This is a genomic window from Acidisoma sp. S159, from assembly GCF_009766125.1.
Classification (GTDB): domain Bacteria; phylum Pseudomonadota; class Alphaproteobacteria; order Acetobacterales; family Acetobacteraceae; genus Acidisoma.
Genome location: NZ_LMUG01000001.1, coordinates 1 through 45,013, shown reverse-complemented (window position 1 = coordinate 45,013; position 45,013 = coordinate 1). Strand labels below are relative to the sequence as shown.

The window sequence follows — 45,013 nt, the reverse complement described above, 5'->3', positions numbered from 1 at the left end:
CCAAGGCGCCCGGCGACCAGCGCCGATTGGGGGCGGTCGTCGCGGAGGTGACGCTCGACGGGGTGGCGCTGGATCTCGCGGATCATCGCCTGGCCTTGGGTTTCCACGCGATCGAGCGGCAGGGCGGCGCCTGCTGGCGCTGGACAGATGGGCAGGCGCTGCTGGACTTCGGACCGAGCGAGGTCGAGCGCGTGGTGACAGTAACGGTCACCGTCATCGCGGCCGCACAGGACTGGTGCGTCGCGGCCTGAAATGTGGCGGAGCGCTCCCTGGTCTGGACACGTCGAGAGGCCGGAGCCGACCGCAGTCACGCCGTCAAAGTCGATGCACAAGTCGGCAGTTTCGATCTTGGTGGGATGCTCCACTGGCGCAACAGGCTGCCTACTGGCCGGGGTCCGTGTGGCCCGCTTTACCGTATTTGCCGGCGCTATGGAGCATCGCTAGGGACTAACGAGCGGCAATCATTGTTATTCGCGCATGCGTTTGGGTTACGCGCGGTGTCGGACGGCTGAGGAGACGTTCGGCGAGTCCGCCGACGCGGGCAGCAGTCATGGCAATATGGAGATCATTGAAGACCAGCACGAAATCATTGACATGCGGCATCCAATGATTTGTGAGCGGCTGCCAGCGCGCGCCCACGTCGGCGCCCGCGAGTTCGAGCCGCCAAAGTTGAAAGGACAAATATGATGAGCGGCGAAACCGGCCCAAACGAGACGATGCCGGCCTGCATGGAAAACGTGATCCTCCCACGAGCCCACGATATCGGCGGATTCGAGGTGCGGCGCGCACTCCCGGCCAGGCAGCGGCAGATGGTCGCCCCTTCATCTTCTTCGACCAGATGGGGCCTGGCGAGTTCCTGACCGGCAAGGGGCTGGACGTGCGGCCGCACCCCCATATCGGGCTGTCCACCGTAACCTACTTATTCGATGGCGCGATCCAGCACCGCGACAGCCTTGGCTCCGACCAGTCGATCGTGCCCGGCGACGTCAATTGGATGACGGCGGGGCAAGGTATCGCCCATTCTGAGCGGACGGCGAAGAGCGCCCGGGGCATTCGAACCGGCTGTTCGGCATCCAGTCCTGGGTGGCCCTGCCACGGCAGCATAAGGAGGTGGCGCCTGGCTTTCTCCACCACGGGGCGGATGCCCTGCCAGTCATTGAGAATGGCGGTGCCAAGCTACGGCTGATCGCTGGCTATGGCTGGGGCCTGCGCGCGCCGGTCCTCACGCCGTCGGAATTGTTCTACGCCGATGCCGTGCTTGCAGCCGGGCGCAGTCCTGCCGATGCCGGACAGCCATGAGGAACGCGCGGCCTATGTCGTGGAGGGCGGCGTCGAAATCGCCGGCGTTTACTTCGACACCAGCCGCATGCCGTTGTTCCGAGCCAATGACAGCATCGCACTGCGCGCGGGGCTGAGGGGGGCCCGGCTGCTGTTGCTGGGTGGCGCGGTGATGGACGGGCCGCGCCATTTGTTCTGGAACTTTGTCCCTTCGTCGCGCGAACGGATTGAGCAGGGTAAAGCGGATTGGAAAGCAGGCCGCTTCGCGAAGGTCCCCGGTGGCGACAAGGATTTCATCCCGCTGCCGGAAGAGCGCGTCCTTCGGATCCGGTGCAGGCGCAAGCCGGATCTCCGACGAGCTGAGGCTTCCGGCGCAGGCTCTGGTGCAAATATCTGATGCTCAACCTGCGCAACGTCAAAGTGATTCTGGCGGTAGTCCCGTCGTGCGAATTTGCGCGAGGCGAAGAGATTGTGTAGTAAATGACCCGCGATTCTGATCCGGTTCGTCTGGAATTTAGCTCATCACGTTGCATTAGATCTCTCCAAGTCACAGTCGATCGATAGGATGTAACATGTGCTCACCGCAGATTGTTAACGAAGCCATGAAGCTAAAGATCGCGGCATGGAACGCGAGTTTTCGGCAAGTCTCGACGAGCCCTTTCGGGCCAACAGATGAAGTAGGGATGCTCAATCTCATCGATGGCGCGTCTCGTGATGCAATCATGCGGCGGGCGGATGCCTCCCATGTTTACGATCTTTCAGTAGATAACTTCGTCGGGATGCCGAGTTGGACGGCCGCTGGCGATCCTTCCTATCAGATCTGGATGACCCATACTCCACCCGGAGAAAATGTCTGGAATTCCATGAAGCAGGACGACGCTACAAACGATCTGGTAGCTTATTCAGGCGATGCGGTCTCCATGTATACCCATTGCGGCACCCATATTGATGCGCTCAACCATTTTGGGTTTAGGGGACGGATATGGAACAATTACACTATCGATGATAATCTTGGCAGCCGCGGCTGGAACAAATGCGGCGCGGAGAAACATCCTCCGGTAGTGGCGCGGGGGATCATGCTGGATATCGCAAGCATGCACGGACTCGACGTCCTCCCTCCTAGCTACGGCATCGGCGCGAAGGACTTGGAGAACTGCCTCAAGCATCAGAAGACAGAGCTACGTCCAGGAGATGTGGTGCTTCTCCGTACTGGACAGATGAAGCATTGGCTCGATGCTGCAGCGTTTTGCGCCAATACTCCTGGGCTCACGCGCGAAGGGGCGGAGTATCTTTGCAAAGGGGGCGCGGTTATGATCGGAGCGGATAATTTGACGTTGGAGCAAGTTCCGTCCACTGAGCCGGGAAACTATCTTCCGGTTCATTGTTATTTGTTAGCAGAGGCCGGGGTGCCTATCTTGGAGATGGCCCAGCTCGATGAATTGAGCGCCAATGCGGTCTTTGAATTTGCTTTTATTGGCGCTTGCATAAAGTTGGCGGGCGCTACCGGCTCGCCAATGCGGCCCATCGCGATGCCATTGCGCGAGTGACATTTCGCCTTTCAAACCAAGTCGGATGTGGTTGGGCAAACGCGAATCTTCAGGCTGGTCTCGTTTGCAGGTGTTCTTCTACTGAGGTGATGGACCTGCCCCGCGCAGAGGCGTAACTCTTCTCCTTCCGGAGCTTAGGCTGGTCGTCAACGTCCTCTCGATCCTCGCCCTATACGATCGGGGCTTCTGGTCAGGTGTGGTTCGCCGCCTCTATAAGGTGATGTTGACGAGGGAGGTCGTATGCCGCGGCCACTGGACATTTGGCGGTGCGCGATCGTGAAGCAGACGGCGGAGGAGATTGTCCGCGACGGCGTTAGCCCAGGCTCTGCAATCTGGTTTCCGGATACGCCCCCATTTACCTTCTGGGCGGACCCCTTCGCGCTATGGCGGGATGGGCGCCTCTATGTGTTTGCCGAGGCATTCGATTACCGGACCCGGATCGGCCATATTGATCTGCTCGTTTACGATGGCGATCTCAAATTTCTCGAAACCAGGCCGATTCTAAGAACGCCTTGGCACCTCTCTTATCCATTCGTCTTCGAGGCCGAGGGCGACACATGGATGCTGCCCGAGGCCTATAAATCGGGTACGCTGACCCTGTATCGCGCGCGTTCTTTTCCGGACGACTGGGAGGCGGTCTACTCAATCCCGCTCGACAGCCCGGCGATCGATGCAACGCCTCTTTGGCACGGCGGCAGGTGGTGGCTGTTCTATTCGCCCTCTCACGATGCTTTGGCTCGTCGCAGCAACCTTCACGTGGCGTGGTCCGATAGGCTGACCGGCCCCTGGCACCTTCATCCGCTCAATCCCGTGCGTGCCGATCTGGCGAGTGCTCGTCCGGGCGGCAGACCGATGGTTTGGGGCGGCGCGATCATTCTGCCCGTTCAGGACTGCCGATTAACCTATGGCGGCGCCATTCGCGTCCTTTCAATCGAGACTTTGGACGGGACAGGATTCGTGGCGACGGATCGTGCGGGTGTGAGTGCGCCCTCCTGGATGGCGCCGTTCACGGAGGGTTTGCATACGCTCGCCTCCGCGGGCCCGGTCACGCTGATCGACGTCAAGCGGACAGAGGCGTCTTTCTACGGGGAGGCGGTCCGCATTCAAGGCGTGTTGCGACGCCGATGGAGAGAGGCTCGGTCTCTAAAGCGGTCGGCTGGTTGAGATGAAGAAGATAGCGTTCGTCTTCGTAGCAGAACCCTACCAGTGCTATCATGGGGCCTCTGTGGCTTTTGCAATGGCCAAGATGGCCGATGTCCGAGTGGCGATCTACTATAACGACCCGGATTCTGTTTATCATCTGGACCGCATAAGGGTGCTGTACAGCGCGGCGCCCATGAACTATATTCGTATGAAGCGCAGTCTGTTTACGACATTTGTTCAGAGACTCAAGATCTTTGGATTTCTCAAATACACCGTCTACCGATCAAACGAACGTGCATTCGCACAGTATGACGCGGTCGTTTCGGTGGAAGACACCGCTTACAGACTATTCGAGACATCCAACGCTGCTGATCGACCCAGGAAGATCTACCTGCCGCATGGGGCGGGTGATGGAATTGTAGGATTTTCCGGCCGGGCAAAACACTTCGACCTGGTGCTCCTGCCCGGGCCGAAGTCGGCAACGCGCATGATGGAATCAGGTTACGTTCGTCCGGACAATCATCGCGCGATTGGTCTGGTGAAGCTCGAAACCGCTAATTTGCTCTACGACGCTCAAGACACCTTTTTCGCTGTGAAACGTCCGACCGTGCTCTATAATTCTCATATCACGCCTGGGTTGCGATCCTGGGACACCTTCATAGAACCGATGCTTGCGGAGTTTACGGCGTCCGATGACTACAATCTCATCGTGGCGCCGCATGTTAAATTCTTCCGGCGTCGCAGCCGGCGGCTCCGTGCGAAATGGGAAGCGCGAAGCTCGGCAAATGTCATCGTGGATACCGGATCCGACCATTCCGTCGATATGAGCTACACACGGGCCGCCGACATTTATGTGGCTGATATCAGTAGTCAAATCTACGAATTTCTCATCGAGCCGCGGCCTTGCATCTTCCTCAATCCTCACCGGATTGCGTGGGAGACTAACCCGAGCTACGCGCATTGGCATCTTGGCGATGTCATCACCGAGCCGGAGCAGCTCATGCCCGCGATCCGCGCGGCAAAGGCGCGGCACCCCATCTATCTGGAGAGGCAGGTGGCGATGGCGGCTGCGTCCCTGGGTGACCGCAGTCCGGGCGCGTCCCGCCGTGCCGCGAAGGCGATCATGGAGTTCCTGCGCGAGCATGAGCGCTTGTAGCCATGTCATCTTCGCTCGCCCTATAAGATGCCGATGCTCCGACCGATGGACATCTGGCGATGCGCGATCGTGAAGCAGCCCGCCGAGGTGATCCTGCGCGGCGGCATCGACGCGTCCTCGGTCGTCTGGCTTCCGGATATGCCACCGGGTTCCTTTCGAGCCGATCCCTTCGCATTGTGGCGTGGCGGACACCTCCACGTTTTTGCCGAGGCCTTCGACTACCGCGACCGTGTTGGGCATATCGATCTCCTTATTTTTGATCGTGACCTGAATTTGCTGGAATGCCGCACGGTTTTGAAAACGCCCTGGCATCTGTCCTATCCCTTCGTTTTTGAGGCGGATGGTGAAATCTGGATGCTTCCTGAGGCGTTCCAATCTGGGGCCTTGACTCTGTATCGAGCCCGGCGGTTTCCGTTCGAATGGGAACCCGTCTGCGAGGTTCCGCTGGATGGTCCGGCAATCGACGCGACACCATTTTTCTACGGGGAAAAGTGGTGGCTGTTCTATGCCCCCTCACATAGCAAGCTCGCCAAAAAGAGCCATCTTCATGTGGCGTGGTCGGATAGCTTGACGGGTCCATGGAAACTGCACCCGCTCAATCCAGTACGCATCGATCTTTCCAGCACCCGCCCCGGAGGTACGCCGTTCGCGAGGAACGGCGTCATCAATCTTCCCGTGCAGGATTGTCGCGCGACTTACGGCGCCGCGATTTGCATCCTGGAGATTGATTGTCTCGATGAAACGCAATTTTCGGCGACCGTTGGCGAAATGCTCGTCGCGCCACCATGGATGGCACCTTTCACGGAAGGCCTGCATACGCTCGCGACGGCTGGATCGGTGACCCTGATCGATGTCAAGCGCATGGACGTCTCGCTCCATGGCAAGCTGGGGCGCGTTGATGGAATCATACGGCAGCGTTTGAAACGTGCGAATGTCTTTCGGCGATGAGGATCGGCTTTCTATATAACCACGATGCAAGCCATCAGGTGCCGCATACCATTCCCATCGCGGCAGCACTTGCGAAGCGAGGCATCGATGTCGAGATTTTGACGTCGAGCGAGGCGCAACGTGCGGTAGCGCAAGCACTTATTCCGCCGAATGTAACTGTCCACTTCAGAAGTCTGCGGATCAGCGCGGCAAGCCGCGCGGCGGACCACCTTCTTCGTCATGTCGCACCCTTTAAGCGAATCGCAATCCTCCGGGAGAATCTCGACCTGTTCAGGCAATTCGATGCGCTGATTGTACCGGAGACGACCTCGACATTGCTGAAGACGCGGTTCGGGCTGACCGCTCCAAAATTAATTTATGTTCCGCATGGCGCGGGTGATGGTGCGGCCGGATTCCAGCCCGCGACCAAGAGCTTTGATTTAGTGCTTCTGTCTGGACGAAAGGTGCGGGGCCGGATGCTCGCCTTGGGGTTGGTGACGGAATCCAATCATGCGATCGTCGGATATCCGAAATTCGATCAGCTAAACCTCAGGCCGCCCGCGCGTTTCTTTGACAACGACAGGCCGACAGTCCTTTACAACCCACATTTCAACCCGCTGCTGTCGTCCTGGTATTCGCTAGGCAGAAAAGTGCTGGAATGGTTCGCAGTCCAGGATCGCTTCAATCTGATCTTCGCCCCCCATGTGATGCTGTTCAAGCGACTGCTTCACACCTCGATTATCCACCGAAAAGCGAGACTACGGCCCCGTTTGCCGAGGCACCTTCGCGATAACGCCGGGATGCTGATCGACACAGGAAGCGATCGGTTGATCGACATGAGCTATGTGCAGTCTGCCGACATCTATCTGGGTGACGTATCGAGTCAAATTTATGAATGGATTCAAAGGCCGCGACCTGCCATCTTTTTCAACACCCACAAGTCTGGCTGGCAGGCCTCACCGGACTACGGACACTGGGCCCTTGGAGAGGTGATCGGCGGGTTCGATGCTCTTCCCGCAGCGCTTGATCGGGTGATCGCCCATCCGGACGCGTTCAAGGAACGTCAGGAGGCCGCGGCGGCAGAAACGTTCTCGATGACGGACCGTCGAGCGGGAGAGCGGGCGGCTGACGCCATTTTGGCATTCATGCGGCCGGCCTGAGGCTCGCGCTGTGACCCATGACAGGCACATGGTAGGATAGAACTGGCACAGCGGAGGCCAAGATGCGCTTTTCGAATTGCAACATCCCTCTCGCAGTTGCGCTGGTGCTCGCCGCGACCGTTGACGCCTGCGGGACGCCGCCACCACCGGCAGTTGTGACCGCGTCTACAGCAAGCGTCTCCACCGGTAGCGGCTTCGACGGCACATATCGTGGCGAGGCTTTTCCGGACCAGATCATCGAAGGATGCGGAGAAGCCTCGCACGCGATCATACTCGAGGTGAAGGGCAATCGAATCTGGGTGCGACACAGCCATGCGCTCACCGGCACCGTCGACCCCGCGGGCGAAGTCTCCATGCAGAATAGCGATGCAACCAGCAACCTGACCGGATCGATCCAGGGCGGTGTGCTCAAGGCGACCGAGACGGCGACCAGGTCGCCCAAGAAGCTGCAAGGTTTCTATGTGGACTCAGAATCGACATGCACCTTCGCGATTCAGGCGACCAGGGAGTCAGGCGGTGATTCGGACGGCGCGCCATAAGGTGACGCCGAACACCACGAGGGTGACGCCCGACGCGATGATGGTGGCATCGGCCGCACCGATCGTGCCGAACCACGGCACCAGAACGGCGAGCGATCCGAACAGGCAGATGTTTGCGCAGACCCGACCGAGGAGGACCTGTCCGGGCTTTCCCATGGCGGTGAGTGCCGGTGCGCAGACGACGCTCGCAAGATCGAGGGCGGCGGCCACACCGAGCAGAAGAAGCAGGGGATAGATGCCGGCGTATTGCCGGCCCGCGATCAGCCCCAGCAGCGGATGCCCAAGTACCAGAAGAATGAGGGTGATGATGATGCCCGCGAGCGAGGCGAGCCCGGTCGCACGCATCAGGAGTCGCTTGAAGTCGCCGCCCGCATTGGCCGTGTGGGCGCGCGCGAGCTCCGGAAATATCGCGCGCGAGACCATTTCGGAAATCCGCGCCAGCGCTTGGGCAAGTTGATTGGCAAGCCGGTAGTGACCAGCCCCAACCGGCCCCACCATGAGGCCTACGAGCAGAACCACCATTTGCTTGCCGCCGTAGTCCAAGGTGACGTTGAGATTGGTCATCCAGGTGAAGCGCCATATGCCAGCGTTCTCACGTAGGGCGAAGCGGATCGTGCGCGCAGTGGGGAAGGTCAAGGACCCCGGTGCCACGGCCCTGACGCAGACCCAGTAGACGATGGCGGTCATGATTTCGCCGGCAGCCCAGGCGACCAGGAAGCCGCGCACCGTGGCACCGATCGCGACCACCGTCAGGGCGCCCACGAAGCGCATGATGGGTGTCACCGTGTCAGCTGAGGCGCCGACCCCGAAGCGATCATGCAGACGCAAGATGCCAACGGCGGTGGACCTTCCCGAGAGGAGAATCACGAAGCTGAAGGCGAGGCCCGCATGCGACAATTGAGCGGACCAGCCGAGCAGCGGGCCGAGCACCATGACGGAGAGCGCAGCGATAACGCAGCCGGTGACAGCGCCTGCCATGTCCAGGGAGAGACAGAAGCCGGCGAGGCGGGCGGCGGCGGCGGCACGACCCTCCTTCACATGAGGCAGGCCATAGCGCACAACAATTTGCCAGGTTTGACAGCTGACGAGGGCGGAAATCGCCTGTGCGCCACCCAGGACCAGAGCGAACTGGCCAAAACCCTCAGGGCCGAGGGAGCGGGCAGCCAGCGCCAGGTAGACCAGGCTTAGGGCCGCGCCCATCGCCTTGCCCCCCAAAAGCCACCCTAGATTGGTGAAGACGCGCCCGAGCGAACCCTCGCGCCGGTCTCTTTTCTTCAAGACCGTTTGCCAAGCAGCCCGGGCAGTCCGTAGATGTCCTGCAAGATGAACATTGCCTTCCTCTATATCGCCGAGGCCTACCAATGCTATCACGGAGCGTCCATCGCACTCGAACTTGCGGCGCGCCCGGGCGTCAATGTTGTCAGCTATTACAACGATCCTGAAACGCCGCGACACCTTGAGCGCATCCGTATGGCTTACGGAACGCCACCAGTGGCCTATCGCAGGCTTCGGCGATCGCCGCCGACCCGGTTGATGCAGTCGATCCGCATTCTCGGCATGTTCAAAGAAATGGTGATGCGCGACAACGCCTCGGAACTCGACCAGTACGACGCCATCTTCACGCTCGAAGACACGGTCGCCTCGGCACGGCGTCTTGGTATCAGGAGACCGAAGCTCATTTACAGCCCACATGGTTTCGGAGATAGGGCGCGCGGGTTTGATGCCCGCGCCGCAGCGTTCGACTTTGTACTTGTCGCGGGTGACAAGAGCGCCACGCGTTTGTTGAAGAGCGGGCTTGTAACGGCGGCCGACCATGCTGTGATCGGTCCGGTAAAACTCGAAGTCAGTGCGCGATTGCGCGTTCAGCACCGGCCCTTTTTCAAGCATCAACGCCCAACGGTGCTCTATAACGCGCATAAGGCGCCGCGGCTCACGTCCTGGCACAAATTCATCGAGCCGATGCTCGGCCAGTTCGGCCGGCAGACCAGATTCAACCTGATTGTCGCGCCGCATGTAAAGATGTTCCGGCGGCGGTCCGTGTCGGTCAGATCGATGTGGGAGGCACGTAGTACTGACACCATCATAATCGACACGAGTTCAGACCGATTGATGGATATGACTTACGCAGACGCAGCAGACATCTATGTCGGCGATGTCAGTGGCCAGGTCTATGAGTTTTTGGCGGTGCCGCGTCCCTGTGTCTTTCTGAACGCACGCGGTGTGCAGTGGCGTGACGACCCGAACTTCGCGCATTGGCATCTCGGGGATGTGGTTGATGACCCAAAGGATCTTTTGTCGGCCATAGGTTCGGCGCCCGAGCGGCATGATTTCTATCGAGCAAGGCAGGAGATCTTTGCGAAGGCGTCGCTCGGTGACCGCAGCGCAGGGGCGGCGGAGCGGGGCGCCGATGCGATACTCGATTTCATGGGGCGGTCCGCAAGTGTCAGATAAGGCGGAATCTCATCTCGCCCTAAACCCTCAGATACCCGGCTGATTTCCACCATGCGACGGTCTCGGCAATGCCTGACTGGAGGGTGATGTGTGGCGCCCAAAGAGCGTCGGGCAGCCGCATCTTGCGGTCAGGTGCCCAGTCCCGGTGCAGGATTTCGCGCAGTTTGGCGCGGCCGAAGATGGCGGGCTTGCCAGAGAGGGTGGCGAGACCGTCGCTTGCAGCACCTGCAGCACTCAGCAGCAGATCAGGCACGTGCAGCATGCGGGGCCTATTTCCGAGGGCATCACCGATCGTTGCGAGAAGTTCAGCCCAGCCGTAGCCGTCAATCCGCTCGTCCGAGATTTCGAACACGGCATGGCTGGGTCCGCCGGGGCTCAGCGCCGCGATGGCCGTCGCTGCGTCTCGCGCATGAATTAGGGCAATGCGTAGCTCGGGCTTTGTCATGGCAGGCGCGATCGAGCGTCGTGCCATGCGCATCATGGCGAGACCCTCGATATCCCAAGGTCCGTAGACGACGCAGGGCCGGAGGATGACCCAGGACGTGGTGCCAAGGATGGCGATTATCGCGTCTTCGCCCGCGCGCTTGCTGGCGGCATAGGCGGAAAGATGCGGATGCCGCGCCGCCTGTGACGAGATCAGGACAAACCGCGCGGCCACAGCGTTCCGCGCCATTGCCTCCGCCAATCTTCGGGTTCCGTCAGCGTTGATCGCGAAGAACTCTTGGGCGCTTCGTGCTTTGACCAGTCCTGCCGCGTGGATGATCACGGAGGCGCCGGTTACCAGCCGGCAGAGTGCGGAGGAATCACCCAGATCCCCGAGCACGAGTTCAAGCGGGATCTCGGACAGAAGGGGATGCAGCGGGGCGCGGCGCGTCAGCAGCCGGACCTTCCAGCCTGAGGCCGCGAGGGCCGCGACGATGTAGCGTCCTAGAAATCCCGTGCCACCCGTGACGGCAGCGACGAGCGGCGCCGTCACGCAGAGACGACAACGCGTGGAAGTGCTTCCGCCAGGTAATGCTGCCGCGTGAGAGAACGGCTCAGTTTGCCAGACGAAGTATAGCTAAGACTACCAGGTGTTAACAGGATCACGCGACAGTCGAGCCCGTGCTGCGCCCGAATCGTTCCACTAACGTCCTCGATCAGCCGGCGACTAGCTGCCGGATCGGTGATGCTGCGCGATTCGACGGCAAGAAGGAGAATTTCCTGGCCATCTTCTTCCACGGAAAACGCCGCGACGTCGCCGGTCCTGACCTCGGGGGAAGTTCGTTCGACCGTCCACTCCAGATCCTGCGGCCAGATGTTGCGCCCATTGATGATGATGAGGTCCTTGGCGCGCCCGGTAACCACCAGTGTTTTCCCGAGGTGGTAGCCGAGGTCGCCGGTGGCGAGCCATCCATCGGCCGAGAGATTGACGCCCGTCTCATCGGGTCGGCCGTTATATCCCTGCATCACACTGGCGCCGCGCGCGAAGATCCGTCCCACGCGGCGGTCCGCCAAAACGGCGCCGTCTGCATCACGAATTTCAATCTCATGATTCGGTAAGGCGACACCGCACAGCACGACTGTTCGGACGCGGGAATTTTCGTCGGCTGGGGCTTGGATGATGCCAACCTGCTCCATCAGGTCGAGGTCGATGGTGTCCATCTCTATCCCACGCCCGATCGGTGCGAAGCTGATCGCGAGGGTGGCTTCAGCCATGCCGTAGCTCGGCAAGAAGGCTTCTGGCCGAAATCCGCAAGCAGCGAATAGTTTTGCGAAACCGGACAATACGGCTGGTCGGATCATGTCGCCGCCGATACCGGCGATGCGCCAGCTCGAAAGATCCAGGTCGGCCCTGCTGATGGACTGCTCGCGCCGCGCGCAAAGGTCATAGCCGAAGCTCGGACTGTAGGAGATCGTGCCGCGGCCGTTGGAGATGAGTGACAACCAAAGTTGTGGGCGTCGCGCGAAATCCTGCGTGGCGAGCAAATCGACCGTCACCTGGCCCGACACAGGGGTAAGCAGGAAGCCGACCAGCCCCATGTCATGATACAGCGGCAGCCAGGATACGGCACGGTCGTCCGGCCGAATCTCCAGCCCATGGCTCAGCATCGCAGACACATTGGCCATGAGGGCGCGCTGCTTGATCACCACCCCGATGGGAAAGCGGGTGCTGCCGGAGGAAAATTGCAGATACGCGGTATCGTCAACCCCGATCACCGGCAGTGCCACATCAGCGTCGGGGGCCTCAGCCAGATCAGCAACCGTGCTGCAAAGGGCCAGCCCCTGATCCTCTGCAAAGGGAGAGAGCCATCCGATCAATGCCTTGGGTGCGAATAACGCGGTCGCTTTCGCCTCTATGATCAATCGTCCGATATGCGCGACATAGGCCTCACGTCCCCCAAAGGCGAACGGCAAGGGCAACGGGACAGGGATGAGGCCGGCATATTGGCAGGCAAAGAAGATGCGGACGAAGTCGGGCCGTGTCTCCGCGATGATCGCCACTGGATCCTGGCGCTTCAATCCCCGCGCTAGTAGCTTTCGGGCGAGTGCAATCGCCTCGACCCGCAAAGTGCGATAGGGAAGCGCCTCTGTCAGTTCGCCCCGAACGGAATAAAAGTTGAGACCTGTCTCGCCGCTCGCCGCGTAGTCGAGCGCTTCCGGCAAGGTTAGGAAGTTGCCGAGGCGCTGCTCGATGCCGCTGAAAGTTGGCGTCGGCCCGGAGATGTAATTGAAATCCAAGATTTGTGATCCAGAACATGGTCGTGGGTTAGGCTCGGGTGCTGATTACGCCGCTTTGCGTTTAGCAAAGGTTTTGTCGACGAGCAGCAGGTCCGATGGTTTATCGACGTCGACAGCGGCATCCGCGAATGGCAACTCGACGATTGCGAGCTTCGCTCCTACGCGACGACCCAAAAGCCGAACCGCGGCCTGCATCGTCAAGCTTTTGAACAAATAACGGAACAGCGCGGTCAAGCCGATGATCCGCACCATGGCGACTGGGCTCTTGCGCTGCTGTTCCAACCGTTGCCAGAAGTCCACGGCTCGGCTGGCACTCGGTGTGCGCAGGAGGAACAGGTTGCAGCCGCTAAAGTCGCCATCGCGCATGCGTAACCAGGTGCGGCGGGTAGTTGGATAGGCTACGCGTATCACATCCGATCGCGCCACGCCGGCCGTGGCATCGGCCTCATCGGGCGTTTGGGAAAGAAAGGACTGCAGGATTTCGGGCGTTAGCAATGCGTGATCCGCCGTCGTGACGAGCAGCGGAGTTCCAAATTCTAGCAAGGAAGCAGCAACGCTCCGGCTCGGCGACGCGGCGGAGGGACGGACCAGGATCGTGCGTGCCTCCGCAAATGCGGCCAGAATATCCGACGGCTCGGTCGAGACGATGATACGGTGGACGGCAGGGCAGGCCTGGAGCGCCCTGATGACGTGCAGGATCATCGGCGTCCCGTCCACGGGGAGCAGCGCCTTATGAGAGACGCCGGCCGCCGCCGCCATGGGGTCAATTCTACCCCTGCGGTTCCCGGCGAGAATCAGCGCTGTCAGTCCGTCACCTGGCGTCATCCGGCCAGCGACTTTTCATAGACGCGATAAGTCTTGTAGGCGCGTCCACCGACGGCTTCGGCCAGATGGCGCATCGGCATATTGTCTTCCAGGACCCACGACATCTCAACGGCTGTGATGCCCTTGGCCAACGCTTCGCGCCGCAATGCCTCCACGATGTGAAGCGAAAGAAGCCGCCCCAAAATGCCATTGCCGAAACGTTTGCGCACACCCATCAGAGGTACGCGGGCCGTCGTTACGCCCGATACCTTCAATCGCCACAACAGTTTGGCCCAGCCGAAGGGGAACAGCTTACCCGAAAGATCGCGGATGGCCGCGTTCAGGTTGGGGAGGCAGAGGCCGAAGGCCGCCGGTTCGCCATCGACCTCGGCAAACCAGATCAGGCGCTCATGGAGGAGCGGCCGCATGGCCTTCGCCATATGGTCTACCTCGGCCTGAGTGATGGGTACGAACCCCCAATGGCCGTCCCAGGCATCGTTATAGATATCGACGAGGGCGGCGATATCGCTCTTGAGGTCCTTCAAACGCATCGGCCGCAGGACGACGTTCGATGGCAAGCCGCGTGCCACCATGGCGGCCGAGGCGGGCGGCAAGGCCGCGGAGCTATCGCAAATATAAGCGTAGAGATCACGGACCTTACTGTAGCCATTCGCCTTGATGTGGTGATCCGCATAGGGCGGATCATATGGCATCATGAGCATGGGATCTGTATCGAAGCCATCGACCAGCAGGCCCGTTTCTTCGTTGACCGACAGGTTGAAGGGGCCCGTTACGCGTTTGAGGCCCTTTTCGATGAGCCATTGTTCAGCCGTCGAAAGGAGGGCGGCGAAGACAGCCGGCTCGTCGATCGAAACCAGCATGCCAAAGTTGCCGACCGGCTCGGCCGGATCGACTTTGGCCAGATGATCACGCTGGGCACTGATTCGGCCAATATCCACGCCGTTGCGGACGGCTAGCCAGAACGCGACGTCAGCATGGCCGAAGAAGGGATTGCCCTTGGGGGTCAGAGCCGCCTGACGCTCCGAATGGAGAGGCGGCACATAGTGCGGCTCGGCGCGAAAGAGTCTGTCGGGCAGGCGGATGAAACGCTTCAGTCCGGCGCTGCCGATGACGGGTATGATCTCGATCGCGTCCAGGCGTGAAGTCGAACCGTTCACATCCATTGCTCCCGGCGGGGAGGGCCATCGGGTGGAGGGCTGTCCGTGTATGGACGAGCGCGCTTGCAACGCACCTGGTCCGATGTTTGGCTTCCGTGGACGTTGGATAAATCCCGCAGAATCATTCGTTCGAGATCGAAGCTCTGTCCGTATTTACGCCGGCGCGGGTACATCAACTCTCCTTAGGGCGGTGATTGAAACTTAAAGAGATCGGCTGTCAAGCAACCGGGAGGGGAGGCGCTGGGCAGGGCCAGACCGCCTAGTCACCCTCAGCCTGGATCAGGCGCAGGCCGCCATAGCCTGAAAACAGCACGAGTGCGGCCCATCCGGCCAGCCAAGGCGGCAAGGTCCCGGCCTCTCCCAAAGCGCTGAGAAGGCCGGCAGAGGTGAGGTAACCGAGGCCGAGAATGAGGCTGCTAGCCATGTAGACGCCGCCGCCTGAGGCTCTCGGGGGCGCCAGCAGAACCGGCACAGCAAACAGTATCATGAGGAGGGGATCGAACAGGGAGGCGATCGTCCCATGCAATTGGGTGCGGTAGAAATCCATGCTTTGCGAGCCAGCCCAGCGGCCGCGAAGCGTGGCAATCAGCCGGCCGAGCGTCATGCTGTCGACCGGTTGGGCGAGGTCAATCATATTGGCGGGTGCAGGGCCGTGGGGCCAGCCAAGGGTCGGGAGAAATCGGGCTTCGGCATGGTTCTGTCGCGCGACGCGGACGGCAAAGAGCGTCCAATGCCCATGTTCATAAAGGGCCGAACCCGCGTCCAGCCGGACGAGCAAGTCGCCCTGGTCGGAGCGCTGGGCGATCATGATGCCTTCCAGGCGCCGGCCCTTCAACGACACCCTATCGATCGAGGCTATGTCCCCATGTGAGGCCAGCCAAAGGCGCGGTGGCGCTGGGTCCGTGTTGCTTGGAGGTATCTTCACGATCCACCAATCGGAGAAGGCCCGTTGCGCGCGAGGCGAGATCTCCGTCCGCAGTGCGAAATGCACGATGGTGATGGCGAGGCATATTGGCAGCAGAAGCCCAAGGATCTGCCCTAGGCTGAGGCCCGCCCCACGCAGCGTCGTAGCCTCCTGAGTGCCGGCCAGCTGGCGGAACGCCAGCAAGGCGCCGACCAGCGTCGCCAATGGGAGCATCTCAGCCAGGGTGGTCGGCAACCTAAGGCCGACGTAGTGGCCAATGTCGGCCAGGCCGCCATGCGCCAATATGGTGCCAGCCTTGTCCAGCAGGTCGAGCAGTTGCAGCAAGGCTGCCAGCCCGAAAAGGGCACCGAGCAGGCGCGTGAGCAACAGCACTGTCAGGTAGCGGCGGATTACCAGGCGCGGATCTTTCGTCGGCCCATTGGCACGGGGCGACGCCAGGCGCGCGCGATACGATCGGACGCCCGCTCGAGCAGATCGAAGATGCGGTCGAAAGGTCCCTCACTCGTATGACGAACGGCACGCCGGAACATCCACAGGCAGAAGACAGTGAACGTCAGGAAACATCCCCAAAGGGGCAATCGCGGATCCATCAGGCCCGCGGTTCCGATGGCCTGAGCCAGCTGGACGGCGTGGTCGTAGAGCACCAGGATGATGACGCCGACCACGATTCCGTATTGGCGGCGGGTTCGTTTGGCGGCGAGACCAATCGAAATGGCCAGCAAGGGCAGCACCACGAGTGAAAGCGAACGCACCAGCCGGCTGTGGAATTCGCCGTCGAGACGGCGGACGGGCTGAGGCGGATGCGGATGGTTCCGCGCGTGCCACAGCTCCCCCATCGTCATCTCCCGTTCATCGAAACCCCGTGCGCGGAAGTTCGCGAAGTGCAGCAGGAACGGATGGTGCATTGTCGTGCTGTCGGAAGACACGGAATCGATCCGATTGTCGGGCAAGACATTCATCTGCTCGCCGTTTTTCAGACTGAGCATGACCTGCGTTCCGTCATCGGAAAGGACGAGCGTGCCGCTGCGGCCCGTGGTGAGCTTCTCCTTTCCATCGGGCGCCCGCTGATAGACAAACACGTGGCTCAGCGCGCCGGTCGCCGGGTCAGAAGCATCTGCCGTGACGATGAGGTTCTTGGAGACCTGAATGATCTGGCCGGGCGGAATGACCCCATTCCAGGTGCCCTCCGTGGCAGTCTGGTAAGCCGCGCGATAGGCGTAGCGTGACAGCGGCTCCAGGTAGCCATAGAGGCCGAAGCCCCCGGCGGCGGCGATGGCGCCAAGGAGCAGAAACGGCCGGCTGATCCAGGCCAATGAAAGTCCGGCATTTTGCATCGCCTCAAGCTCGCTGCCCGCGCTCAGGCGGGCGATGACGAAATGAATGCCGATAAAGATCGCCGCGGGAAGGGCCAGACCGAGGTAATGCGGCACGAGATCGACCAGCATCCGGCCGACGGATCCGGCAGGCGCATCGGTCGACGCGATGAGGTCGAAAAGCCGTAGCAGCCTTTCGATCAAGAGGGCCGGTAACACGATGAGCAATGTCGCCGTAAATGGCCCGGCGGTGAGAACAAGCAGATAACGCGGGATCGTTCGGGCGGATCCGCGTCGGGGCTTGGCAGGGGTGGCCCTCAAATCATCGATCCCGACGCTTCGAAAGCCGTCCACGCTCTCCGCCTTCAATATGGCATTCCGCCGCAATCATGATCCGGTGGCCTACCACAGATTAGGTGCGAGCGCGCGAGGTGCGTCCTGCGCGCGGGACGTATGACTAGGAGATATCGTGTCGCCGTGGGTTGCAAGCGGTGCGGACGATGCAGATGCTCGGCGCCCAAGCGGAACATAGAGCGACCACGATGGCCAACCGTCCCTTAACGCCGATGCCTGACGAGCCGGTGCCAGATCTGAAGTGGCTTCGATGGCTTGCGATGGTGATGGTCTGCGCATTGGCGTTCGGCCAGTTCGGCTATGGGAAGGCCTATGCGGCCGAGGAAACCGCCACATCCTGCGCAGCGACCAATGCCCCCGCGGCAGGCCCGCGCCTCTATATCACCGCGACCGGCGCGAGGAGCGTCGCGGGAAATATCACCTTCACCCTTTATGGCGCGGATCCGGCCAGGTTTTTGGCTCATAAGGGAAAGCTCGCCCTGATGCACGTGCCGCTGTCCTCCACAGAGGCGGTCGGCTGTTTCGTCGTTTCGGCGCCGGGTGTCTACGCGGTGGCCATCTATCACGACGAGAACAACGATCATCACTTCGGTCGCACGTTGATCGGCATGCCAGCCGAGGGCTATGGCTTTTCCAATAACGCCCGGATTTTCCTGGCGCCACCGTCGTTCCGATCGGTTCAATTCCGGGTCGGTCCGGGGGAGACCCATATCGCCATCAAGTTGCGCTACTGAGCTAACGGCAAATCGATCGTCCATTCGGCGGCCTGCCGGAAGCTGTCCGATGCAGAATCATAGCGCCGCACGAGGGTGGTGAGTTGCCAGCAGGCATTGGTCCGCGAAATGCGATGAAGGTGCCAGCCAGCAATCTCGGGCTTTTCGGTGGTGGCGAGCGCGGCCGGAACTCCCATGGAAGGAATGGTGCCGTTCGGCCCGGAAAGACCAACAACACTCGTCACGTGATGATGACCGTGTAGGACAAGTTCGGCTCCCTGCCGCTTCAGCACCGCACAGAAGGCTGCACGGTCGCGCAACGCTTTCCGCTCGCCGCCACGGCTCATGACCGGGGGATGGTGGATCAGCACTACCCGGAACAGCCCTTCCCGACTTGTCTCCGCGAGCAGCTTGCCGAGGCGATCAAGCTGCGGGCGCCCAAGCTGGCCCGCTGCCGAGAAAACCCGTGTGGTCACGGCCGTGGAAAGGCCGATAAGGGCAAGGGGTCCGCGACGCCTGAGAAATGGAAAGCACTCGGCTCCGCCTCGGGCGCCGCCGGCATCGCCTCTCATCCAGGCGTCCCATTGGCCAAGGCCGTCCTGCCACGAAACCTGGGCGGTGAGGTCATGATTGCCGGGGATGACCGAGATATCGGTTGGCGCCCCGCGCTGATCGAGCCATTGCCGGACAGCCCTGAATTCCGCGGGAAGGGCGAAGTTCACGAGATCCCCTGTCAGCGCGATATGATCCGGCGCATAAGACGCAAGATCAGCGAGCAGCGCAGCCATTGGCTGGAACGTATGCACGCGATGCCGCTTGCGGCGCCACGATAGGAAAGCCAAGAACTGCTTTCCGTTCAGCCGTCGCCACGAAACATCCGTTTGGGTGGGCGGCAGATGCAGATCGGACAGATGGGCGAGGCTGAAACTCATTGCGCTACTCAAAATTCACCCCGGTCCACCTCCATCCCCACCCTAGCATGAGTCCCGCCGTCACGGATGTCCGCATTGAGAGTGTCCGGCAGTTGATGGCCGCGCACGAAACGAATGCGGCTGCATCGCGGCGGATCGGGCTTATCATCAATCCACGCAGCCATGCCAACAAAGCGGATCCGGTCCAAATGGACGCCGTCCTTGCACGGCACCCTGAGATAAGCCGCGCATCTCCGGCCAATGCCGCGGCGCTGCACGAGGTGCTTAGGACTTTCGCATCCGACAAGATCGAAATCCTTGTGATCAGCGGGGGAGATGGCACGGTGCGCGACGTTTTGAGTGCGCTTGCAACCAGCGACTTCTCGTCGCTGCCGGAAATTGCAATCCTTTCCGCCGGAAACACAAATCTGGCAGGACGCGTGTTGGGTAGCCCAGGACACGGCGAACGCGCGCTCGAAAAGCTTATCGCCGCAATCACAAACAATCTGACCCGAAGAAGGACCTGCCCGATTCTCCAGGTGTCCTGGATCGGTGAACCGGCGCGGCCTGCTGTATGCGGGTTCCTGTTCGGCGCCGCCGCCTTTACCGAAGCGAAGCGAATTGCCGCCGAAAGCATCGAGCGACGCGGGATTCATCAAGGTCTCGCGGTTGCCGTGGCTTTCGCGGCGACCGTCGTCAAAGCCCTGTTCGGTCGCAGCCGCACGATGTCGGGCGGAGTCCAGATGGAAGTCTGCATCGATGGCGGATCGCCGGATGGCGCGCGCAGATTCCTGATGTTGGCGACAACGCTCGACAGTCTGATGCTGGGACTCTGGCCGTTCTGGGGCCATGGTCGCGGCGGTATCCGTTGGCTCAATATCGATGCACCGCCGCTACGGCTGAGCGCTGCTTTGTGGGCGGTCCTTCTGCGACGGCCACGCGAGTGGATGGCGAGAAGCGGCTACAGATCGGGACGCGCCGATAGCCTCCGCATTCGCATGGAAAAGCCGTTCATCCTGGATGGGGAGGCTTTCGACGCAGGCTCTGACGGGATCCTGCTTTCGGCGCCGTTTAGCGTAACGGTCATCACCGCGTAATGCAGGCGGGCACGCATACGTCGATCGAAGATCTGGTGGCCGCGGAGCTGGCGAGACCGCCGCCCCCTGAGATTCAGGCACTCGCCGCTGAGATCATCCGCCGTCATGGAGACAGCGTGAACGCGGTTTTGTTTTATGGCTCCTGCCGGCGTACGGGCGATATGTCGGGCCTGCTCGATCTCTATGTTCTGCACAGTGGACACCGCGCGTTCCACGGCCGGCGCATCGCAGCTCTGCTCAACCGACTTCTGCCTCCGAATGTCGTTCTACTTACGCCGCCGCCCGGCCAGGAGGGCGTTCGCGCCAAAGTCGCCATCATGTCGGAGCGACAGTTCGGCGCCCGTGTGCGGCGGACGTCCTGGGACACCACGATTTGGGCACGCTTTTCCCAGCCGGCGTCGCTTCTCTATGCACGGGATGAGCCGACCCGGATTCGGATCGAATCGATCCTTAGTCAGGCCGTCCGGACCGCGGCTCTTTGGGCACTCAAGCTGAGCAGAGCATCGGATACGCCCGCAGATGCCTGGCAAGGGTTGTTCGCCCAAACCTATCGGGCGGAAATTCGACCCGAAAGGCACAGCCAGCCGGAACTTCTCTACGGCGCGAATGTCGAATGGTTTGAGAGCACACTGTCAGCGGTGCGTGCCGAGAGTCTGGCGCCATTCGTCCGTGAGGGGAAGCCGCAACCGCCGCTCGGCTGGGTTTTGCGACGCCTGTGGGGCAAACCGCTCAACCTGATGCGGATCATGAAGGCCATCTTCACGTTTGAAGGCGGCGTCGACTATGTAGTTTGGAAGATCCGGCGCCACAGCGGCATACACCTGACGGTAACGCCCTGGCAGCGACGCCATCCGATTTTGGCAGCGCCAAGTTTGCTTTGGCGTCTGCGCCGCTTAAGGATGCAACGCTAGCGCCTATTGCGCTGCCGGGAGAAAGGCTTCGCGAGCGTGCTGGACGACGCCGAGTTCGATTCCGACGGTCGTGATCGTTTTAATCGCAAACTCGATCTCGGCGCTGGTATGGGCAGCGCTGACGCTGCTCCGCAGCAACGATTGGCGTCCCGGCGTCGCCGGCGGCAGGGCTAGATTGGCATAGATCCCGAGAGCCAGAAGCTTGTTCCAGAAGACAACCGCGATCTCGGGGCTATCGAATCGTATCGATACGATTGGGCTAACGGTTGGGCCAAGTAGAAAGCCTGCTTTAGCAAGACCATCATAGAGACGCGCGGCATTCCGTTCCAGATCGCTGCGCAGGCCCGGCTTAGCCACAAGCACCTCAAGCGCCTGCGTGACGCTCGCGGTAACGGAAGGGGGAAGGGACGCGGTAAACATATACGCTCGCGACGCCAATCGCAAAACATCAAAGTCGGGCATATCTGAAACACAAAATCCCCCGATACTGCCGAGGCTTTTGCTGAATGTTCCGACAATGAAATCGACATCGTTTTCGACGCCGGCTTGCTCGGCGAGGCCGCGGCCATGCTCGCCCAGCACCCCCAAGGAATGCGCCTCATCTACGAGGAGATAAGCGCCGGTTTCGCGCTTGACCGCGGCGATTTCCTTCAGCGGCGCGATGTCGCCCAACATGCTGTAGATCCCCTCGACAACGATCAACTTGTCTCCTGGCAGGTCGGCTAGAATTCTAAGGCGGCGAAAGAGATCATCGGGATCGTTATGCCGAAAGCGAGTGACCGAGGCCTCGCTCAGTCGGGCCCCGTCATAGATGCTGGCATGGCTATCCGCGTCCAGTAGCAAATGGTCCTCGCGCCCCGCGAGCGCCGTGAGCATGCCCAGGTTGGCCTGATAGCCCGTTGTAAAGAGCATAGCTGCCGCGCGCCCGAAGAAGTCCGCGATCTTCTGCTCCAGCATCTTGTGACCGCTATAGGTGCCGTTGGCCGTGCGCGAGCCCGTGGTGCCCGTGCCCTCCAACCGAAGGGCTTCGGTCGCCTTGGCCACGCAGCTCGCATCGAAGGTCAGCCCGAGATAGTTATTCGTGCCAAGGAGAAGGACGGGCCGCCCGTTGACTATTCCCTGCGTTGGAGACGAGATCTTTTCGAAATGAACGTTGAACGGGTCCTGTCTTTCGTCGCGCACGCGCGCATAGGCTTGCTTAAGGTGCTCATACTTCGCAAGCATTTTACTGAGTGACCTGCGCCGATTGTGGTTCGAGCACGCGAGCCAAATCTCCTATCGTCTCGATACCGGCAACAATATCCAGCGAAATGACGGTATTGAACTTGACCTCAAGCTCCAGGATGAAATCCATCACAGCTATTGAATCAAGGTTGAGATCCCGGACGATATTTGTCTGAGGGGTCACCTTGGCCAGTACGTCCGGTGTCATTCCTTCCAAAGTCCGAATAACGTCAATAATTCTGCTAATTACGCGCTCATCATCGGCCACAGCCTAAACTCCGTTGCACAGGCAGCAAAACGCATTCCGAACGCCACGATCCGATGTGCCATCCGAACGGTTTAACAGGAACGACATTTTTTGGTAGCAAAAGTTTTTTATATCTCATACCCTGAAGTGTCCACACCTGAACATGCAAGTACGGGCGGCTAACGCGTGAGGTAATCCTCTCGTGTCTCGAACTTGGCTCGGCTTCGCTCGGCCGCCGTCACTCGCTCCGCAATGCCGTCGCTTCACTCTCCCTGATGCAACTCCATGCGAGCAATCACGACCACTGCGGACAATGCGCCCGCTCTGGTGAATGCGACCAAAGATCTGAGGTCGACGACGGTTGTTGAAGGGACGAATGCCGATCTGGCGGAGTGTGGACACGGGACTACGCGAGATTTGCGCTGCCTGCGTTACCGGCTATCCATCGTGACGATCGAATCCGCCAAGTCCTGTTTGTTGCGGAAGCGCCATAACTGCGGAGCCCAGACCTCATCGGGGGCGCCTCGTGTCACAACCGAGGTAGTGGAGTGATGGCTCAGGCTGATCCGACGAAGAAGAAGGCCAGACCGAGCAGCACATAGACCCCGACCAGAAGCAGTCCCTCGAACCAGGTCGTCTCGCCGTCGGCGGCGATCGCGCGGACGATGAAGGCGGTTCCGCCGATGGCGAACAGCTCCAGCGGATCGAAGACCAGGTTCATTGGGCTGCCGATCAGCCATGAGGCCAGAACCAAGATCGGCGCCACCACCAGCGCCATCTGGATGGCCGAGCCGATACAGATGCTGAAGACGATGCTCATGCGATCCTGCCGTGCAAAGGCCACCGCAGCGAAGAGATCAGCCGAAGTGCCGACCAGTGCCAGCACGATGATGCCGAGAAAGGCCGGGGCGACCTGGAGTGTTGTCGCCGTTGCCTCGACCGCATCCGAGACGAGTTCGGATTCGAGCGCGATGAAGACGGTGCCGACGACCAGCACCGCTAGCGAGCGGGACAGGCTCCAGGCGGGGGCGCCGCGCTGCTCATCCCCCGCGAAGACGTCCCGGTGCGTCACTAGGGTGAAGACGAGGTTGGCTCCGTAAAGCAGCAGAAGCACGATGGAGGCGCCGATGCTGACCCGTTCATCCACTGCCGCCGTGTCGGGCATGCCGGCATGAGCGCGCAAATCAAAGATCGCCGGCAGTAGCAGGGCGACCACGACCAGGATCAGCAAAGTCGACAACAGGCCGGTATTGGCGCGGTTAAAGGTCTGTCGTTGCCGCGAAAGGCCGCCTACCAGCATCGCCAACCCCAGGCCTAGCAGGCTGGTTCCGATGATCGATCCGGTGATCTGCGCCTTGACCACTGATGCCTGGCCGTGGGCGAGAACGAACAGCGCCAGCACCAGTTCGGCGATGCTGCCGAAACTGACGTTGAGCAGGCCGCCAATCGCGCTGCCCGCCCGCTCGGCCAGTTGCTCAGTTGCCTTGCGAACCCAATCTGCCAGGACGGCAACGGCGATCACGCCGCTGACGAAGAGCCAGATCGGGCCTGCACCGAGCGGATATTTCAGAGCTAGCGACAGCGGGATGAATAACAGAAGCGCCAAAGAGGTCATCGGTTGTCACGCACCCCTCGGCTGCCTGGAGGTTTCCTACTTGGTCGCGAGAGGCCAGTTGTCAAAACCTTGGAGCCAAGCCCCATCAGGTTCGGACGGTCGCGTGCTCTAGCGTCATCTGCCGGCTTTGCACGTCGCGCTCGATCGCGCGCAGGGTCTGCTCAAGGTGCGCGGCGGTCTTTGCCGCGGCTCCTGTCTCGTCCTGCAGCCGGTAGAGGCGCAGAAGTTCGATATGGTCCGCGTTGTTCAGGGTCATCAGTTCCGGCGTTGCATGCATCGAGAGGGACACGTAGGACCCTGCGGCCTCGGCAAGGCTGGCAACGATCCGCGGCAGCCGCCCTTCCGAGGCGCCGGCGTTCAGGAGCCGGTGGAAGTCGACGTTGAGCGCTGCCCAGCGTTCCGGGTCCTGCTCCTCGGATAGGCGTGCCTGGACGGTATCCGCCTCGTCGAGGTGTTCCATCGTCGCAAGCGCGATCGCGCGTTTGGCCAGCATCGGCTCCAACACGATCCGCAGTTCGTAGAGTTCGCGAACGTCTGCCAGGGTAAGACCACGCACCAAGGCGCCCCGATGGGTGTCCAGCCCGATCAATCCCTCGGCGAGCAAATCGCGGAAGGCCTCTCGCACCGGGGTCGTACTAACCCCAAGGCGGGACGCTACTCCCTCCTGCCTCAGGCGCGTACCGGCAAGGTGCTCGCCCTTCAGGATCTCCGCCCTCAAGGTGCCGACAACGTAGTCCCGCGCCGTCTTTGGTCGCCTATCCCCCATGTGATCGTCCTCGTTCATCACAGCGGCCCGCTGTGCACCGACCAAGAAAGTGCGTCCAGCCCTGTCCGATCCAGGATGCGCCGCCTTTCTGCCCTTTTCTACACATTGTGCACAATATCTGAACAGGCGCCTCGAGAGAGGAGACCGCTCGGCCGGCGTCGCACTCCGGTGCCCCGCATCGAGGAAGCCAGGGTTTTCCGCTCGTTATTCGAGGATAAATTTCTGATCGTCAGGCGTCACCTTCTGGCACGGGGCTTGCGAAGCTTGCTCGGCACACCCGACCTGGAGATTACCGATGACCGGCTCATTCGTAGGATCGTTTTCGGCGCGGCGCCTACAAAATCGCCGGAGCTGTGGCGGTCTCGGCCCTTGTGGCTCCCGGCCCGTCCGCGCGGCGAAGCCTGTGTCGAGACCATTGAACCCGGCGAGATCATCGAGATCGAATGCAACGCGTGCGTGATCACGTCGACCGACTCCAAGATCACGCCAGATGAGGTGCGTTTCCCTTTCGTCAATCCGGCGACCAATCCGCTCTTTGTTCAAGGCGAGAAAACCGTCGATAATTTCAGGAAAAAAGTGATGAACCCCGCTGCTAAATTCTCAGTCAGGTTCCGCCGTCGGCTTCTGACGGCGTCAGCGATCACCCTCGCGGCATTGCTGTCCACTGGCCTGTCGCCGGCCAAAGCCCAGGATGTCAAGATCGGCATTCCGATCGGCTTGAGCGGCGCCAACAGCGTCGTGGCGCCCTCGGTTGTGCAGGCCGCGAAGCTTGCAGTGGCGGAAATCAATGCCAAGGGCGGCATTCTAGGCAAACAAGTGGCACTTGATGTTGCCGATGACGGCAGCGGAGCGGATGGCGCCGTCAAGGCATTCAACTCATTGGTGCTGCAAAAGAATGTCAACGCCATCATCACGATGGAGACAAGTGCCGCCCGCAACGCCGGCCTTCCCATCGTGTCGCGTGGCAAGGTGCCGTTCATCTATACCTCGTCCTACGAGGGACGTTCGTGCAACCGCTTCCTGTATGTGGACGCTTGGGTTCCGGAACAGCAGGTTCCACCCATCGTCGATTACTTCCAGAAGGAGAAGGGCGCGAAAACCTTCTTCCTCGTTGGCAGCGACTATGCGTTCGGCCGCGGGATGCTGGCCTTCACGCGGAAATACATAGAAGCGCATGGCGGCAAGGTCATCGGTGAGGAGTATCTCCCTATGGATGCTTCCGACTGGACTCCCGTATTGAGTAAGCTTCGCACGGCGCATCCGGATGCGTTGATCAGTTCAACTGCCGGCGGCGCGCCCAACGTCACACTCACGAAGCAGTTGCGCGGCGCGGGCCTTCAGGTGCTTTTCGGCAACCTCGGGGTAGATGAAGGCACGGCGAAGACGATCGGCGCAGACGCCACGGGAACCTATATGTCGCAGTCCTACCTGACGACGCTGGACAACCCGGAAAACAAAGCCTTCGTTGGCGGCCTGCAAAAGATGTTCGGCACCGACATGAAGACTCCGAATGATTTGTCGGAGCCCGAATATGACGGCATCTATCTCTACAAGGCGGCGGTCGAGAAGGCCGGTACGTTCGATGCCGTCGCGGTTGCTCATGCGCTGCCGACGGTCAGCTTTACCGGTGCGCGCGGTCCCATCGCGATGGACAAGCAGCATCACGCGCCGCTGACCATGTATCTCGGCCAGGTCGCCGCGGATGGCAGCGTGCGCGTCATCCAGAGCTTTCCAAATGTCGATCCTGGCGAGCAGTGTCCGAAGCTGAAATCCTAGCTGGTCTCTCGACGGTCGCGACGAGGATCCTGTCACGTGAATAACCTGCTCCTGGACGTCGTTACGACGGCAGGGATTCTCTTCGTCGTGGCCGTCGGCCTGCTCGTGGTCTTCGGCGTGCTCAAGATCATCAACTTCGCGCATGGTGGTTTCCTCACGATCGGCGGATATGCGGCGCTGATCGTGACGCAACTCCATTGGAGCCCATGGGCCGCCCCGCCGGTGGCCTTGATACTCGGCATTCTGCTCGGCATGCTCGTTGAGCGGCTGATCGTGAGGCCGCTCTACAGCCGGCCGCTGGATGCCATTCTTGCGACCTGGGGGCTGAGCATCGTCGTCGTGCAGCTCATCACCATCGGCTTTGGGCGTGGCACGGAGTTCGTTTTGAGTCCCCTGCAGGGCGCGGTGGCACTACTCGGCACCAGCTATTCCCTCTATCGCCTGGCGATGCTGGTTGTGGCGCTCGTGATTGGCGGCGCGATCGCCGGTATCTTGCAGGGCACCCGTCTCGGTCTCGCGGCGCGCGCTGTCATCATGAACGAGACCCTGGCACAGAGCCTCGGCATCAACAGCGCACTGGTCCGTTTCGCGACCTTCAGCGTCGGCGCCGGTCTTGCCACGATGGCTGGATCGCTGATCACACCTTTGCTTAGCATCGATCCGCTGATGGGCGTGCCCTGGCTGCTCAATGCGTTCATGCTGGTGATGGTCTCCGGCACTTCGTTGGTCAGCCTGGCCGTGGCCTCGCTTGTTTTGGGCGGCGCTCAGGTGGTGGTCAGCACTTATGGCAATCCGGTGCTCGGCGCGCTGACAATTGTGGTGCTTGCAGCCTTGCTGCTGCGGATCAGGCCAACGGGTTTCGCCCGTGCGTGACGTCCGGCTGCCTTCGGAGCGCCTGAAGCGCGACCTCCGCCTTCTCGCAGTTCTTGTGGTCGTCGGCTTGGTTCTCGTCGCCGGCGGTCCGCTCGTTCTCGACCGCTACTCCGTCAGCATTCTCATCCGTTCGTTCTTGTATGGAAGCATCGCCGTCACCGTCGATATACTCTGGGGATTCACCGGGGTTCTCTCTTTCGGGCAATCGGCCTTCTTCGCGATCGGTGCCTATGCTTGCGGTCTCGCTTTTACCCATTACGAGATCTCGCCGGGTGTGGCCCTCGCGGCGCTGGCGGCAGCCTTGGTTGTCGCCTGTCTCGTCGCCATGCTGGTCGCCTGGCTCGCCTTCGGCGCTCGCGTCTCAGCGCTCTACGTTTCCGTTGTCACGCTGGTGCTGTCGATCGTCTTCGTGCAGGTGATCTACGCAGGCGGCGACTTCACCGGCTCCAGCAGCGGCCTTTCGGGATTCGACACCTTCGACCTTTCCGCCGGGGCGTGGTTTCGCATCGCGGGCGCCGGCCTCGTCGTGATAACCGCGCTCGGCTGGATCTTCGTGCGGAGCGATATGGGCTCTCTACTCGTCTCGATCCGCGAGAACGAGACACGCTGTCGCTACTTCGGCATCTCGGTCGCCTGGGTGAAGGGCGGCCTGCTGGTCGCTTCCGCCATGGTCGCATCGCTCGCGGGCTTCGCTTACGCGGGATACAATGATGTCGTGGCGCCGGATCTCGGCAATTTCCAGTTCGGCACCGAACTGGTCATCTGGGTAGCGCTTGGTGGGCGCGGCACCCTGATCGGGCCGGCGATCGTGGCTGTGCTGGTCGATTTCGTCAGCGCCTATCTCAGCGGCAGCCTGCCGTTCATCTGGGAACTGATCATCGGCGCCGTTTTCATCGTGGTGATCGTGGCGATGCCACAAGGCTTGGGGCCAGCGCTGGTATCGCTTATTCGCTGGATGGTGTCGCGACCCGCAGGGGCGATCGCTGTCGCCGCACGCCTGATACCGGCGCCTGTCCGGAGCACCGCTATCCTGCCCGAAACGCCGGCCATCGAACTCCACAAGGTCGCGCGGGCCTATGGCAGCCTACATGTCCTGGAGGACATTACCTTCACGGGGCGCCGCCGGGAGCTTATCAGCCTCGTGGGTCCGAACGGCGCCGGCAAGACGACGCTGATTCGCTGCATCAGCGATGGTCAGGAACGCAGTGGGGGCCAAGTGGTTCTGCAAGGCCGCGACATCGGGCGCAGGGCGCCGGAGCTTTGCGTGCACCTCGGCCTAGGCCGCAAATTCCAGGCGCCGACCGTATTCGATGCCCTCACCGTAGCGGAATCGCTACGTGTCGCCCGCTCGCGGATCGAGCCGCTGTCACCCTGGCGCCGCGCCGACGATATCCGGCTGCCGGAAGCCGCGTTGCGGGTCGTGCGGGCCACCGGCCTGGAGGCTCAGATGGCGACGACCGTGCGCCACCTCAGCCACGGCGCCAAGCAGGCGCTGGAACTCGCGATGGTGCTGGCGATGGAGCCGACCGTGCTGATGCTGGACGAGCCGACCGCGGGTCTCACCAAGCCCGAACGGACGGTGATCGGCGGCATTCTCATGGAACTGGTCGCCAAGCACGACCTTTGTATCCTGCTGATCGAGCACGACCTTGCCTTCGTGCGGGAAATCAGCTCGCGCATCATCGTTCTGCATCAAGGCCGGATCGTGCTCGACGGCGGCGTTGAGGAGGTGGTGTCTTCGGATCTCGTCCGGACCATCTACACGGGCGAGCCCCAGGCCCTTGGAGAACCGGCGTGATGGCCGAGGCCGCGCTGCAACTCGACGGCGTCACCAGCGGCTATGGGGAGGCCATGGTACTGCGCGGTGTCAATCTGACGCTCGCTCCTGGTGAGGTGCTGGCGGTGCTGGGTAAGAACGGCATGGGCAAGAGCACGCTGCTCAAAACCATCATGGGCTTCCTGCCGCCGCGAGATGGTCAGATTTATATTCACGGGCGCGACGTCACGCGCGTGGCGCCCTATCGCCGCGCCGCCCAGTCGGTCGCCTATAGCCCCCAGGAACAGGCGATCTTTCAGGATCTGACAGTGAGTGAGAACCTGCGGCTGGGCCTGCGATCCGATCGTCGGTCCGCCGCCGCCACGGAACGAGTGACGGCGTTCTTTCCGTTCCTCGGCAAACGCGGTCGTCAGCCGGCTGGCACGCTTAGCGGCGGCGAGCAGAAGATGCTGATCATGGCGCGCGCGCTGCTGTCCAACCCGCGCCTTTTACTGATTGACGAGATCTCCGAGGGGCTGCAACCGTCGGTAATCCTACGCTTGGGCGAGGTGCTTCGCCGCGAATGCGCGACCCGCGAGCTAACGATCCTGATCATCGAGCAAAACGTGCGGTTCGCCCTGTCCGTCGCGTCGCGCTATGCGGTACTGGCGCGGGGTGAGATCGTCGATGCCGGCGCGGTCGGGCCGGGGGCTGAGACGGCCATTCAAGATCATCTCGCGGTTTGAGGACGGCGCCATGCAGCTTAATACCTTCTCCATCGCCGCCCGCTGCCCGCGCACCGGCATGCTGGGCGTCACTGTCAGCACGGCGGTGCCAGCGGTGGGCTCGCTATGTCCCCATGTCAGGCCGGGCGTCGGCGCTGTCACGACGCAGGCCTGGGTCAACCCCTACCTTGGCTTCCAGGCGATCGAGACGCTCGCCAATGGTCAGGATGCGACGCAGACGCTCGACGCCATCCTTGAGAAGGACGCATCGCGGAACCTGCGCCAAATCGGCGTGGTTGATGCGCGCGGCATGTCGGCCAGCTGGACCGGCGCGGATTGCACGCCCTGGTGCGGCCATGTCACCGGCTCCGGTTACGCGATCCAGGGCAATATGTTGACCGGCCCCGAAGTGATTGCGGAGATGGAGCGCGCCTTCCTCGCCAGCGAGGCGTCCGAACTCGCGGAACGCCTGATGCTGGTGCTGGAGGCCGGTCAGGCCGTCGGCGGCGATAAGCGTGGCAAGCAGTCCGCCGCCATTCTGGTCTTCGACACGGAAGAATATCCCTGGGTCGATCTGCGGGTCGATGAGCACCACCATCCTGTATCCGAGCTACGCCGCATCTGGAGTATCTACCTCCAGCAGCTTCGGCCCTTCCTGACGGGGATGCCGCGAAAGGGTTTGCCGGCCGGGCCGACGCCGGAGGCCGTGACAAAGATGCTGTTGACACCACCGCCCTTCCGTCCAGGCGGCGGTGGAAGCTTTTGAGATGAGCGATCACGATGAGGCGGGGCGGGAACGCCCGGCCAGTGAGGCGGTGAGGCGAAGTCTCGCCCGGATCCTGGCGCGGGAAGAAACCATCCACGCATGGGCTGAGGTCGATACGGAAGGAGCCCAGGCGCAGGCGCGAGAGATCGATTCCGCGCCATCGCGACTTCCGCTGGCGGGTCTTACCCTCGGGGTCAAGGACATCATCGATGTCGGCGGATTGCGATGCGAGTTCGGTAGTCCGATCTACCGGGGGCGACTTGCATTCAGTGACGCGGCCTTGGTCGCCACGCTCAAGTCGCTCGGGATAGTGGTCGTGGGCAAGGCGGTCACGACCGAATTCGCCTTCCTGAATCCGCCACACACGCGCAATCCGCATAACTTGGCCTATTCGGCCGGCGGATCATCGAGCGGATCGGCCGCCGCCGTTGCGGACGGTCACGTTGATGCGGCGCTTGGCACGCAGACGGCCGGTTCGATCCTGAGGCCGGCATCATTTTGCGGCGTCGTCGGCTACAAGCCGACCTTCGGACGATTCAGCCGCGCCGGCGTGCTGTCGACCTCGCCATCGCTGGACACGGTCGGATGGCTGTCGAAAGACATGGATACGACAATCCGTGTGCACGACGCGCTGGGCGGCGAGCCATTGGGAAATGCTCAAGCGCGCTTTGGCTTTTTCCACGGCGTTCACGCGATGACGGCGGAGCCTGCCATGCGGCTTGGCATCGAGCGTCTCGCGGAAAGTCTCAAGGCTACAGAGGTTCCGTCGCCGCCAATGCTTCTCGATAACCTGCACGCGACGGTGATGAGATACGAATTGCGTCAGGAACTGGCCACTGAATTCCTTCAGCACCGCGACCAATTGAGCCCGCTGCTGAAATTGTATTTGGAAGATTCGCCGATACAGCGCGCCGACTATCTGGGCGCACTGGAACATCGCGACCGCTTCGACATCGAGCGGATGTTCGCGGGCGCTGATGTTCTTCTCACGCCAGCGGCACCGGGGGAAGCGGTGGAATACGGAACCACGGGCGATCCCTGTTTCAATCGGCTGGCGACTTTGCTCGGCCTTCCGGCCATCAGCCTGCCGTTCGGCCGCGGCCCCAAGGGCTTGCCGCTCGGCGTTCAATTGATCGCGCGGCGAAACCAGGACGACGTGCTTCTTGCCACAGCGAGGCGGCTCGACCTCCATCTTAGGACGCTGACCATCGACCCAACGCGCTAACTATCGCGAGAACCACTACTTTCGCGCAAGAGATCACGCGAAAGAACAAGCAGCATCAGATCCTTGATATGCGCGGCCGACCCAAGCAGAGAGCCGTAGCGGTCAAGATGCCTGGGCGAGGATGGCCTCCGATCCAGATCGGCGGCGGCCGATTGAGATCGCGAGGAGGGCAGCTAACAGGCAGAAGGCACCCGCGACATAGAGCGACGGAAGATAGGTCCCGGTGAGAGTGCGAATGGCGCCCGCCCCAAAGGCCGCCGTTGCCGCGCCTAGCTGGTGTCCTGCGAAGATCCAGCCGAAGGTGAGATTGGCGCGTTCGGTTCCGAAGCGATCAGCCGCCAGCCGGACGGTCGGCGGCACGGTCGCTACCCAGTCCAGACCGTAGAACATCAGGAACAGCGAGAGGCCGTAGAGCGAGAAGTCCGTGAAGGGCAAATATAGCAGCGACAATCCCCGCAGGCCATAATACCAGAACAGCAGCCAGCGGTTGTCGAAACGGTCGGACAGCCACCCCGACAGGATCGTGCCGATGAAATCGAACACGCCGATGACCGCCAGCATCCCGGCCGCTCCAACTGGAGCAACCCCGAAATCTCCACAGAGCGTGATCCAATGCGTTTGAATGAGGCCGTTGGTGCTTAGTCCGCATACGAAGAAGGTGCCGAACAATATCCAGAAGGTGCGGCTGCGCGCCGATTCGCGTAGCGCAGCGATTGGCGAGATCAACAATGTCCGAAGCCCGTGGACCGGTGCGGCTTCAGGCGCCCAGGCCGGCCCATCATCTCCGAAAGGTGCGAGTCCCACATCCGATGGCCGGTCGCGGATGAGGAGGAGTACGAGGCTCATCGCCGCCAGGAGCATGATGGCTACGACAAACAAGGCGGTTCGCCATCCGAACCGCGTGGTGAGTTCCGCGAGGAGTGGCAGGAACACCAGCTGACCGGTCGCGTTGCTCGCGGTCATGAGCCCGACGACGAGGCCTCGCCGTTTCGAGAACCAGCGTGTCGCGACTGTCGCGCCCAACACCAGCGCTGTCATGCCGGTGCCGATCCCGATGACGACGCCCCAGAAGAGCACTAGCTGCCACAACTGGGTCATCACGAAGGAGCCCAGGATGCCGCCCGCGATGAGAAGCAGCGCGACCGTGACGACGCGCTTTATCCCGAACCGATTCATCAACGCCGCCGCGAAGGGTCCCATGAGGCCGAACAGCAGCAACCGCACGGCCATCGCCGAGGAAATATCAGCGTTCTGCCAGCCGAACTCGTGTTGTAGTGGCGCAATCATGACACCCGGCGCACCCATGGCGCCCGAGGTTGCGAGCATCGCCAGGAAGGTCGTCCCGGCGACCACCCAGCCATAATGGATGCCGCGGTTCGCGAGATAGGCCGCCAGCCGGGTCGAGATCACGTCCGTGCCCCGCGGTGAGAGATTTCCAGCCGCATCAGCTGGCATGCCGCACCTGACCCTTGCCGAACGGGCTCTTCGTGATTTCCCGCCCAGACCGGCCCGTTCGCCGGTTGATCTTCTCTATCGGCATGGCCTCACTCCATTTAGGGTAGCTACCCGCATCAGTCCAAATGTTAGAGCGATTGGAGCGACGCCAGGAGATGCGCCGCGGTTGCCGGGCTGAGACTTGCCTCGATCTTCCTTTGCGCCCCAGCCCAAAGCGGCGCGCCAAAACGCAATACGTCATGCCCGGCGTCGTCCAGAGTGACGGTCGCCTCCCTTTGGTCGCTGCCAGCGGCGACCCTTACCAAGCCCATGCGCTCGAGCACTTTGACGTTACGGCCGACCGTCGAGCGGTCTAGGTCGGTCACCCGACCGAGTTCAGTCAGCGAAACAGCAGTCGCCCGCTTGATGCTGCGCAGAAGGCTGAATTGCGCGATGTTAACCCCGGTTGGCTCGAGCGCGGTATCGTAGATCGACGTCGCCTTTCGCGCTGCCGCCCTTAGGGCGATGCAATAACACTGATTGACCATAACGCGTGTATATACCCGCAAATCCGTTTGCGCAAGTGTTGGCGACAGCGCCGGAAAGGAGGGCGGAGGTAGGACGAAAAGCCTCTGCTTCAAGAGTCTCTGGTGCGATCGGTGAAAGAGGCGGTTGCCGCGAGCCTTAAAACTTGTGCGATGTACGTTCTTGCTGCGGAGAATTACGACGCCCTTGTTTTCTTCGCTATGCGCGGAAAAGCCATCGGTTTGCACCCGAGGGCAGAGGATGATGGCTCTGACTGGCGGAATCGCCAGAAGATCATGCTGCGGCGGCATGCCTTCACCGGCCGGGTGAAAACGCTATTCGACAGCATCGACCTGATGCTCGTCCCGGTCCAGAGCGTGGCCTCGCCGACCGTCGAATGGATGGGCCGCTTGGGCGGCAACGAAGCGGTGCTGCAAGGACTTCTGCAATTCACTTGCCCCTTCGACATGTCAGGTAATCCGACCATCACTCTTCCCGGTGGTTTTACGCCGGACGGTATGCCCATCGGCTTCCAGTTCGTATCGGCACACTGGGCCGAGTCACTTCTGGTGCGAGCGGGGGTCGCGTACCAAGGCGCGACAAATTGGCATCGCCAACACCCGCCGCGCCTAAGAAGTGCGTAAGACTAACATTCCCATCACGCGTACCCTTCGCGGCCTCTGGCGGCTCGGCATGCGAGACAGGTTCAGGGGCGGCTGAGCACTGGCGCGCGGCGGTGTTTGGTCGCGGACTCATAGGCGAAGGCATAGGCGAGCAGATCCGCTTCGCTCCACATGCGGCCCACGAAGATCAGGCAGAAGGGTGCGCCAGAGGCGTAATAACCTGCGGGCATCGTGACGCCCGGCAGGCCAGCGATATTGATCTCACTTACCGTCGTCTCGTCGATGCGCTGACCGCCATGCAGGGGCTTCAACGCATTGCGCATCTGCGGGAAGACCAGCGCATCCAGCTTATGTTCCGCAACGACGCTCTCGAAGATCTCCAGATAGGCCGTCTTCGCCGCGATAAATTCCGACAGATTGGGCGGCCGTGTCGGGTCGGCGAGGCAGTCGTTGAACTGCGGCAGGTTGGGCATGAAGCTAAGCACTCCGCCGGGCTCGAAGGCGTTCTCCTTCGCGGTCGCGGCCGCGAATTCGGCAAAGGTCTTCAGCGCCGCGTTTGGTCCCAGTCGCTCCAGGTATTTCGTCAGGTCGTAGGGCACGGATTCGAGACCACGAGCATCGTAGGTATCGTGCGGAACTGTCGATTGACGGATCTCGACGAAGCCGGTTCCCAGGAAGGGATCGTCCACCAGCACCGCACCCTGCGCGATCAACTCGCCCTTCGCCCGCTCATAGAGGCTGATGGTCTCGTCGGATAGCGGCATGTCTCGCCAGCCGGGACCGTAGAGACCGATGCGTTTGCCCTGCAGCGCTGTGGTGCTAAGCTTGGAACTATAGCCGCCACGGGGAATGTGGCCGACCCCAGCGACGGTTTTCGGGTCCTCGGTCGTGAAGCCGGCCAGCACGTCGAGTGTCAACGCCGCGTCGCGCACGCAGCGCGCGATCGGTCCCACGACGTCGCGGTAGCTCGACAGCGGCACGACACCCGTATTCGGCACCAATGCGAAACTTGGCTTGATTCCTACAAGGGCCTGCGCGGCCGCTGGATTCTGAATCGATCCGCCGGTTTCTTCCGCGAGGCCCAGAACGGCGAGGCTTGCTGCGACCGCGGTCGCAGTGCCTGCGCTGCTGCCGCCCGGCAGGAATTCGCGATTGACCGCATTGTAAGTCGGGCCCGCCCAGCTGTCATTCGCGTGGCTTCCAGTGTGGCTGAGGACGGGAATATTGGTCTTGCCCAGAATGATGGCTCCCGCTGCCCGCATCCGGGCAACCACGGGCGCATCGGTGGCGGGCATCAAGTCCACGCCGCCGGTTTTGCTGTGGAGCAGACGCCAGCCGGCGGTGGTAGGAAAACCCACCATGTCCATGGCGTCCTTCACCACAACGGGCACACCGGCGAGCGGGCCGAGGGTGTCGCCGGCCGCCCGGCGACGGTCGATCGCCCGCGCGTCATCCAACGCGTCCGGGTTCATGAAGCAAAGGGCATTGTAATGGGTGTTGTAGGTGGCGATGCGGTCCAGGAAAGCCTGCGTCAGCGCTTCGGAGGTGATCGCGCCACTTGCGAAAGCGGCTTGCGTCTGCTCCAGCGTGAGTTCGACCGGGTCAATTGCGGGGGACGCAACGTTGTTCATCACAGGCGCTCCAGTCGATTGGATTCGCAATTCCGGTTCCAGAAGCCAGCTTCGATGTAGTCGTTCCCCAGGTCAATATGGAGGCTGCTTGCGGAGCGCTATCGGCAGGCTACCGTGACGGTTGGTCTCGAGCGAGACATGTTCCAGCTTATGCTGTCTCGCATGGCTCAAAGGGCGTCTTCTCGATTGCTGTTCTGAGTGTTGAGAGGGAAATCATGTGCTCTCGCGCTGAATGACGTGAAACGGCACGAGCATGACTTCCGGTGCTATGGGTGTCTGCCTGCGCCGGCCTTCGATGGCTCTGAGAAGCAGCTCGGCTGCGGCATGGCCGATGCCGAAACCGTCGATGGAGACCGTGGTGATCCGCGGGTGGCAGCAGCGCGAAACCTCGAAGTCGCCGAATCCCGCGATGCCGATCCGTCCCGGTACGGACCATCCTCGCCGGTGACATTCCATGACGGCGCCAAACGCCGAGAGGTCTGAAACGCAGACGGCCGCATCGACATCAGGCCATTGCGAGATGAGATGCACGATTGCTTGCCCGCCTTGCTCCATCGAGATCGGGGGCTTGCCGAAGGAAATGACGCGGCTGCGCGGCAGCCCAAGCTCGGCGATCGCGCGTGTATAGCCAAGGCGGCGGTCGGCGCCACGCGTGTCGCGATTGCTGCTGCCTCCGATGAAGCCGATATTGCGATAGCCGCGGGCGTGCAGATCATGCACCAGCTTGCCCGCCGCATCCGCATTGGAGAAGCCGACGACATGTCCGACGGGATCGGCCGGTATGTCCCAGGTCTCGACGACTGGAATGTCAGCATCGAGCAGCAGGCGTCGCGTGCGTTCGGTATGGCGACCACCCGTGACGATGATTCCCTCGGGCCGGCGCCGGAGCATAGACTCCACGAGCCTTTCCTCCTTCTGCACCAGATAGTCGGTGTAGCCGAGGAGAAGCTGCAAATCCCTCCCCTCGACAGCCTCGGTGACGCCACGCGCCGTATCAGAGAAATTCGAGTTGTTGATTGAGGGAATCAAAGCGGCAATGAAGCCAGATCGCTTCGACGACAGCGTTCCGGCTGTTTGATCGAGAACATATCCAAGCTCATCGACAGCGGCGATAATCCGGCGCTGGGTCTCCGCCGCGATCGAGCCGCCCTTTCGCAAGGCGCGAGACACGGTCATGGTCGAGACCCCGGCGCGCTCGGCCACGTCGGCCATGGTCGGCTGAGACCGGCGCGGCTTGCCCGCCGGATGCATCCTAGCCAGTCCGCCCGTAACGAAAGCAGGGGCGGCCGGTGCTTCTACCAGCGTTGGTGTACATAAGGCTTCACGTCGTGATCGTAGATCGCCTTCAGCTCCGCCATGATCTCCGGCGATAGAGGCGGCAGATCGTCGGCTTCGGCATTGCCGCGTGACTGGGCGACAGTCCGCGCGCCGGGGATCACGACCGTGACTGCCTCGTGCATGAGGATCCAGCGCAGTGCAAACTGCGCCATCGTGGCCTTGTCACCGACCAGCGGGCGGATCCGCTCGACGATCTCCAAGCCTTTCTCAAACGGAACGCCCGAGAAGGTCTCACCCACGTCGAAGGCCTGGCCATCGCGGTTGAAGTTGCGGTGATCGGCGGGATCGAAGCGGGACTGGCTATTGAATTTGCCCGACAGCAACCCGCTCGCAAGCGGCACGCGGGCGATGACCGCGACTTTCTTCTTTCTTGCCAGCTCGAAAAACAATTCGGCGGGTCGCTGCCGCAGAATGTTGAAGATGATCTGCACGCTGGCGACGTTGGGATATTCGATCGCCTTGATGGCCTCCTCGATCTTCTCGACGCTGACGCCGTAGTTTCGAATCTTGCCGTCCTTCACCAGGTCATCGAGGGCAGCGAAGACCTCCGGATGATAAAATAGGTCGGTGGGCGGGCAGTGGAGTTGCACCAGATCCAGCGTCTCGGCCTCGAGGTTTTGCAGGCTCCGCTCAATCCAGATCCGCAAATTCTCGGGCGTATAACCGGCCACCTCCTGCGCGGGCAGGCGTTTGCCGGCCTTGGTGGCAACGAAGGGGCGCGGCCCGCCGCGTTCTCTCAAGACCTGCGCGATCAGCTTCTCGGACCGGCCGTCGCCATAGACATCTGCGGTATCGATGAAGGTGACGCCGAGGTCGAGCGCCGCATGCAATGCGCCGAGCGCCTCACCGTCTTCGACGTCAACCCATTGGCCGCCGCCGATGCCCCAGGAACCGAAACCGATTTCGCTGACCTGTTGGTCGGTACGACCGAATTCCCTTGTCCGCATGTGTCGCCCTCCAGAATGATCGCAGCGTGAGCGATTCGTCACGCATCCCTTGATATCGATAACAGATTTGCGAGCCGGTCAACAATGGCGGATCGGTTAACGCCAGGGGAACCCGTGCGGACCTTCCTCGCCTCTTGATAAGATATCGATAACATGCATTGATGAACCGGGACTGCGGAGAGCAAATTCCTGCGCACCCCGATCGTCGGAGGGTAGATGCAGGTCGTCTGGGACGCGCGAGCAGCGTGACACTATAAGCCTGCGAGCAGTACGGACGGGTCTGACAAAACAAAGAATAAAGGGAAACGTTTGATGGCCAGCAAAGCTATTCGAGCCCTGATCATCGGTGCAGCAACCGCCGCGGCGTTGCTCCCGGCCTGGCTGCTGTCGCCTAAAGCGCAAGCGGACGACTTCCAGCTCGCCATGGTGATCAAGTCCAGCACAAATCCATATTACAAGGCGACTTTGGCTGGCGCCGAGATCGCCGCCAAGGAAATCGGCGGCAGTGTGAAGAATTACGGCCCGACGGAATCGAGCGCGCAAGCCCAGGTCGATATCATCAACAACCTTGCCGATCGCCACATCCCGGCGATCGCTGTGGCGCCCAGCGATCCGGATGCCGTCGTTCCCGCGATGAAGCGTGCCGAGCGGCTCGGCGCCAAGGTTCTCACCTTCGATGCGGATTCCTCGGGCGGGCGCCCCTTCTTCGTCAACCAGGCGACCAGCGATGCCATCGGCCGCTTCGGCGCCGTCCTGCTGATCAAATCCCTCGGACCAAATCCGCAGGGCCAGGTTGCCATCGTCTCCGCCCAGCCGACTGCCGCGAACCAAAATCTCTGGATTGCCGCGTTCAAGGACGAGATCAGCAAATATAAGGGCCTGACGGTCGTCGATACTGTCTACGGCTACGACAATGAGCAGAAAGCCTTCGACGCCACTGTGGCGCTGACCACGAAATATCCGCATCTCGCCGGCATCTTCGCGCCGACCTGTCCGGGCCTTCCCGCTGTCGCGCGGGCGCTTGAATCGGTCAACAAAGGCCATGGCGCGATCAAGGTGTCCGGCAATTGTGTCCCGAGTATCACAGCTAAATACATGCTCGACGGCACGATCGACGGTTTCTATCTGTGGAACCCGATCAAGCTCGGCTACGTGACCTATTACGCTGCGAAAGCTCTGGTTGACGGCAAGATCCAGGGCAAGCCCGGCGAGTCCATCACGATCACTCAGGGCAAGTGGCCCGGGAAATACGTGATTGGTGCTAACGGACAAATTGTCACCGGCGAGCCTGTGCAATTCACCGCCGAAAACTACAAGGACTTCAACTTCTGAGGGCTCGCGAAGAATCGCGGCGAGCACGTGTCCCGTCGGATCTTGATGTCATCGACGCTGCCCGGGGCGCGCGGCAACGTGGCTCCCGGGTATTTTGCTGTTAGGGGCGGCTAGATGCCTCCTGTTGTGGAACTGCACGGAGTCACGAAGCGCTTCGGCGCGATCGAGGTGCTCGGCGGCGTCGATCTCACGCTAGACGCAGGACGGGTTCACGCCTTGGCAGGCGAGAACGGTGCCGGCAAAAGCACCTTGGTCAAGATGCTGGGCGGCATTCACCAGCCTGACGCCGGACAGATTCTGAAGGATGGCGTGCCCATCAAAATGCTCGGCGCCGCCGACAGCCAACGCCAAGGCATTGCCGTCGTCCATCAGCATCCTGCGTTGTTTCCGGATCTCTCCGTTGCGGAAAACGTGTTCATCGGGAGGCAGCCGCGCCGGATGGGGCGAATCGATTGGCCCGGCATGATCAGCCGCGCGAATGAGTTGCTCCTGCGTCTCGGCGTCGCTCTCGATGTTCTGACACCCGTAAAGGCTCTCGGTGTCGCGGAACGCCAGGCCATCGAGATTGCCAGGGCACTCTCAATCAACGCACGCGTGCTGGTCCTGGACGAACCAACTTCTGCACTCTCTCGTCGTGAAGTGGACCGTCTGTTTGAGTTGGTCGGCAGGTTGAAGGTGGAAGGCGTCGCGATACTTTTCATCACGCATTTCATAGACGAAATCCTAGGCTTCAGCGATGACGTGACGGTGCTTCGCTCCGGCCGGCACGTCATTACGGCACCGGTGGAGGAGTTCACGCCGGAATTGATCGTCCGCGCCATGATCGGAACCAGGCTCGAGGCGTTCTTTCCCAAGCAGCAGGCGAAAATCGGCGCGCCCGTCATCGGGGTTCGCGGACTCTCCGGCGCTGGCTTCGTCGAAGATGTGAATTTCGAAGTATGCGCCGGCGAGATCCTCGGCTTCTTCGGCCTTGTCGGTGCAGGCCGTTCCGAGGTTGCGAGCATGCTGTTTGGCATCGTTCGGCCAGACGAAGGCGAAATAGAGATTGCCGGCGCGTCCGTCAGACCCCACTCGCCGCGAGACGCCATGCGACTGGGTATTTCGCTCGTGCCTGAAGACCGGCACAATCAGGGCCTCGTGCTTCCCTTCACCAACCGCGCCAACGAGACTTTGCCCGTGCTGCGACGGCTCTGCGGCCATTTCGGCTTGATGCGTCGCGACGAAGAGAAAAAGATTGCTACCGACTATTCCGCGCGGATGCGAGTCGTGGCGACCGGGATCGAGCAGGTAACCGGCACGCTTTCCGGTGGCAACCAGCAAAAAGTCCTATTGGCGAAGTGGCTGATTCCGGGTCCGCGTCTTCTCATCCTCGATCAACCAACCCGTGGCATCGACGTCGGGGCCAAGTCGGAAATCCATCGCGTCATCTCGCAGCTGGCGACGGAGGGCCTATCGATCATCATGATTAGCGATGACGCTGAGGAACTGATGGGAATGGCCGACCGCATCCTCGTCTTCCGCAACGGTCGCATCGCCATGGAATCCAGGCGCGGTGCTTTCGACCGCGAGGCGCTGCTCCTCGCTGCGGCCCACGCGCCACGTTCATCGGACGCTCAGCCGCCGCGTGCTGCGTGACCGGCATCGGATCCGGGCCGGGTCGGCTTGCGCGCTCGCGCCAGGGCGGAGTTCTTGCGCGGTTGCTGCGTGTCAGGGAGCTGGCGTTGATTTTCGCGCTTGCCATCATCTGCGCCGCGGTCACCCTGCGCGAGCCGCGCTTTCTGGAAAGCGCCAACCTCGAACAGGTCGCCCTCTCCGCGACGCTCGTCTGCATCGTCGCACTAGGGCAGGCGCTCATCATCATCGCCCGGCAGATCGACCTGTCCGTCGGCGCCATGGTCGCCACGGGTGCCTTCGTCTCCGCCGACTGGCTATCTGTCCACCCGCATGCTTCCATCCTCTGGGTGGCGCTGATCGGCTGCGTGGTCGGCGGCCTGCTAGGAGCCGGCAACGCGCTGCTGGTCGCGGGGCTGCGCATCCCGGCGATCGTCGCGACGCTCGGAACCCTGGCGATCTATCGCGGTGGCATCATAGCGCTGGCCGGAGGGCGCCAGATCTCCGCCACCGTGCTCCCCGACAGCTACGGCCATATCGCCGAGATCCATATCCTTGGCCTGTCGCTGCTCGTATGGCTCGCTATTGGCTTGACCTGCGCCCTGGGATGGATGGCGCGCTTCACCAGGTTTGGCCGCAACCTCTACGCCCTCGGCAGCAATCCGGAGGGCGCCCGTTTCGCCGGCATCGCCGTTCGGCGGCACATCGCGGGCGTCTTTATTCTGTCCGGTGTGCTCTGCGGTCTTGTCGGCGTGCTCTGGGGCGCGCGTTTCGGAACGGTGGATGCGGTGATCGCCCCGGATTTGCAACTTCAGACGATTTCTTCGGCGGTCGTCGGTGGCGTGAGCATCTTCGGCGGCAGCGGCTCGGTCTTTGGGGCGGCGCTCGGCTCGATCATCTTCGCGGTGCTGCAAAATGGAGTGCAGCTGATCGGTGTCAGCCAATTCTGGCTGCAAGCCATTATCGGCGCGGCGATCCTGGGAACGGTGATCTTCTACAGCCGGCTGGCCCGCCGGGCGGAGCGAAGCGAACGCCGGTCCCGGCTGGCCCGGTCGCGATCATGACGGGGGTGAGGTCGTGAGCTTCCCACTCAGGCTTTTCGTGCGATGGGAAACGTTCCTCCTGCTGGTTTTATGCGCGACCCTTATTTTAGGTACGCATGTTTCCCGGTATTTTGCCACGTCATCGAATATCTCGATCGCGCTGGCGAGCATAACGCCGGTCGCCATTGTGGCGCTGCCGATGACGCTGGTCATTGTCACCGGTGAAATCGACATCTCGGTCGGATCCATCGTCGGACTTTGCGCCACCAGCATGGCCGTCTGCCTGGAGCACAAGTTTTCGGTGGAGCTTGCCATGGTGGTGGGCCTCCTGGTCGGCACGCTGGCCGGTCTCGTCAATGGCCTGATCATCGTCGGTTTCGGGCTGCCATCCTTGGTCGTCACCATCGGAACGCTCGCGCTCTATCGCGGGATCGCGCAGATCATGCTCAAGGAACGCGGGGTCAGCAGCTTCCCGGACTGGTATCAATCGCTCGGCTTCGGAACCATCGGCAACGGCCCAGTCCCCTGGAGCAGCCTACTCTTTCTCGCCTTGTTCGGCGCATTCGCGATTTTCTTGCATGTGACCCGCTGGGGGCGCGCGATCTACGCGATCGGCAATAATCGAGAGGCGGCGCGGTATTCTGGGATCGACGTGCGCCGAACCATCCTCGGGGTCTTCGTCGCTTCCGGCGCTGTCTCGGCGGTGGCGGCGATAGTGCTGACCGCATATCTCGCCAGCGCACGCTCCGATACGGCCATGGGCCTCGAACTGCCGGTGATCACGGCGGTTGTTCTCGGCGGCGTCAACATCTTCGGTGGGTCCGGAACGCTGCCGGGTGTGCTCATCGGGCTACTGGTGCTGGCTTTCGTCCAGAACGCCTTCGGCCTGGCGGGCATGACGCCGGAGGAGCAGGAGATCGTAACGGGGTCGGTATTGGTCATGACTCTTGCGATCTTCGGCCTGTCCGGCGCGGTTCGCAGGCTGTGGCGCCGCTAGAGCGGGATGTTCACCTGAGAGAGAGGTGACCCGTTTCCCTGCGTGCAGGGTTTCGAGAAGGCGGCTCCGGAAGCAAGATGCCCCAGTAGATGCGGAAATTAAAATCTTGTCGCAAGATTATTGCGTTGTTACGGTCTGTGATTGGTCTAGAAATGACCGCACATCGGATCGCGAAAGAGAGACAGTGTCGACACAAATTTTAGATAAAATACGATTATCTGACTTCGACTCTGAGTATTGCTTCTACGAAGATGAGATCGGCTCCGATATCCTATTGATTATATTCGCCTACATAAATCAGCCACTGAGCATCAAGTCGCACTACCATTATCTCAGCGGCCTTCGATGCAGTAAATTGTTCTTAAATTCGGGCAGAAACGACTGGTATCAGGCCGGCGTCCCTTCGGTCGCTGGCTCATTTTCGGAATTGCTCGACTTCTGCAAACGCCTCAGCGATGAGGAACCCTAGAGGCGGCTCTTGTTCCTCGGTCATTCGATGGGCGGCTTCGCGGCCATCGGGGCCGGATTGGCGGTAGGCCATGCTCGTGTTTTGGCGTCGGTGCCTGAGATAGAGTTATTGCAGCCAGGATCCATGAGCCTCAGACACATGCAGCCAAGAAAACCTACTTATCCCTCCCTGATCGAGATGTTGGCGCAGAATCGCACAACCGCCATCGAGGCAATTCTCGGCGACAAAGATCCCTATGACGTTGCGGTGGCAGAGCGGCTGGGCGAGATGCCCAACACCGATGTCATAATGGTTCCATCTGACCACGGCGTGTTCTGGCACCTGAAAGAGCAGGGCACACTTCGGCCAACCCTGGCCGCCTTTGTTGCGGGCAATAGCGTTAGGAGCATCGTGTCCCCGAGTTAGACATACGGCCCTGACTTGCGGGTTAGGGGGACGGCGATGCGGCACGCGAAGCCCCAATAGAAAAAGCCGAGCACTCCTCCAGACCCTGGCACGGCTGGCATCCCCATGGCTCGCTCGTCATGCTTGTCTTCGCGATAATGGCCGCCATCCGCCATCAGACGAATAAGCCGATTCCCCCTCCAAAAAAAAGAACCTCGCGCAGCCAGAAACCGCCCGGCCTCGTCCGTGGTCGCTTCAGGAAATCGGGAGTGTCGCTCAGCGTCTTTCTCGACAAGGCGTCGATCCGCCAGCGTCATCGCGTGGTCACTCTGGCGACGGGCTCATCAGGCTGCCGCTCAAAAATAACGCATGACACGTGAGTCAAACTGCGGTGCTAGGCCGCGACGGCCCAGTCCTGTGCGGCCGCGATGACGGTGACCGTTACTGTCACCACGCGCTCGACCTCGCTCGGTCCGAAGTCGAACAGCGCCTGCCCATCCGTCCAGCGCCAGCAGGCGCCGCCCTGCCGCTCGATCGCGTGGAAACCCAAGGCCAGGCGATGATCCGCGAGATCCAGC

At 61.5% G+C, this 45,013-nt stretch carries 43 protein-coding genes and 1 pseudogene; 25 read left to right on the top strand and 19 right to left on the bottom strand.

The features are described 5' to 3' along the window. On the top strand, positions 1 to 251 hold a 251-nt coding region (locus tag GSQ92_RS00220; protein WP_371418529.1), incomplete at its 5' end, for a hypothetical protein. A gap of 196 nt (positions 252 to 447) precedes the next feature. Here the strand turns inward: GSQ92_RS00220 and GSQ92_RS00215 are convergent. Further along, positions 448 to 681 (bottom strand): hypothetical protein, encoded by a 234-nt coding sequence (locus tag GSQ92_RS00215; RefSeq protein WP_158800810.1) that lies wholly within the window; start codon positions 679 to 681, stop codon positions 448 to 450. A 5-nt stretch (positions 682 to 686) separates the two neighbouring features. On the opposite strand from GSQ92_RS00215, the pseudogene GSQ92_RS00210 reads away from it, so the two are divergent. From GSQ92_RS00210 to GSQ92_RS00180, 7 genes and pseudogenes are all read left to right on the top strand, one after another. Beyond that, a pseudogene (locus GSQ92_RS00210) lies at positions 687 to 1,675 on the top strand (pirin family protein). Positions 1,676 to 1,850: 175 nt separating this feature from the next. Beyond that, positions 1,851 to 2,825 (top strand): cyclase family protein, encoded by a 975-nt coding sequence (locus tag GSQ92_RS00205; RefSeq protein ID WP_158800809.1) that lies wholly within the window; start codon positions 1,851 to 1,853, stop codon positions 2,823 to 2,825. Positions 2,826 to 3,065: 240 nt separating this feature from the next. Next, complete coding sequence (locus tag GSQ92_RS00200) at positions 3,066 to 3,989, top strand: formyl transferase (protein WP_158800808.1); 924 nt, start codon at positions 3,066 to 3,068, stop codon at positions 3,987 to 3,989. A 1-nt stretch (position 3,990) separates the two neighbouring features. Further along, positions 3,991 to 5,124, top strand: coding sequence for a CDP-glycerol glycerophosphotransferase family protein (locus GSQ92_RS00195; protein WP_158800807.1), 1,134 nt, complete (start codon positions 3,991 to 3,993; stop codon positions 5,122 to 5,124). Positions 5,125 to 5,211: 87 nt separating this feature from the next. Then, a complete protein-coding gene (locus GSQ92_RS00190) occupies positions 5,212 to 6,072 on the top strand; it encodes a formyl transferase (protein ID WP_216856703.1) in 861 nt (286 codons plus the stop codon). Further along, complete coding sequence (locus GSQ92_RS00185; RefSeq protein WP_158800806.1) at positions 6,069 to 7,211, top strand: hypothetical protein; 1,143 nt, start codon at positions 6,069 to 6,071, stop codon at positions 7,209 to 7,211. Before GSQ92_RS00190 ends, GSQ92_RS00185 begins: the two co-directional genes overlap by 4 nt. Positions 7,212 to 7,273: 62 nt before the next feature. Then, complete coding sequence (locus GSQ92_RS00180) at positions 7,274 to 7,750, top strand: hypothetical protein (RefSeq protein WP_159012809.1); 477 nt, start codon at positions 7,274 to 7,276, stop codon at positions 7,748 to 7,750. Here GSQ92_RS00180 and GSQ92_RS00175 read toward each other — a convergent pair. Continuing rightward, a complete protein-coding gene (locus GSQ92_RS00175; protein ID WP_254065427.1) occupies positions 7,721 to 9,028 on the bottom strand; it encodes a lipopolysaccharide biosynthesis protein in 1,308 nt (435 codons plus the stop codon). The two genes, GSQ92_RS00180 and GSQ92_RS00175, sit on opposite strands and share 30 nt — an antisense overlap. A 45-nt stretch (positions 9,029 to 9,073) precedes the next feature. Between GSQ92_RS00175 and GSQ92_RS00170 the strand changes: the two genes are divergently transcribed. After that, positions 9,074 to 10,201: a hypothetical protein gene (locus GSQ92_RS00170; RefSeq protein ID WP_158800804.1), complete on the top strand. Its 1,128-nt coding sequence runs from the start codon at positions 9,074 to 9,076 to the stop codon at positions 10,199 to 10,201. A 19-nt stretch (positions 10,202 to 10,220) separates the two neighbouring features. On the opposite strand, the gene GSQ92_RS00165 is transcribed toward GSQ92_RS00170, so the two are convergent. The 6 genes from GSQ92_RS00165 to GSQ92_RS00140 all read right to left on the bottom strand — a co-directional run bounded on the left by GSQ92_RS00165 (position 10,221) and on the right by GSQ92_RS00140 (position 17,496). Then, positions 10,221 to 11,177 carry an SDR family NAD(P)-dependent oxidoreductase gene (locus GSQ92_RS00165; protein ID WP_158800803.1) on the bottom strand — a complete coding sequence of 319 codons (957 nt, stop codon included), beginning with the start codon at positions 11,175 to 11,177 and terminating at the stop codon, positions 10,221 to 10,223. Next, on the bottom strand, positions 11,174 to 12,922 hold the full coding sequence (locus tag GSQ92_RS00160) for a fatty acyl-AMP ligase (protein ID WP_254065425.1): 1,749 nt from the start codon (positions 12,920 to 12,922) through the stop codon (positions 11,174 to 11,176). The genes GSQ92_RS00165 and GSQ92_RS00160 overlap by 4 nt, the downstream gene beginning before the upstream one ends. A gap of 45 nt (positions 12,923 to 12,967) precedes the next feature. Next, positions 12,968 to 13,747: a nucleotidyltransferase family protein gene (locus GSQ92_RS00155; RefSeq protein WP_158800802.1), complete on the bottom strand. Its 780-nt coding sequence runs from the start codon at positions 13,745 to 13,747 to the stop codon at positions 12,968 to 12,970. Then, on the bottom strand, positions 13,744 to 14,904 hold the full coding sequence (locus GSQ92_RS00150) for a GNAT family N-acetyltransferase (protein WP_254065424.1): 1,161 nt from the start codon (positions 14,902 to 14,904) through the stop codon (positions 13,744 to 13,746). Before GSQ92_RS00150 ends, GSQ92_RS00155 begins: the two co-directional genes overlap by 4 nt. Before the next feature lie 259 nt (positions 14,905 to 15,163). Beyond that, the gene (locus GSQ92_RS00145) at positions 15,164 to 16,201 is read right to left on the bottom strand and encodes an LptF/LptG family permease (protein ID WP_158800800.1); all 1,038 of its coding nucleotides are present in this window, start codon (positions 16,199 to 16,201) and stop codon (positions 15,164 to 15,166) included. 17 nt (positions 16,202 to 16,218) lie between these two features. Further along, complete coding sequence (locus GSQ92_RS00140; RefSeq protein WP_158800799.1) at positions 16,219 to 17,496, bottom strand: LptF/LptG family permease; 1,278 nt, start codon at positions 17,494 to 17,496, stop codon at positions 16,219 to 16,221. A gap of 188 nt (positions 17,497 to 17,684) precedes the next feature. Between GSQ92_RS00140 and GSQ92_RS00135 the strand changes: the two genes are divergently transcribed. Further along, positions 17,685 to 18,230 (top strand): DUF2141 domain-containing protein, encoded by a 546-nt coding sequence (locus GSQ92_RS00135; protein WP_158800798.1) that lies wholly within the window; start codon positions 17,685 to 17,687, stop codon positions 18,228 to 18,230. Here the strand turns inward: GSQ92_RS00135 and GSQ92_RS00130 are convergent. Further along, entirely contained in the window at positions 18,224 to 19,141 is a 918-nt protein-coding gene (locus GSQ92_RS00130; protein ID WP_158800797.1) for a metallophosphoesterase, read from the bottom strand. The genes GSQ92_RS00135 and GSQ92_RS00130 overlap by 7 nt on opposite strands. A gap of 47 nt (positions 19,142 to 19,188) precedes the next feature. Between GSQ92_RS00130 and GSQ92_RS00125 the strand changes: the two genes are divergently transcribed. Together GSQ92_RS00125 and GSQ92_RS00120 are read left to right on the top strand one after the other, a co-directional pair. Further along, positions 19,189 to 20,217 (top strand): acylglycerol kinase family protein, encoded by a 1,029-nt coding sequence (locus tag GSQ92_RS00125; protein WP_158800796.1) that lies wholly within the window; start codon positions 19,189 to 19,191, stop codon positions 20,215 to 20,217. Positions 20,218 to 20,252: 35 nt separating this feature from the next. After that, a complete protein-coding gene (locus GSQ92_RS00120) occupies positions 20,253 to 21,128 on the top strand; it encodes a hypothetical protein (protein WP_158800795.1) in 876 nt (291 codons plus the stop codon). 3 nt (positions 21,129 to 21,131) lie between these two features. Here the strand turns inward: GSQ92_RS00120 and spt are convergent, their stop codons facing one another. From spt to GSQ92_RS00100, 4 genes are all read right to left on the bottom strand, one after another. Continuing rightward, complete coding sequence (gene spt, locus GSQ92_RS00115) at positions 21,132 to 22,352, bottom strand: serine palmitoyltransferase (protein WP_158800794.1); 1,221 nt, start codon at positions 22,350 to 22,352, stop codon at positions 21,132 to 21,134. 1 nt (position 22,353) lies between these two features. After that, the gene (locus GSQ92_RS00110; protein WP_254065422.1) at positions 22,354 to 22,620 is read right to left on the bottom strand and encodes an acyl carrier protein; all 267 of its coding nucleotides are present in this window, start codon (positions 22,618 to 22,620) and stop codon (positions 22,354 to 22,356) included. 535 nt (positions 22,621 to 23,155) lie between these two features. Then, on the bottom strand, positions 23,156 to 24,214 hold the full coding sequence (gene cax / locus GSQ92_RS00105; protein WP_158800793.1) for a calcium/proton exchanger: 1,059 nt from the start codon (positions 24,212 to 24,214) through the stop codon (positions 23,156 to 23,158). Positions 24,215 to 24,299: 85 nt separating this feature from the next. Further along, the gene (locus GSQ92_RS00100) at positions 24,300 to 24,980 is read right to left on the bottom strand and encodes a GntR family transcriptional regulator (RefSeq protein ID WP_158800792.1); all 681 of its coding nucleotides are present in this window, start codon (positions 24,978 to 24,980) and stop codon (positions 24,300 to 24,302) included. A 369-nt stretch (positions 24,981 to 25,349) separates the two neighbouring features. Here GSQ92_RS00100 and GSQ92_RS00095 point away from each other — a divergent pair, with 369 nt between their 5' ends. From GSQ92_RS00095 to GSQ92_RS00070, 6 genes are read left to right on the top strand one after another with little or no spacing between them, the layout of a single operon-like run. Beyond that, on the top strand, positions 25,350 to 26,756 hold the full coding sequence (locus tag GSQ92_RS00095; protein ID WP_216849849.1) for a substrate-binding protein: 1,407 nt from the start codon (positions 25,350 to 25,352) through the stop codon (positions 26,754 to 26,756). Between the two features lie 36 nt (positions 26,757 to 26,792). After that, positions 26,793 to 27,629 (top strand): branched-chain amino acid ABC transporter permease, encoded by an 837-nt coding sequence (locus GSQ92_RS00090; RefSeq protein ID WP_158800791.1) that lies wholly within the window; start codon positions 26,793 to 26,795, stop codon positions 27,627 to 27,629. Next, on the top strand, positions 27,622 to 29,427 hold the full coding sequence (locus GSQ92_RS00085) for an ABC transporter permease subunit (RefSeq protein ID WP_254065421.1): 1,806 nt from the start codon (positions 27,622 to 27,624) through the stop codon (positions 29,425 to 29,427). Before GSQ92_RS00090 ends, GSQ92_RS00085 begins: the two co-directional genes overlap by 8 nt. Beyond that, positions 29,427 to 30,131, top strand: coding sequence for an ABC transporter ATP-binding protein (locus tag GSQ92_RS00080; protein ID WP_158800850.1), 705 nt, complete (start codon positions 29,427 to 29,429; stop codon positions 30,129 to 30,131). The genes GSQ92_RS00085 and GSQ92_RS00080 overlap by 1 nt, the downstream gene beginning before the upstream one ends. A 10-nt stretch (positions 30,132 to 30,141) precedes the next feature. Beyond that, positions 30,142 to 30,876, top strand: a complete 735-nt coding sequence (locus GSQ92_RS00075) for a DUF1028 domain-containing protein (protein WP_158800790.1) — start codon at positions 30,142 to 30,144, stop codon at positions 30,874 to 30,876. Position 30,877: 1 nt separating this feature from the next. Beyond that, the gene (locus GSQ92_RS00070) at positions 30,878 to 32,101 is read left to right on the top strand and encodes an amidase (protein ID WP_158800789.1); all 1,224 of its coding nucleotides are present in this window, start codon (positions 30,878 to 30,880) and stop codon (positions 32,099 to 32,101) included. Between the two features lie 102 nt (positions 32,102 to 32,203). On the opposite strand, the gene GSQ92_RS00065 is transcribed toward GSQ92_RS00070, so the two are convergent. Together GSQ92_RS00065 and GSQ92_RS00060 are read right to left on the bottom strand one after the other, a co-directional pair. Beyond that, positions 32,204 to 33,556, bottom strand: a complete 1,353-nt coding sequence (locus tag GSQ92_RS00065; protein WP_216849847.1) for an MFS transporter — start codon at positions 33,554 to 33,556, stop codon at positions 32,204 to 32,206. 128 nt (positions 33,557 to 33,684) lie between these two features. After that, positions 33,685 to 34,083, bottom strand: coding sequence for a MarR family winged helix-turn-helix transcriptional regulator (locus tag GSQ92_RS00060; RefSeq protein ID WP_158800848.1), 399 nt, complete (start codon positions 34,081 to 34,083; stop codon positions 33,685 to 33,687). Between the two features lie 111 nt (positions 34,084 to 34,194). On the opposite strand from GSQ92_RS00060, the gene GSQ92_RS00055 reads away from it, so the two are divergent. Beyond that, positions 34,195 to 34,704, top strand: coding sequence for an amidase family protein (locus GSQ92_RS00055; RefSeq protein WP_254065419.1), 510 nt, complete (start codon positions 34,195 to 34,197; stop codon positions 34,702 to 34,704). Between the two features lie 62 nt (positions 34,705 to 34,766). Here the strand turns inward: GSQ92_RS00055 and GSQ92_RS00050 are convergent, their stop codons facing one another. The 3 genes from GSQ92_RS00050 to GSQ92_RS00040 form a co-directional block, all read right to left on the bottom strand. Next, entirely contained in the window at positions 34,767 to 36,314 is a 1,548-nt protein-coding gene (locus GSQ92_RS00050) for an amidase (protein ID WP_158800788.1), read from the bottom strand. Between the two features lie 213 nt (positions 36,315 to 36,527). Next, on the bottom strand, positions 36,528 to 37,565 hold the full coding sequence (locus GSQ92_RS00045) for a LacI family DNA-binding transcriptional regulator (protein ID WP_254066536.1): 1,038 nt from the start codon (positions 37,563 to 37,565) through the stop codon (positions 36,528 to 36,530). A gap of 44 nt (positions 37,566 to 37,609) precedes the next feature. After that, on the bottom strand, positions 37,610 to 38,599 hold the full coding sequence (locus tag GSQ92_RS00040) for an aldo/keto reductase (protein ID WP_158800787.1): 990 nt from the start codon (positions 38,597 to 38,599) through the stop codon (positions 37,610 to 37,612). A 312-nt stretch (positions 38,600 to 38,911) separates the two neighbouring features. On the opposite strand from GSQ92_RS00040, the gene GSQ92_RS00035 reads away from it, so the two are divergent. The 6 genes from GSQ92_RS00035 (at position 38,912) to GSQ92_RS00010 (ending at position 44,815) form a co-directional block, all read left to right on the top strand. Then, entirely contained in the window at positions 38,912 to 39,931 is a 1,020-nt protein-coding gene (locus GSQ92_RS00035) for a substrate-binding domain-containing protein (protein WP_158800786.1), read from the top strand. A gap of 114 nt (positions 39,932 to 40,045) precedes the next feature. Further along, on the top strand, positions 40,046 to 41,566 hold the full coding sequence (locus GSQ92_RS00030) for a sugar ABC transporter ATP-binding protein (protein WP_158800785.1): 1,521 nt from the start codon (positions 40,046 to 40,048) through the stop codon (positions 41,564 to 41,566). An 86-nt stretch (positions 41,567 to 41,652) separates the two neighbouring features. Further along, a complete protein-coding gene (locus GSQ92_RS00025) occupies positions 41,653 to 42,606 on the top strand; it encodes an ABC transporter permease (RefSeq protein WP_158800784.1) in 954 nt (317 codons plus the stop codon). Positions 42,607 to 42,619: 13 nt separating this feature from the next. Further along, positions 42,620 to 43,582, top strand: a complete 963-nt coding sequence (locus GSQ92_RS00020) for an ABC transporter permease (RefSeq protein ID WP_158800783.1) — start codon at positions 42,620 to 42,622, stop codon at positions 43,580 to 43,582. Positions 43,583 to 44,060: 478 nt separating this feature from the next. Beyond that, a complete protein-coding gene (locus GSQ92_RS00015) occupies positions 44,061 to 44,456 on the top strand; it encodes a hypothetical protein (protein WP_158800782.1) in 396 nt (131 codons plus the stop codon). A 119-nt stretch (positions 44,457 to 44,575) separates the two neighbouring features. Then, the gene (locus GSQ92_RS00010) at positions 44,576 to 44,815 is read left to right on the top strand and encodes a hypothetical protein (RefSeq protein ID WP_159012808.1); all 240 of its coding nucleotides are present in this window, start codon (positions 44,576 to 44,578) and stop codon (positions 44,813 to 44,815) included. Between the two features lie 14 nt (positions 44,816 to 44,829). Here GSQ92_RS00010 and GSQ92_RS00005 read toward each other — a convergent pair. Then, on the bottom strand, positions 44,830 to 45,013 hold a 184-nt coding region (locus GSQ92_RS00005; RefSeq protein ID WP_159012807.1), incomplete at its 5' end, for a hypothetical protein.

Coding starts and splice junctions, on each gene's coding strand:
- GSQ92_RS00205 (WP_158800809.1), top strand. CDS start 1,851: ATGTGCTCACCGCAGATTGTTAACGAAGCCATGAAGCTAAAGATCGCG.
- GSQ92_RS00200 (WP_158800808.1), top strand. CDS start 3,066: ATGCCGCGGCCACTGGACATTTGGCGGTGCGCGATCGTGAAGCAGACG.
- GSQ92_RS00195 (WP_158800807.1), top strand. CDS start 3,991: ATGAAGAAGATAGCGTTCGTCTTCGTAGCAGAACCCTACCAGTGCTAT.
- GSQ92_RS00185 (WP_158800806.1), top strand. CDS start 6,069: ATGAGGATCGGCTTTCTATATAACCACGATGCAAGCCATCAGGTGCCG.
- GSQ92_RS00180 (WP_159012809.1), top strand. CDS start 7,274: ATGCGCTTTTCGAATTGCAACATCCCTCTCGCAGTTGCGCTGGTGCTC.
- GSQ92_RS00170 (WP_158800804.1), top strand. CDS start 9,074: ATGAACATTGCCTTCCTCTATATCGCCGAGGCCTACCAATGCTATCAC.
- GSQ92_RS00155 (WP_158800802.1), bottom strand. CDS start 13,747: ATGACGCCAGGTGACGGACTGACAGCGCTGATTCTCGCCGGGAACCGC.
- GSQ92_RS00135 (WP_158800798.1), top strand. CDS start 17,685: ATGGCCAACCGTCCCTTAACGCCGATGCCTGACGAGCCGGTGCCAGAT.
- GSQ92_RS00130 (WP_158800797.1), bottom strand. CDS start 19,141: ATGAGTTTCAGCCTCGCCCATCTGTCCGATCTGCATCTGCCGCCCACC.
- GSQ92_RS00125 (WP_158800796.1), top strand. CDS start 19,189: ATGAGTCCCGCCGTCACGGATGTCCGCATTGAGAGTGTCCGGCAGTTG.
- spt (WP_158800794.1), bottom strand. CDS start 22,352: ATGCTTGCGAAGTATGAGCACCTTAAGCAAGCCTATGCGCGCGTGCGC.
- cax (WP_158800793.1), bottom strand. CDS start 24,214: ATGACCTCTTTGGCGCTTCTGTTATTCATCCCGCTGTCGCTAGCTCTG.
- GSQ92_RS00100 (WP_158800792.1), bottom strand. CDS start 24,980: ATGGGGGATAGGCGACCAAAGACGGCGCGGGACTACGTTGTCGGCACC.
- GSQ92_RS00080 (WP_158800850.1), top strand. CDS start 29,427: ATGGCCGAGGCCGCGCTGCAACTCGACGGCGTCACCAGCGGCTATGGG.
- GSQ92_RS00075 (WP_158800790.1), top strand. CDS start 30,142: ATGCAGCTTAATACCTTCTCCATCGCCGCCCGCTGCCCGCGCACCGGC.
- GSQ92_RS00070 (WP_158800789.1), top strand. CDS start 30,878: ATGAGCGATCACGATGAGGCGGGGCGGGAACGCCCGGCCAGTGAGGCG.
- GSQ92_RS00065 (WP_216849847.1), bottom strand. CDS start 33,556: ATGCCAGCTGATGCGGCTGGAAATCTCTCACCGCGGGGCACGGACGTG.
- GSQ92_RS00060 (WP_158800848.1), bottom strand. CDS start 34,083: ATGGTCAATCAGTGTTATTGCATCGCCCTAAGGGCGGCAGCGCGAAAG.
- GSQ92_RS00050 (WP_158800788.1), bottom strand. CDS start 36,314: ATGAACAACGTTGCGTCCCCCGCAATTGACCCGGTCGAACTCACGCTG.
- GSQ92_RS00045 (WP_254066536.1), bottom strand. CDS start 37,565: ATGCATCCGGCGGGCAAGCCGCGCCGGTCTCAGCCGACCATGGCCGAC.
- GSQ92_RS00040 (WP_158800787.1), bottom strand. CDS start 38,599: ATGCGGACAAGGGAATTCGGTCGTACCGACCAACAGGTCAGCGAAATC.
- GSQ92_RS00035 (WP_158800786.1), top strand. CDS start 38,912: ATGGCCAGCAAAGCTATTCGAGCCCTGATCATCGGTGCAGCAACCGCC.
- GSQ92_RS00030 (WP_158800785.1), top strand. CDS start 40,046: ATGCCTCCTGTTGTGGAACTGCACGGAGTCACGAAGCGCTTCGGCGCG.
- GSQ92_RS00010 (WP_159012808.1), top strand. CDS start 44,576: ATGCTTGTCTTCGCGATAATGGCCGCCATCCGCCATCAGACGAATAAG.